The organism is Burkholderia sp. Ac-20345, assembly GCF_017104825.1.
Classification (GTDB): Bacteria; Pseudomonadota; Gammaproteobacteria; order Burkholderiales; family Burkholderiaceae; genus Burkholderia; species Burkholderia lata_B.
Map to the genome: position 1 here is coordinate 1 of NZ_JAAGPO010000062.1, position 53968 is coordinate 53968.

Below are 53968 nucleotides of genomic sequence, written 5' to 3' on the forward strand. Positions count from 1 at the left end.
CGCTGCCGCTGGTGGTGTTCTCGCGCGTGCGGCTGGGGCTGAACCCGGAGATGAACGCACTGGCGACGCTGTTCATCACGGCGGTGACGATCGGCGTGATCGTCGTGAACCGGATGATGATCGCGCGCGAACGGCGCCGCATCGCCGACATGAAGGCGGCGTTCGCGGTGGCGTGAGGGCGTGCGTGGGGCACGGGCATGAACGCGGCCGGTCGGCCGCGTGATGCATGACGAAGGCGGGGGGTGTGCCAGCACGGCATGCCCGCCGACGCGCTATAGTCGAGCGATTCGCGCCCCGGGTGTTGCATGCCCGGCGGCATCTCTCTTCGACCGAACCCGCCCCATGACAACGCAACCCGACGTTTCCATCCGGCTCACCGATACCGGGCAGCCGTCCGCGCACGACTTCATCAGCCGCAAGCTCGGCGAATTCAATCACGCGATGACGGGGCGCGCCGACGCGGCCACGCTCGACGTGTACGTGACCGATCCCGCGACCGGCGAGATCCTGGGTGGCCTCACCGGGCGCACGTCGCTTGGCCTCTTCTTCATTGATCTGTTCTACCTGCCCGAATCGCTGCGCGGCGGCGGGTTCGGCAGCCGGCTGCTGCGCGAGGCCGAAGCCGAAGCGAAACGACGCGGATGCGCACGTGCGGTGCTCTACACGATCTCGTTCCAGGCGCCGGATTTCTACCGGAAGCAGGGCTACGAAGCGTTCGGCGAAGTACCGTGCGAGCCGGAGGGCACGTCGCGCGTGTTCATGGTGAAGGTGCTTTGAACCGGTTCAGCCGGCTCGCGTCACGATTGGAAGAGCGCCATGACCCATGCTCGTGCTGCTTGACCCGGTACGATTCAACATTGGAGTCTGAAATTCAACCCGCCTCACACACGGAATTCCGGACACCTCCGAGGAGGCCTTCGCAGCCATCCACATGTGTACTGCAGAGGTAGGCTGCAGGCCCCTTGCGGCACTTTTTGCGTGCCATTTTTTAGACCGCAATGGCCAGATATGGCCTGCGAGTTAGCGCGGTCTTCATTGCGTTAGGCGCCACAGGAACATTCGATGAGCAACGAACAAGCCGTTTACCAACGCATAGGGGAGTTTGCCGTCTCATTCCAATGGATTGAGAACAAGCTTCGGGAGATTGGATGGTTCATCCTCGATCCAGAGCGCCTGAAATGGCCCCCCCCGATCTGAGAAACCTCACCAATGAAAAGCTCGTTGACCGCGTTCACGAACTCTTCCTGCAGGCGCTACCAAAGTGCAAACTGCCTCAGGCCCTGGAAGCTGATTTCAAAGACTCCTTTTCATTTTCCGTCGAACGACTGCATCAACTCAGAAGGGACCGAAACCGCATACTTCACTCCGCGTACATCGAGCTCAAGGCGGGCGGAGAGGTCCAAGGGATGCTTCGCTCTGGCGCGAGGTTTCAGGTCGATGAAGAAACAGGCGAGCCACTTTTTGATCAAGAGCTACTAACCGACAAGTCGTTCATTTCCGAAATGAAGGCTATGGCCGAGTTGGAACTGTTTCTCAATCGAGCCTATACGCAACTCATTCACCGGTATCCGAACGGTGGCGCCTAACCCTTCCATCGAGAGGACCCGTCCCGGCAGCGACAGCGCGAACGACTGCTCGACAGCTTTCCGACAGTTGCATCCCCGAGTTTCCAGCGGCCGAGCATATTGCCGGGCTCATTGTTCAAGGCGGGCGAAACCCGCGACGGTTGAGTGCTCATCCGCTCAACGGCTTAACTCCACTCAGCACTGGTCGTCGCCGACGGCCATGCTGCGGAGCTGATTCGGTTCGTGCGAGAGGGATCGCTTGCCAAGGCCAGGTAACGGCTCTTGCTAGGTCTAGAAGATACGTTCCCGATCAATGCCAGCGCTGGTAAAAATCGGTGCCACGCGACTGGCGGTCAGCCATGCCAGACCAAAGAAGAGCAGTCCGCCTGCTTCGCCAACAAGCACTGGGCGCATGGAGTCCGGCAGATGCTTGCTCGTCGCGAGGATGAGGACTGAGCCGATCATGCCGGCTAGGCAGAATGCGTATACGTGCTTGCGTCGCGCCGCATTGGATGTCCAGGCTGGTGGGCTATTTGCGGGGCGCCCAGTCGTGTAGGAACCAGCCGCCTTGCGGCTCGCCTTGAAATAGAAGTGGGCAACGAAATAGAAAAGCACCGTGTACACAACGCCGGCGGACCCGTAGTGCAAATGCGGCACGAGCTCCGTGTAGCAGTCGCAGTTGCAGGGAAACAGTGCGACACCTGCGGCAGCAATGGCGCCGACGCGCGCAAGGACACCCTGCAGCATTGTCTCGCCGCGGTAGCTCAAGAGCAGAGCACTGATGGCGAGCAAGGTGCCCACGAGGTAGATTCTCGGCCAGTCGACAAGCATTAGCCAAGGGTGGCCAGTGTCGGGCAAGTGGCACGCGTTGGGGTCCTCGGGGTGAAATGGAATACCAAACCAGTAGCTGGCGCTGATCGAGCGTACCCAGGTACTGGTCAAGATCACTTCGACGACAGGAAGCAAGATGGCGAGCACACCGATCATGGCCTTGATAGTGGTGCCGTTGAAGGTTCCCACGTAAGCGCTGTTGACGCTACCGAGGCCGAGTGCGCGGGAGATGGTCACTGGCATCTCATGTTCTCCTGTTTGGCAGGACTCAGTCTTGACGATGAATATTGGGATCATCGTGACTCTGTTGCTCATTCCACCCTGATACCTGGGCGTCCCCGGCCACCTGAGAGCTGGCCGGTCGCGCTGTCGTGCTGCGCATCGAGCCCCCTGCGGGTCTCGCCCCTGGCGGGCTTCCATCGTTCCCTTGCTCCGCTCGGCTGACGCATCCTTGCGCGTGCGGTGCTCTACACGATCTCGTTCCAGGCACCGGATTTCTACCGGAAGCAGGGCTACGAAGCGTTCGGAGAAGTGCCGTGCGAGCCGGCATCCGGGCACGGGCAGCGTCACTGAATGCCTGACCCGCGCCGGCGGGAGCCGCCCCGTGCGAACCGCCACGGGGCGCACCTCCTCCCTCGTCAGCAATGCTCCAGCGCGTACGACAGGTCGGCGATCAGGTCGTCCGGATGTTCGAGCCCGACCGACACGCGAATCAATCCTTCCGATACGCCCGCCGCCGCACGCGCATCGGCCGGCACGCCCGAATGCGTCGTCGACGCCGGATGGCAGATCAGCGACTCCGTGCCGCCGAGACTGACCGCGGACTTGAAGAGCGTCAGGTGGTTGATGAACCTGAACGCCTGTTCGCGTCCGCCGTCGAGGATGAACGCGAACGTCGAGCCCGGCCCGGTGCACTGGCGCTGGTAGACGGCCTGGTAGGCCGGATCGTCGATAAGCTCGGGGTGCAGCACGCGCACCGGGCGATGCGGATTGCCGGCGAGCCAGCGGGCGACGGTGCTGCCGCTGCGCGCGGCCTGCTGCATGCGCAGCACGAGCGTTTCCATCGAGCGCGTGATCATCCACGACGAATGCGGGTCGAGCTGCGAGCCGAGCGTGCTGCGGATCGAGCGGATCTTCGTGATCAGCTCACGAGTGCCCGTGACGCCGCCGGCGACGAGGTCGCTATGGCCGCCGATGTATTTCGTCAGCGAGTACACGCTCAGGTCGATGCCTTGCCGCGACGGCTTCTGGTACAGCGGCCCGAGCAGCGTGTTGTCGCAGACCGACAGCGGGCGATAGCCGTGGCGCGCTTCGAATGCGTCGATTTCGCTGCGCAGCCCTTCGAGGTCGAACAGCGCGTTGGTGGGGTTGGCGGGCGTCTCGATGTAGCACATCCGCACGCGGCCCTTTTGCGCGGCCGCTTCGAGCGCGGTGCGGATCGCGTGGGTGGACAGCCCGTCGGCGATCACTTCGGAGCGAATGCCCCACTCGGGCAGGAACTTCGAGATCAGCGTTTCGGTGCCGCCATACAGCGGCACGGACTGGACGACGCAGTCGCCCGGCCGCAGGAACGTCAGCAGGATCGCCGCGATCGCGGACATGCCGCTCGATGTCACGACGGCGGCTTCGGAATCGTCGAGCAGCGCGAGGCGATCCTCGACGATCTCCAGGTTCGGGTGGTTGAAACGGCTGTAGACGAGGCCCGCGCCTTCGCCTTCGGGCGAAGGCTTGCGCCCGGCCACGACGTCGAAGAATTCGGCGCCGTCCTCGGCCGTGCGGAACGCGAACGTCGACGTGAGGAACACGGGCGGCTTCACCGATCCTTCCGACAGGAACGGATCGTAGCCGTACGACATCATCTGGGTTTCGGGATGGAGTTCCCGGTCTGCAATCTTGCGCTTGTGATAGTTGCGATAGGCCATGCAGTGCTCCGTGCAGGGGTGGTGAGGAACAGCCGTTGCAGCGGTGGCATGACGCGTGCGGCGCCGGGTAGGCACCGGTCGTCGCGACCGCGTGTGGCGATACTACCCCGAAGGCGCTGCTGCGTGATGCACCCCTGACACAATCGTCAGGGTGCCGCCTGTTCGACGATCATGTCGTACAACGCACGGGCGGCGGGCGACAGTTGCGCGCTCCTGCGCGTGACGAGCACGAGCGTGCGCGACACCGTCGGCTCGACGAGCTCGATCGTGCGGATCATCGGATACGCGTTCTTCTGGATCGCGAGCTTCGGCACCACGGCCGCGCCGAGCCCTTCCGCGACGAGCCCGAGCGCCGTCGAGCTGCGCTGCACCTCGTAGAACGAATGCAACGATACGCCGCTCGTCTTCAGCGCGCCGTCGAGCAGCCCGCGATTGCCGCTCACTTCGCCGGCGAAGATCAGCGGATGCGGCTGCAGTGCCGCCCAGCGAATGCGCCGCCGCTTCGCGAGCGGATGATCGTCGCGGCACACCAGCACGTACGGATCGCTCGTCAGCGGCACGTTGACCAGTTCGGGATGCTGGTCGCCGGCGATGCCGATGCCGAACTCGGCCTCGCGATGCAGCACGGCCTGCAGCACCGACGCCGACGCGTGATCGAGGATCTTCACGCGATCGTGCGGCCGGTGCGCGGAGAATGCGCGCAGGATGCGGGGCAGGTATTGCACGCCGACCGTCGGCACGCATGCGATCGTGACGTCGCCGCGCTGGCTCAGGCCGGTTTCGCGAATTTCGGTGAGCGCGTCGGACAGCTCGTTCAGCAGCCGGCGCGCTTGCGGCAGGAAACGCCGGCCGATTTCGGTGAGCGTGGTGCGGCGCGTGGTGCGCTCGACGAGCGCGACGCCGAGAAAGGTCTCGAGCTTGCGCAGCCGCTGCGTGATGGCTGTTTGCGTGACGTGCAGCGTTTCGGCCGCCTGCCGGAAGCTGCCGCCGTCGGCGATTGCGACGAAGGCCTGGACACCGAGCGTATCGATTTTCATCAGATATTTGAATCAATCACGATATTAAATTCATTTTACTGAACTCCGTGACGATCGCAGAATGCGGTGCATCGACGGCCGCCGGCATCATCAGGTATGCAGAAAGGGCGAGGCCGTCCACGCCGACCAGGAGAACGACATGACGACCCCACTCGATCGATACGCCGCCCAGTACGTGCAATTCGAGGACGAACGCACGCGGCCGATCCGCGATCTGCTGGCCGCCGTGCCGGATACGCCGATCCATACCGCGATCGACATCGGCTGCGGGCCCGGCAACTCGACGGAGGCGCTGATCGCGCGTGCGCCGGACGCAACGGTTCACGGGATCGATGCGTCGGCGGACATGATCGCCGCCGCGCGCAAGCGCCTGCCGGACCTGCGTTTCGATGTCGTGGATATCTCCACATGGGACGATCCGGGCGGCTACGACCTGATTCTCGCGAATGCGGTGCTGCAATGGGTGCCCGCGCACGACACATTGTTTCCGGCGCTCGTCGGCCGCCTCGCGCCGGGTGGTCATCTGGCGGTGCAGATGCCCGACAACCTCGACGAACCCGCGCACCGGCTGATGCGCGAGGTCGCCGCGGCCGGGCCGTGGGCGGACAAACTGAAGGGGGCGGCACGCACCGAGCGATTCGACGCGCGTTACTACCACGCGCTGCTGTCGCCGCTGTGCTCGCGGGTCGATGTGTGGCGCACGACTTACTACCACCCGCTGCGCGGCGGTGCCGATGCAGTGGTCGAATGGTTCAAGGGCAGCGCGCTGCGGCCGTTCCTCGCGGCGCTCGACGACGGCGAGCGCGCGGCGTTTCTCGCGCGGTATCGCGATGCGATCGCGGGCCCGGGCGGCTATCCGGCGCTCGCCGACGGCACGGTGCTGCTGCCGTTCCCGCGCCTGTTCATCGTCGCGACGCGGACGTAACGCGGCAATGACGCGCGGGTGGCCGTGCGTCAGCTCGCCGGCCGCATCGATTCCGGGTCGACCGTGCGGATTCGCACGGTCTGCCCGTCGCGCAGGTCCTTGTACCAGAACAGCGCGACTTCACCGTCGTTTTCGTCGTCCGCATACAGCAGGCGATCGTGTCCGCCCAGCACGAAGCCCGCGCGGGCATATGTGCTGCATGCGGCGACGTTGTTCGACTGCGTTTCCAGTCGCATGAAGCCGAACCCCTGGCTGCGCGCCCAGGATTCGGCGGCCGCCAGCAGCAACAGTGCGATGCCTTGCCGCCGGCAGTGGCGGTCGACGGCCAGTTCCGCGATCTCGGCCATCCCGTTCCAGCTCTGGCCGATGGCCACGAACCCGGCGAGCCGGTCGCCGGCCGTCGCGCGAATGAGCGCCGTCTTGCCGGACGCTTCGTCCGCCCAGCCGGTCGGATCGAAGCCGTAGTTTTTGCGGCGCGCAGGCAGCGCGCGAAGATCGAGCAAGTCCTGATACGGCGCGTTCAATTCCCAGGCGATGTCGAACGAGAAGTCGCATCGGTCCAGTTCGTCGGCGGCAAGCCCGCTCGCCTGTTCGATGCTGATGTGCTCGGTTCGGTCCATGTGTCGGTGTCCTGTCTTCTGCGGGATAGCGTGGTGGGTTCCGTGATGCAATCGTCGGCGTCGTGATGCGCGCCGCGTCGAGTTTGTTCTTGCTTCGATTCCTTGCGCCCGCACAATTCGCCGAGCGCGAGACCGGCACAGACTGGCGGCTTCCGTGACGGCGGAACGCGGGCAAACCATGAACGGGACGGTCACGCAAACGTGTGCGGGGTTCGTGTGTCGGTTGAGGCGCTCGTTCAACCGCCTGATTATGCTGGATTTCGGTGTTGGCCCGGTGCGGGCATCGGCGCGATGCCGGCCGCCGAGCGTCATGTCTTCGATCCGCGAGGCCGTCGGCCGCCTGTGGATGAAAGACGACAGGAACCCGAATAATTGTTTACCGTTTGGTGACAACTCGATATATTCCGAAAAATATATCGAAGGTCGTGGCGTCGTCAGGCGCCACGTCGTCCATCTGCTCCACGAAAGCCGGAAGAGATTCTGACCTGCATCGCCGGAGCAATGCGTCGTCTTGGCATGCGCAACCGGTGCGCACGCTTTTCGACGCTGCAACATGAGCGGCCGCCCCGCGGCATGCCGCTTCCGCAAGCCCACACTGGCATCGAAACGGAACATCGTGCACGCGCATGAGGCGTTTGTGCGTGCGGCGATCCTGTGGCTTGCGTTCGTTCATCAGCTGGTTCTTCGTCAACACGCCGCGCGTCACGCTGCGACGCAGGCGCGCGCATCAACAACAAAAAGGAAGTGAACATGAAAAAGACCATCGTGGCCGCGGCCGCACTCGGGATGTTCGGCGCCGCCGCGCACGCGCAAAGCAGCGTCACGCTCTACGGGTTGATCGATGCGGGTATCACGTATTCGAACAAGGTCGCGACGACGGGCGGGCACGACAAGCTCGTCAAGTACGGTGACGGCGTCGCGTCGGGCAGCCGCTGGGGCATCCGCGGTACCGAGGATCTTGGCGGCGGGCTGAAGGCGCTGTTCGTGCTGGAAAACGGCTTCAGCAGCGGCGACGGCTCGATCGGCCAGGGTGGCGCGATCTTCGGCCGGCAGGCGTTCGTCGGCCTGTCGAAGAATGGCATCGGTTCGCTGACGTTCGGCCGCCAGTACTCGTTCTCGACCGACTACATCGGCGCGAACTATTCGATGGGCAGCCAGACGCCCGCCGGCAACTACGCGTATCACATCAACGATCTCGACCAGCTGACGTCGAGCCGCATCAACAACGCGGTGAAGTTCCAGAGCGCGAACTTCGCGGGCCTCACGTTTGGCGCGATGTACGGCTTCTCGAACTCGACGCAGTTCGCGGGCACGCCGACCACGACCGGTGCGAACGGCTCGCAGGGTTCGTCGAGCGCATACAGCTTCGGTGCGAACTATGCGCAAGGGCCGTTCGGCATCGGCGCCGCGTACACGAACATCCGCTTCCCGAACGGCGCGCAGCCCGCGTTCGGCGTGAGCATCGCGAACATCAACACGCAAGGGTTGCGCGACCTCGAGACGGTCGGCGTCGGCGCGCGTTATGCGTTCGCGGCGGCCCTCGTGTGGGCGAACTGGACGCACACGAAGTTCGTGCCGCTGTCGGGTGAATCGTCGAAGCTGAACAACTACGAAATCGGCGGCCGCTATGCGTTCACGCCGGCCTTGAGCGGCGGTCTCGGCTATACGTTCTCGAAGCTCGACGGCCGCTTCGACGGCAAGTGGCACCAGGTCAACGCGGCGGTCGACTACGCGCTGTCGAAGCGCACGGACGTCTACGTGAGCGCGGCCTACCAGAAGGCGTCGGGCAGCAACACGATCAACGGCCGTGTGACGCCGGTGCAGGCGGAGATCGGCTCGTCGGCGTCGTTCATTGGTAACGCGGGCGCGAACACGCAGTTCGTCACGCGGATCGGCCTGCGTCACAAGTTTTGATCGACCGCGCACACGAGCGGGCGCTCCAGCGGGGCGCCCGTTTTTGCTGTGGCGCGACGAAGTGAGACTCGGCACCGATTGGCGAATCGATATATTCTCCTGTGCATATCGAAACGACAGACGACTGATCCCACCCACTTTCACCCGCACGGGAGCACCATCTTGAACTCGACGCAACGCGAAGCCGTCGGCGAAGCCTTTTCGCTCGACGCGATGCAGCACGCAAGAACCATGACATGGCAGGCCGTCGACGCGATCGCCGAGGGTATCCGGCCCGGCATGCGGGAATCGGAGGCCAACGCGCTGGGGCTGAGCGTGCTGAAGGATCTCGGGATGGACAGGATCTGGCATCCGGTGCTCGTCCGCTTCGGCGAAAACACGCTGCGCACGTTCAAGGAGCGCTCGGTGGCGGACCCCGTTCTCGCCGCCGACGATATCTTCTTCATCGACCTGGGCGCGGTGTGGGCGAAGCATGAGGGTGATGCGGGCGCGACGTTCGTGCGCGGCGACGATCCCGACATGCATGCGTGTGCGCGTGCGGCCCGTGTGATCTACGACGAAGTCGAGCATCACTGGCGCACCACCGGCTGCGCGGGCATCGCGCTGTACGAATTTGCCGCGCAACGCGCCGATGCGCACGGCTTCCGGTTGAACGTCGACATCAAGGGGCATCGCGTCAGCGACTTTCCGCACGCGATCTACAAGGCCGGCAATCTCGGCGACTTCGACGCCGCGCCGGCGGCCGGGCTGTGGATTCTCGAAATCCAGATCGCACATCCGACGCGGCCGTTCGGCGCGTTCTACGAGGATCTGCTCGTATAGCGCATGCCGCGCGGCTGGAACAGCATTCGGGCGCAACGCGGGACGTCGCGCCCGAATGCGTATCGGCCCCATGCGGACGGCCGACACGGTGTGGCCCTGCCGTCAGATGGTGATCGTGACGGGGCCCGCGAGCGGCGTGTAGCCGTCGTCGAACAGATACCACGCGTCGTACTGCCCCGATGCCAGCGTGCTGTTGGCCGTGGACGAGAACAGCAGCGAGCCGGTGCTCTTCGGCAGGTACGCCCAGGACTTGTAGCTGCCCCTGGCCGGCTGCGCGCCATGCGCAAAGATGCCCACCCAGTTCTTCGGGCTGTGGCTCCACGGCGGCGCGACGTAGTCGAACCGCAGCGTGCCGAACGTCGAGCCCTGCGACGCGAGCGACGCGACGAACTTCTTGCCGGTATTGCCGATCGCCGAATCCGTGAGCAGCACGCCGGATTGCGTCTGCACGCAGCCGGCCACCCGGCGCAGGAAGTTCGGATCGTTCGCGTCGCGGATGCTTGCGTCGTACCAGCCGCCGTCGCCGTACCACGTGAGCGCTTGCGTCGCGCCGGCGGCGACGGTGACCGACTGCTTGCTGTTCATGCCATATGCGTTGTCGGTGAGCTGGAACGTCGTCGCGCCGGCCCCGGCGGAGTTGTCGAGCGTGATCTGCACGTTGCCGTTCGCCACGTCGTAGCACAGGCTGATTTCAGCGGTCGATCCCGTGTTGCGGGACGAACCGATACTGCCGCGGAACGTCTGCAGGAAACCGTTCGGGCCGTAGACCGAATAGTCGTAGCCGCCGCCGGCATTCAGCGCGAGCGAATCCGCCAGGTTCGCGCACTGGCTTGCGCCGGCCGCGATCGTGTAATGCCGGGGGACCGTGCTCGACCCGTCGACCCACGCCTGCAGGTGCACGCCGGCGGTGCCGGTGTTGGTCATCGTCAGCGCGAGCGCGTTGCCGGCGCGGTTGACCTTGCCTTGCACGAAGAACTCGTAGGGCAGGCGGCAGGCGATGCTGCGGCCGGCGGTCTGCGCCGGCACCGCGGTGGTGGTCGGGTAGGGAATCGGGACGGCCGGGCCGTTCGGGTTCATGTTGCTCGCCGGCGGCTGGATCGCGGGAACCGCCTGGTCGGCGTTCGAAAAATCGAAGGCCGACGTCAGGTCGCCGCAGACCGTGCGTCGCCACGGCGTGATGTTGGTTTCCTGTAGCCCGAAGCGCGCTTCCAGGAAGCGGATCACCGAGGTGTGATCGAAGACCTGCGAGTTGACCTTGCCGCCCTTCGACCACGGCGAGATCACGAACATCGGCACGCGCGGGCCCAGCCCGATCGGCACGTCGCCACTGGCCGAGCCGTCCGATGCTGCGCCGCCGCTGGCGACGAATTCGGCGGCCGTCGAGACCGTCGACTGGCCGGTGCCGGCAGCGGAACTGGCCGGGACGGCCGGCGGCATGTGATCGAACAGGCCGTCGTTCTCGTCGTACATGACGAGCAGCACCGTGCTGGCCCACACCGCCGGATTCGACGTCAGCGCATTGAGGACGTTGCTCACGTACCATTCGCCGCCGCTCGCGGCCCACGACGGATGTTCGCAGTAGGCGTAGGGTGCGGCGATCCACGACACCTGCGGCAGCGTGCCGTTGGCGACGTCGGCCCGCAGCTGGCTGAAGAGGTTCGTGTCGTATTCCTTGCCGCCGCCTGACGGATCGATCTGCGTGCCGTTGAGCGCAGGCGCGAGCGGATCGCTTGCACCGAGGTTCTGGTATTGCTTGAAGTTCAGGATGACGTTGTCGCCGTAATTGCCGTTCCACCAGAGATCGCTCTTGGAGCCGTTGTATTCGCCGTAGCCATGGCCGGCATCCAGGCCGTTGCCCTTGTCCTGGTAGAACTTCCACGTGACGCCGGCCGTGTTCAGTCGCTCCGGCATCGTGGTCCAGCCGGTGCCCGTCATCGTGTTCGTCGTGTACGGCGAATAGCCGGTGACGTTGCCGCAGCACCCGGTCCACAGATACAGGCGGTTCGGGTCCGTGGGGCCGAGCATCGAGCAGTGGTACGCGTCGCACACCGTGAACGCGCTCGCCAGCGCGTAGTAAAACGGAATGTCGTTCTGCGTGAAGTAATACATCGTGCCGCTGGTCTTCGCGCCGGCCCAGTTGTCGTAGCGGCCGTTGTTCCACGCGCTGTGCGTGCCGCTCCAGCTGTGGTCGAGGTCGCCGTAGTAGGTGTCGCCGTTCGCCGTGCCGAAGGGCGGGGACGGGTTGAACGGGAACACGTAGGACGTCAGCCAGGGCTGGCGCCACACCGGATACCCGCTCGAAATCACGACCGGCCGCGGATCGCCGAAGCCGCGTGCGCCGCCCAGCGTGCCGAGGTAGTGGTCGAACGAGCGGTTTTCCTGCATCAGGATCACGACGTGCTTCACGTCCTGGATCGTGCCGGTCACGGTGGCCGCCGGAATGGCCTGGGCGCGCGCGATGCTTTCGGGCAGCATGCCCGTGATCGCGGTGGCGCCGGCGAGCTTCAGCGCGTCGGCGAGGAATTGACGTCGTGTTGTGGGTTTGTTTTGCATGATCGCTCTCTGTCTTGGATGGCTGGCCCGTGGGCCGGCGTCGGTCAGTGGCACGCGCTCGCGCAGTGCAGGACGGGCGTTGACGCCGAACCCGGTGCGGCCGCGCGTGCGGCCGCCACGCTGGCTGCCGTGCCCGAGTCGCCGTCGCCGCAAGCGGCCAGCGTGCACAGGAGCGCAATCATGAAAACGCCGCGCCAGTGCGGAAAGCGGCTTTCCGACCGGCGCGACTTGACGATGGGATTTCGATCCGATTCGAATCGGATTCCTGAATGATCGAGACTGTTGCTGCGTGCTCCGTATTTCATTACCCCTCCAGACATGAAAAATGGACAGCAGAGAATATCGCCCGAATCAGAACAACTTCATGACAGGCCACCCGCGGGTGCCTGCCACTTGCAACAGTTTCGAGTCGGGGTTGGTTGCGACCGGATGCGTGACGTAATCCAGCAGCGGCACGTCGTTGATCGAATCGCTGTAGAAGTAGGTGCGTTCGAAGTCAGATGCGGCGTAGCCGAGCGATTCCAGCCACTCGGTGGTACGCACGATCTTCCCTTCACGGAAGCTCGGCACGCCTGTGCTGCGCCCGGTATACGCGCCATCCGGCGTGCCGTCGTCGGTATCGAGCTCGATGCCGAGCAGGTGCTCTATGCCGAATTCCGCCGCGATCGGCCGCGTGACGAAGACGTTGGTCGCCGTCACGATGCAGCAGAGATCGCCGTTCTCGCGATGCCGGTCGACCAGCTTGCGCGCCTGCGGCGTGATCGCCGGACGGATCACTTCGTCCATGAATCGCGCATGCCAGCGTTCGAGCACCTTGCGCGGATAGCGGGTGAGCGGCGCGAGCGTCACGGCGAGATACGCGTCCATGTCGAGCGTGCCGGCCGCATAGTGACCGTAGTGCTCGTCGATCAGCGCCACGTGCGCGTCGTCCTCCCGCCAGCCCACCCGCGTGATGAAGCGGCTCCAGGCCTGGTCGCTGTCGAGCGGCAGCAGCGTGTGGTCGAGGTCGAACAGCGCGAGATTCTTGTACATGGATGGTTCCTTGTCTTGCGTGCTTATGCGCCGATGAGCTTGTCGATCGCGTCCTTCGCGTTCTTGCCGTCGATGGTCGTGACGCCGTCGAGCCACTTCGACAGCACGCCGGGGTTCTTCTTCGCCCATTCCTTCGCGACCGCGACCGGATCGGCGTGATTCATGATCGGCACCATCAACTGGTTCTCTTCGTCGGTCGTGAATTTCAGGTTGGTCAGCAGCCGTCCGACGTTCGGGCAGCGTTCGAGGTAGCCGGGCGTGACGAGCGTGTAGACCTTCGCCGAGCCGTAGTTCGGGCCGAACACGCCGTCGCCGCCGTCGAGATAGGCAATCTTGTAGTTGATGTTCATCGGATGCGGCTCCCAGGCCAGGAACACGATCATCCGGTGCTCCTGCACCGCGCGCGTGACCTGCACGAGCATCCCGGCCTCGCTCGATTCGACCAGCTTGAAGCCGCCGAGCCCGAACTCGTTCTTGTCGATCATCCGCTGGATCAGCGCGTTGCCGTTGTTGCCGGCGCCGATCCCGTAGATCTTGCCGTCGAGCTGGTCGCGGAATTTGGCGATGTCGGCAAAACTCTTGAGACCCTTGTCCGACGCGTATTGCGGTACGGCCAGCGTGTAGCGCGCGCCGATCAGGTTCGGCTGCGGCAGCTGGTGGACGGCGCCGGCATCGACGAACGGCTTCACCGTCGGCGTCATGCTCGGATCCCAGTAGCCGAGGAACGCGTCGATCTGCGCCTTTTTCACGCCGGCCAGCACGATCGGCGGCGATGCGATGGTCTTGGTCGCCTCGTAGCCGAGCCCGTCGAGCAGCATCATCGCGACGCCGGTGGTGGCCGCGATGTCGCTCCAGCCGACATCGCCGAGCGTCACCTTTTTGCAGATATCGCCTTCCGATGCGTGAGCGGGGGCCGTCGCCAGCGCCGCCAGCAGTGTTGCGGCCAGCATCCATGCCTTCTTCATCATGTGGGTCTCCTAAGCAAGTGTTCCGGATCGTGTTGCCTGAATGGTCTAACGATTGATCGTGCTGATCGGATGAAACAAACGAACTTGGGTCTGGCTTTGTAGTTTTGCGTACCGTATATTAGAACGCACAAAATCGCAAGATCGCACAAAAATACAAAATGCCGGTCGCAGGGCGTGGCGACGGGCAGGCGAAGGCAGGAAGAATCGGGCGGCGGCCCCGGCGGGCCGTGCTTCATCGGGTAGACAGGGCAAAGCAAGGAGACCTCGCATGATCAGTCAGATGGAAATCGTGTCCCGCCTGTTGCTGGCGGCATTGCTCGGCAGCATCGTCGGCATCGAGCGCGAGCGCCTGTCGTGGGCGGCCGGATTGCGCACGCACATGCTGGTGGCCGTGGGCGCCGCGCTCGTGATGGTCGTGTCGGCGTTCGGTTTCGCCGATATCCAGAACGCGAAGAACGTATCGCTGGACCCGTCGCGCGTCGCCGCGCAGGTGGTGTCGGGCATCGGCTTCCTCGGCGCCGGGTCGATCATGCTGCGCGGCGAGATCATCCGCGGCCTGACGACCGCGGCGAGCCTGTGGGTCGTGGCGGCGGTCGGGCTGGCGGTGGGCGGCGGCATGTACGTGGCCGCGATCGCCGCGACGGCGATCGTGCTCGCGATCCTGGCCGGCCTGAAGCCGATCGAGAAGCGCTTCTTCGCCGCGCGGCAGCGCTGGGGCGTGCGCATCCTCGCGAGCCGTGGCGCGGTGAAGCTGACGTCGCTGCAGGCGATGCCCGGCATCGACCAGGCGCGCATCGTCCAGTTCATCATCGAGCAGGACGATGCCGCGCCCGACGACGACCGCATCCACGTGGTGTTTTCAAAGATGACGAGCAGCGAGGTCCAGGCGGTCCGTCAATCCCTGCAGACCCTCGTCGGCATCAAAAAGATGGAGGAGAGCGCAGCATAGTTCGCCGTTCGAATAACATTGACGTTCACTCGAGGACATTCCATGTGGCAAGAAGAGCGATACCAGAGGATCCGGCTTCTGTTATCGAAGATGCAGCGCGTTTCCACCGACCGGATCATGGCCGACCTGAACGTGTCGCGGGAAACCGTACGACGCGATCTCGTCGACCTCGAGGCGCTCGGTGAACTGAAGCGCGTTCACGGCGGCGCGGTGCAGGTGGGCGACGAAGCGCCGATCGCCGAACGCGCGCAGACGCACGTGAAGGCGAAGCTGGCGATCGCCCGCGCGGCAGCAAGGCTGGTCACGGGCTCGCAGACGCTGTTCATCGACGCGGGCACGACCACGACGCTGCTGGCCGAGGAACTGGCGAAGCTGTCGGGCCTCACGATCGTCACGAACTCGATCGACGTCGCGCTGAAGATGCGGTCGAGCGACCCGGGGCAGACGAAGAACGAAACGATCCTGCTCGGCGGGATGATCGGCAGCCGCGCGGCCGCGACCGTCGGCGACGGCACGGTCGCCGAAATCTTCCGCTATCGCGCCGACCTCGCGCTGCTGTCGCCGGTGGGTGTCGACGCCGTCCGCGGTGCGACCAACTACGACCGGATGGAAACCGAAGTCGCGCGCGCGATGGTGAGCAACGCGGCGGACGTCGCGATCCTGGCCGATTTCAGCAAGCTCGGCACGAACAGCCGGATCGGCTTCTGCGAGCCGGCGCGGATCGGCACACTGGTGACGGACCAGAAGGCGGAATCGGTCGACAGCTACAAGAGTCTCAAGAAGGTGATCAGGCATATCGTGCTGCCGTAGCGCCGGGCGATGCGGGGCACGATCGGCCGTCGTTATGCCGCCCATGCGGCGTGCATTCTGCCGGTCGGGCTTTTCCCGGCGTAATATATCCGCCGATACAACGCAGGCTCGCCTACCGGCGGGCCGTCATGGAGGCGGGCGATGGAGATGGCAGGGACGGCGGCGCCTTCGGCGCATCAGGCGGCAGCGGGCTCGATCGCGTTGACGGGCGCATTCGAGCGGCCGATGACGGTGACGCTCGACGACCTGCGCCGGCACGCAAGCGCGACGGCCGAACCGTTCGATCTGCGCTGCTTCACGACGAACCGCTTCATCCGCTCGGTCGCTCCGTATCGCGGCGCACGGCTGAAGGATCTGCTCGACGCGGCCGGGCTGCGCAACGACACGCCGGGCGACTTCAAGCGCATGGTGTTCATCGCGCACGCGCACGACGGCTACGCGGTCACGTTTTCCTGGCATGAACTGTTCAACACGCCCGTCGGCGAACACGTGATCGTCGCGTTCGAATGCGGCGATGCGCCGCTGTCGATCGACGACGGTGCGCCGCTGCTGTTCTCGGGCGCCGACCGCCTGCCCGCGCCGCGCCACGTGAAGCGGCTGGCCGGCATCGTCGCGCGCGTGCTCGAGGTCTGAGCCGGTGCACGTGCGGCCGGCGTGCGTTGCACCGGCCATCGTGTATGCTTGCCCGCATCATTCAAAGAGCGGGACAACATGAAGACACCGGCACACCCCAAGCCTGAGGTGCGGTTCAGGATGCGTATCCAGCAGGCCGACACGATCGCGCTCGGCCCGGGCAAGGTCGCGCTGCTCGAAGCCGTGCGCGAGCACGGTTCGATTTCGGCGGCCGCGCGCAGCCTGAAGATGTCGTACCGGCGTGCGTGGTTGCTGATGGACGAGCTGAACCGCTCGCTGAAGTCGCCGGCGACAGTGTCCGAGCATGGCGGGCAGAGCGGCGGCGGCAGCGTGCTCACGCCGGTCGGCGAGGAGATCATCCGCCTCTATCGCGGGATCGAGGAGCGTGCTTTCGCGGCCTGCGCCGACGAAATCGCCGCGCTCACGAAAATGGTACGGCGCTGAAGGGTGAGCCTTCCTCGGGCCCGTTCACGCTAACGACGGGCTTTCACTGGCCTCCTGAAGGGCCGCGCGCAACGCATGCGACGAAGCGAACCAGGCCCTAGCCGTGCCGCAGGCAGAAGCGCGGCGTGTCGCCCGTGGCGGCATCCGGCGCGATGACATCGCGCGCCTGCGCATCCAGCCGCCCGATCAATTCGACGAAGCTGGCGACGCTCGCGGTCCGCAACGGGTAGTACGCGATGTGGTGGCGTTCGCAGATGCGCTTGAGCAGGTTCATCGAATCGTGGTCGATACAGTCGACCGGGAACACGACCATGTGCGCGCCCGGCAGCGCTGCGGACAGCAGGCCCTTGCGATCCTCGATGCCGCCGTCGTGCAGCGTCACCTCGCCGCCCGCCGTTTCGACGATCCGCTTGATTGCCCGGTTCGAACCGGGGCGCCCGCCGACGTACACCAGGCGCGTGCCCTGAAGGATCGACAGCGGATCGGCCGCGCGTTCGGCCGGATCGTCCGCCGACGCCTGCACCGCCTGTTCGATCGCGCTCGCTTCGGCGCGCAGCGTCTTCACCATCGCCATCAGGTCGTCGAGCCGCGCGCGCATCGCGCGGGCGCTCGCCTGTTCCGCGGCAATCCGCTGCTCGGCCGCCTCGCGGCGGCTCGTATGCAGCGCGAGCCGTTCGTCGCGCGCGGCCAGCGCTTCTCGCAGTTCGTGTACTTCATCGCGCAATACGCTTTCAGCCGCCAGCGGCTGCGCGTTCTGGCGAGCGGCGAGGGTATCGCGCTCCTGCAGCGCCGCGTCGCGCTGCGTGCTCATTTCTTGCAGGCGTGCCTGCTGCCGGTCGAGCTTCGCGTGCAGCGCCGCATTTTCTTCTTCCAGCGCAACCAGCCGCCGGATATCGGCGCGATTGGCCGCGCCGACCAGGTGCGACAGCATGTGCAGGTCGCCGAACGCGGCCTGGCGCACGGCCATCGTCGTGCGCGGATGGGTCATCAGCGCCCAGTACGCGGGGGGAATGTCGCCACTCTTCAGCGCATCCTTCCAGCGAGCGAGGAGTTCGTCTGCGTCCTTCGCGCTGTCGAACGCGCGGATCGCGCCGGCGTAGCGCTCGTCGAGCGCCTTGTGCAAGGCCTTCGCGCCGGCCGTGCCGTCGATCGCGAGCTCGACGGCCGCGTGATGGATGTCGAGGTCGGACGCGTGCTGGCGGTCGAGGTCGGTGAATTTCGGCACGAGCCTGCGCAGTTCATGCGTGGTCAGGCAGGTGCCGATGATCGAGCAGTGCAGGTTCGCATCGAGCTCGGACAGGCGCGTGCGGCGCTTCAGCTCGGTCAGTTGCGCGCGAGACGGCGCGCAGCATGCGTCGACCCGCACGCCGGTTGCCGCGGGCAGATTACCGCCGGACGACGAGAGATCCGCCGTGCGGGCAAGGCGAAAGGGCGGAGCGTGCATGTTGACCTCTGTCCGGCGTGGTCGGGCCGGAGACGGATGCGCGAAAGATTTGCGAAATATACCATGGAATATAACGCGCGAAATTCGGGGGAAATCACGGGGTAACGTGGCTTGGCGCGGTCAGCAGAGCGCGGTTGAATGGTCGGTGAGCGGCAGTGCGGCCGGGGTTGGGGCCGATGTCGTGGGCAAAGCAGCGAGCGGCGCCGACGCGTGACGCGCCATCACATACTCGACGCACAGTCCGACGAACAGCACATCGACGCGCTCCAGCGCGGCGACCGCGTCGCGCATCGCGGCCGGGTCGTTGCTGAACGAATCGGAGAACACGTCATCGCGGGTGCGTTCGAGGCGGCGCGCGTGGCCCAGCGCCCGTTCGAGTTCGGGCAGGCGCGTGAAGCGGGCGGCGCGGGCTTCGTCCTCGAGTGTCGACAGCAGTTCGCGAAAACCCATGGCGGACAGTGCATCGTCCTGCGTGTCGTCGGCGTGCGCGGCCGAGAACATCCGGATGAAGCGCACGACGCTGCCGCGCAGGCGCCGGAACGCGTCGACGACATCCGTGACCTGCTGCGCGCGCGCGTCGCTCGACAGCGGCCTGAGCGCGCGGATCTTGCGCACGAGCGGCTGTTCCCGTGCGGCGCGCTGCGGGGCGCGATCCGTCGGTGTGCGGGGCATGGCGAGTCTCCGGAAGTGCAGGTGTCGATATATTCTACGGAATATATCGAGTGCGCAGAAAAAGACGGCACCGCGGGTGAGACACGGTGCCGTCAACGGCCTGAGCGGCCGACTGGTCAGTCGATGTTGCGCACGGCCGTTCCGAACGCGGTCGTGACGCCAAGTGCTGCCCTGTCGGGCACGAGGATGCGCGCGGTGGCCGCCGCATCCGGCCCGTATTCGTGCACGCGCCTAATGCTGCCGCGTGACCGCCGCCGGCAGCGCGGCGGCCCCAGTGCCCGCCGTCTCGTTCACGGTCGTCCGGCCGCCGTCCCGAAAGAACGCCTGTTCGGCGGCATTGTTCATCACGAGGATGCTGATGCGGCGGTTGGTCGGCTCGTCCGCCACATTCTTGTCGAGCGGCAGGACATCCGCGAGCCCGCGCACCTGGAGCAGCTTCTCTTCCCGCAAACCGCCCGCGACCAGCGCGCGCCGCGCGGCGTTCGCGCGATCGCTGGAGAGTTCCCAGTTCGAATAGCCCGCGGGGCCATCGGGATAGGGCGTCGAATCGGTGTGCCCCGCGATCGACACGCGGTTTTCGACATCGTCGAGTGTCGTGCCGATCTGGGAGAGGATCGCGGTGGCATAGCCTTCGGGTTGCGAACTGCCCGACGCGAACATCGGGCGCTTGAGCGAATCGACGATCTCGATGCGCAGGCCCTCGTTGGTGATCGCGATCCGGATCTGGTCCTGGTATGCGCGCAACGACGGGCTTTGTGCAATCGCCGCCGTCAGCTTCGCCTTCAGGCGTTCGAGCTTTTGCGTATCGACGACGCTGACGAGTGCCGCGGGCGAACTGGCCGGCACCGGTTGCGCTTTCGTGTCGATCGCCGGCGCCGGGTCGGTCATGTCGCGGCCGCCCCCCTGCACGACGCTCGGACGCGGCGCCTGCCCGTCCTTCCCGCCTGACAGGAGGGTCGACAGCGGCGTGTTGAAGTAGTCCTCGATCCCCTGCTTGTCGTACTTGGACACCGAGCCGAGCAGCCACATCAGCAGGAAGAACGCCATCATCGCCGTGACGAAATCGGCATAGGCGATTTTCCATGCGCCGCCGTGGTGGGCGTCGTGATCCTCGCCTTTCCTGCGGCGCACGACGACGAGCTGGGCCTGCTTCGACGGATTGGAGCGACTGTCAGCCATGGCGCCCCCCGTTACGCGGCCTTCGGCGACTTCGTTGCGCGCACGGCCTCGTCGAGCTCCTTGAAGCTCGGGCGATCGGCCGTGAACAGCACCTTGCGGCCGAATTCCACCGCCACCGCCGGCGCGTAGCCGCTCATCGACGCGAGCAGCACGGCCTTCACGCAGTGGAACGGCTTGGCCGCCGCGCGGCCCTTTGCGTTGAGCAGATCCGCGAGCGGGCCGACGAAGCCGTACGCGAGCAGGATGCCGAGGAACGTGCCGACGAGCGCGCCGGCGATCATCTTGCCGAGCACGGCGGGCGGTGCGCCGACCGAGCCCATCGTATGCACGACCCCCATCACCGCGGCGACGATGCCGAACGCGGGCAGCCCGTCCGCCATCTTCTGGATCGCATTGGCCGCGACCGACGCCTCCGCATGGTGCGTGTGCAGTTCCTCGTCCATCAGGTCCTGCATCTCCAGCACGTTCACGTTGCCGCTCGACATCATCCGCAGATAGTCGACGATGAAGTCGAGCAGGTGATGGTCTTCGAGCACGTGCGAATACTTCTGGAACAGCGGGCTTTGCTCGGGTGCGTCGACGTCGGCCTCGAGCGCCATCATGCCGTCCTTGCGCGCCTTCTGCAGCAGCTCGTACAGCAGCGCGATCAGTTCAACGTACTGCTGTTTCGTGTAGCCGCCGCTCTTGAAACAGGTCGGCAGGCTCTTGATCGTCTTCTTCAGCGTCGTGACCGGATTGCTGACGACGAACGCACCCAGCGCGGCGCCGAAAATGCACAGCAGCTCGAACGGTTGCAGCAACGCCGGCACATGGCCGCCCACGCCGACAAAACTGCCGATCACCGACCCGATCACGACGATCCACCCGATGGCTACAAACATGATTTCCTCGTTCGCGACTTGCGCTGCTGCATTCATTGTCGAAAAGCGAGCGGGATGTCCGGCTGTTCCGCTCCATGCCCGCGACGACACCGGGTCGCTGCGTGTCGGATGCGAACCGGGCGGTCGTCCCGATTCGCTGCAAAGCGACTTCAATCGGCGGGTGTTGATGCAATAACGGCGATCGTATGGATGACTGAACCCGTGATTCCACGTATCACGGGGGATTCACGCCCGGCACACGTTTGCGGGCGTCGCTGTTCACGATTTTCTTGATCGAAGTCAAAAAGCGCGCGGCCATCGAACGAATTCCTGTGTGGATGCGAGCGGGAAACAGGGCGGGAATGACGTAACCCTCTCCGGAAAAGGGGGCCCCGCGGGATTCCGGGGAGCGCGGCGCGCATCGTCGGTCGATCGGTGGGCCCGCACACCGGCAGGGTTTTCATCAGGACATCCGGGGCGCCGCACGATCCATCATGGAGAAAGCACTGTCGCAGCCAACCGCAGGAGGGCGCACCGTGACTGCCGATCCCACTCCCTCGACCGCCTTTGTGTTCGCCGGCGGCGGCAGTCTTGGCGCGATCGAGGTCGGCATGCTCCGCGAACTGGTCGCGAGCGGCGAGCGGCCCGATTGCGTCGTCGGCGCGTCGGCGGGCGCGATCAATGCCGCCTATTTCGCCGGCCGGCCGGACGCGGACGGCGTCGCGATGCTCGCCGCGCTGTGGTGCAGAATCCGCCGCCAGGACGTCATGCCGTTCTCGATGCGCAGCCTCATCGCGATGCTGTTGCGCAACCGGCCGCATCTGGTCGAGGCCGATGCGCTGCGCCTGCTGCTGGAAAAGAACCTGCCGTACCGGCGGATCGAGCAGGCCGCGTTACCGCTCCACATCGTCGCGACCGACGTGCTGAGCGGCCGCGAAGTCGTGCTGTCCACCGGCTCGGTCGTGGATGCCGTGCAGGCCAGCGCGGCGATTCCCGGCGTGTTTCCGTCGGTCAGCATCGATGGCCTGGAACTCGTCGACGGCGGCGTCGCGAACAATACGCCGATCTCGGTTGCGATCGCGCTCGGCGTCAAGCGGATCGTCGTGCTGCCGGCCGGGTTCGCCTGCGCGTTGCGCGTACCGCCACGCAGCGCGATCGCGCATGCGACGCACGCGCTGACGCTCGTGATCGCACGGCAACTGGTGCGCGATCTGGAGCTGTACGCGGCACGTGCGCAAATCCATGTCGTGCCGCCGCTCTGTCCGCTCGAGGTCTCGTCATACGATTACTCGCAGTGCGCGCAACTGATCGACAAGGCCGCGGAACGCACGCGCGCGTGGATCGATGCGGGCGGGCTTGCGGAGTGTGCGATTCCTGGCCAACTGCGCGAGCACGATCATGCGGCGGCGCTGTCGCATTGAGGGTGGCTCGGGCGCCGTGCGAACGCATTTCCGCCGAACGCCGGTTGCCGTGCTGCGGGGGCCTCTTCCCGGAAATCTGCAAAAAAACGGCACCGTGCCACGAGACACGGTGCCGCCAACGGCCTGAACGGCCGCACTGGTCAGTCGATCGTCAGTCGATCGCGCGCATCGCGTGGCGCAGTTCCTGATAGCTGCGCAGCCCTGCAACGCCGAGTTCGCGGCCGATCCCGCTAAGCCCGAAGCCGCCCCAGCACACGTGCGGGTAGATGAGCTGCGGCGCGTTGATCCACACGAGCCCCGCGCGCACGCGCTGCTGGAATTGTTTCGCGATTTCCGCATCGCGCGTCACGACGGTCGCGACGAGCCCGTAGCGCGTGTCGTTCGCGAGCGCGATCGCTTCGTCGTCGGTCCGGAACGATTTCACGCACGCGACGGGGCCGAACACTTCGTCGGTCCACAGCGGGTTGTCGGCGGCCGGCTCGGCGATCACGACGGGCGCCATGAAGAAGCCGTCGCCGCCGGCATCCGTCACCCGGCCACTGAATGCAACGCGTGCGCCCGCATCGATACCTTGCTGGAGCATCGCTTCGACGCGCGTACGCTGCGCGGCCGAAATCAGCGGCCCCATTGCGACCTGTTCCGCGGCCGGCGGCGCGACGACGAGCGCGCGCACGGCCGTCTCGAACGCGGCCATGAAGCTGCGGTACACGCTGTCGTGCACGAGGATGCGCGCGGTGGCCGAGCACATCTGGCCGGCGTTCGTGAAAGCGCCCGCGACCGCGAGCGACACCGCGACGTCGAGATCGGCATCGTCACGCACGATCAGCGACGACTTGCCGCCGAGTTCGAGCGTCACGCGCTTCATGTCGACCGCTGCGGCCTGCATGACCTTGCGGCCGGCCGCGGTGCTGCCGGTAAACGAGATCTTGTCGATCAGCGGATGCGCGGTCAGCGCCGCGCCGACCTCGGCGCCGCCGTTCACGACGTTGACGACGCCGGCCGGCACGCCGGCTTCGGCGACGATGGCGAGCAGCGCGTGCTCCGTCGGCGACGTGAGTTCGGACGGCTTCAGCACGACCGCGCAGCCGGCCGCGAGTGCGGGCGCAAGCTTCCACGCGGTCGTGACCATCGGGAAGTTCCACGGCATGACGAGCGCCGCGACGCCGACGGAATCGTAGAAGCGCTCGGCCGTGACGGCATCGCTGGGCAGAGCGACCGGTTCGGCCGCGAACAGCGCCGGGTCCTCGCACAGCTTCGCGTAGTACGCGAACGTCGCGGCGACGTCGCCGACATCGGCTTCCGCCTCGAACGGCGGCTTGCCGCTCACCTGCATCTGCAGCGCCGCAAGGCGGTCGCGCGATGCTTCGACGCGCTCGGCGATTGTCGCGAGAATCCGGCCGCGTTCGGCGGGCGGCGTATCGCGCCAGCCGGGGAACGCATCGCGCGCGGCGCGCACTGCGGCGTCAACGTGCGCGGTCGTCGCGAATTCCTGCCAGCCGATCGCAGCGCCGGTCGACGCGTCGAAGATCGGCGCGCCCGGCGCGTCGGCATGCGTGCGCACGGGCTGGCCGGCGATGTGCGCCGCGGGCAGCACGAACGTGGCGGTGGAACGGGAAAGCTCGGCGGTGGACATGAGAGTCATCCTGTCGGTCGGGTTAGCGGTAGGCGACGCCCGGCATCACGCAGAGCATCTCGAACGCGAGGTTCGCGCCCGTGAGCGCGGTGGTGCCGGTCGGATCGTACGGCGGCGCGACTTCGACGAGGTCCGCGCCGACGATGTTCAGGCCCCTCATCCCGCGCACGATTTCGAGGCCCTGCTGCACGGTGAGGCCGCCGATTTCCGGCGTGCCGGTGCCGGGCGCGAACGACGGATCGAGGCCGTCGATGTCGAAGCTCAGATAGACCGGCGTGTCGCCGACGCGTTCGCGCACCTGCGCCATCAGCGGCGCGAGCGACTTGTTCCAGCATTCTTCCGCCTGCACGACGGTGAAGCCCTGCTGGCGGCACCAGTCGAAATCGTCCGCGTGGTAGCCGGTGCCGCGCAGGCCGATCTGCGTGACCTTGTCGCATTGCAGCAGCCCGTCTTCCACCGCGCGGCGGAACGGCGTGCCGTGCGCGATCTTTTCGCCGAACATCGTGTCGTTCACGTCCGCATGCGCGTCGACGTGCACGACGGCGACCTTGCCGTACTTCTTGTGCAGCGCGCGCAGGATCGGCCACGCGATCGTGTGGTCGCCGCCGAGCGTGATCGGCCGGCAGCCGTTCGCGACGATCTCGTCGTACGCCTCCTCGATGCGGCGCACCGAGTCCTTCAGGTCGTACGGGTTGGTCGCGACGTCGCCGATGTCGGCCACCTGCAGCGAATCGAACGGGGCCGCGCGCGTGGCCATGTTGTACGGGCGCAGCAGCACGGATTCGGTACGGATCTGGCGCGGGCCGAAGCGCGAGCCCGAGCGGTTCGACGTGCCGAGGTCGAGCGGCACGCCGACGAAGCACACGTCGAGGCCGTCGGTCGTCGCGGCTTGCGGCAGCCGCATCATCGTGGCGATGCCGCCAAAGCGCGGCATTTCGTTGCCGCCCATCGGTTGATTCAGTTCGCGGGGCATGGGCCGTCTCCTTTTTTCTGAGGTAAAGCGATCGGCCGATGGTAGAGGAGAACGCCCGCGCGAAGATTTTGAAGTCGCAACGTTTACATCGACAGGCTTCGATGCAAGTGGCGCCGCCGCATAGACGCGGCGCAACCGATCGCGGCCGTGCAGTGCGGCCGGGCGTGTCAGCGCGGGATGGCCGGCGGCGCGGCGCCGTCGTGCGAGCCGGCGGAAGGGAAAGTGGTGGTGGCCGAACCCCACGCGGCGAGTTCGCGCTTCGTGCGCACGCCGAGCTTCGCGAACGCGCGCTTCACGTACGACTCGGCCGACGCGACGCGCACGCCGAGGATCTCGGCCGTCTCGGGCACGGTCTTGCCGGAGAGCAGGTGCTTGCAGGTTTCGTATTCGCGCTTCGACAGCTTCACGCCGTCGGCTGCGATCCGTGCATCGAATTGCGCGAGCGGATGGACTTCCGGCATCGGGTGCGCGACGCGCCGCACGGCCGTGGTCGACGCATGCAGTTCGAGCAGCGGGAACAGCACGTCGCTGATGCTGCGAAAGCGGTTCATCTCGGCGAGCGTGAACGGCGGCCGGTCGCGGCCGCGCTCCAGCGCGATCGAATGCTGCGAATAGCGCGTGCCGCGTGCGAGCACGCATTCGTGCCCGATATGCACGTCGTCGAACAGCCGCTGGCGGAATTCGCCGGGCGGGATCGCCGCGATGTCGCGAACAACCAGCATCGTGCCTGTCTTGCCGCGCAGCCCCGCGAACAGCGGGTCGCTGTCTAGAAAGCGCTCGTAGTAGAGCGTCATCACGTCGGAGATTTCGGTGGATTCGGTATCGATGCCACTGCTGCCGATCCATTCGCATCGATAGCCTGTGGGCATCGAGCCGTCGACGCGCGAACGCTCGACATGTGCGACGTCGAGCGGCACCACTTCATTGAGCAGTTGCGTGAGGCGTGGCACGAAGTGCGGCGTGCCGACCGTCTCGATCAGCTCGCCCAACGCCTTGAACGACACGTTGAAGCGGTCGTTGTCGCGGTGGAAGGGGTTCACGTTGAGCAGCATGCGGTTCCCCGGGTGAAAAGCGGCGCGATTGTAGCGTCGGCAACGAAAAACGTCATTAGGGGGAAATACCGGCAGGTGTCCTTGCGACCTGTCAGATCCCGGAAAACACCGCTTGTCCCCCCCGGAGGGGGGCATACCGGGGCAGTGTAAATGAGTAACTTTGTCTCTGCTTTTTTCAATCAAGAGACGAAAGACTCAGATGACCAAACTGATCAAGGACATCCTGCCGCTCGGCGCAGGCATCGGCGAATTCACGAAGCTCGACTTCGGAATGGACGAAAGCGACTGGCGCGCGGCGGAAGGCAAGAGCGGCAACTACATCATCGGCTGGTGGGAAGGGAAAGTCGGCTCGGTGGAGTTTCCGGAAACCGCCGCCGACGAAGCCGTGTGGCTCGTCGAGGGCCGGATCGCGCTGACCGACGTCGAAGGCAACCGCAAGGAGTTCACGCCGGGCCAGGGCTACCTGCTGCCGGCCGGCTTCGCGGGCCGCTGGGAGACGATCGAGGACGCGAAGAAGTTCTACGTGTTGCTCGAGAAGTCGTGATGTCCGAAGCCGCCGCCGTGGTGTCGTCGTCCGTGTGGCGCGCGCCCGGCGGCGGTTTCGTTTTTCGCGTGTGATGGCTGGGATCATGGAAATGGAAGTTAAAGCAAGAGAGACTGCACCGGTGCAGGCGCACGCAATGCGTGGCGCGCCGGTCGCACTGGGCGTCGAGGCGGCGCTCGCGAATACGAAGCTGTTCCCGTACTGGCTCGACAACCCGGCGGCGCCGGCCACCGAGCCGGAACTCGTCGGCGACGTGACGGCCGACCTGCTGATCGTCGGCGGCGGCTTCACGGGGCTGTGGTCGGCCGTGCAGGCGAAGGAACAGATGCCGCACCTGAACGTGGTGCTGATCGAGGCCGGCAAGGTTGCGCACGGCGCATCGGGCCGTGCGGGCGGAATCATCTCGACGTCGGTGATGCACGGGCTGCCGAACGCGGTGCGCGTGTTCCCGAACGACATCGCGCAACTCGAGGAATTCGGCCATCACAACCTCGACGGCTTCGAGGACACGCTGAAGCGCTACGACATCGACGCCGACATCGAGTGGAACGGCGAGATGACGGTCGCGGTCGATCCCGAGCACAACGCGCACCTGAAGGGCGATTACGACCTGCATCGCGAGTACGGCCACAACGTCGTGCTGCTGAACCGCGAGGAAACGCTCGAACAACTGAATTCGCCACTGTTCGCGGGCGCGCTGTGGTCGCGCAACCGCAGCGGCATCGTGCATCCGGCGAAGCTTGCGTGGGGGCTGAAGCGCGCGGCGCTGAAGCTCGGCGTGAAGCTGTACGAGCACACGCCGCTCGTGACCGTGACTGACGAAGGCAGCACGGTGTTCGTGACGACGCCGAAGGGCAGCGTGCGCGCACCGCGCGTCGTGTTCGGCAGCGGCACCGCGAAGGTCGGGATTCCCGACATCAACCGCCGCGTGATGCAGGTGCGCGACCACGTGCTCGCGACCGAGCCGCTCACCGACGAGCAACTCGCGCGGATCGGCTGGAAGAACCGCCAGGGCGTGTACGACACGCGTACTCAGCTCAACTATTTCCGCCTGACGAAGAACAACAACATCATCTTCGGCGGGCTGGTGAGCTATCACTTCGACGGCGACCCGGAGCCGCACCAGGACGGCCAGCGCGAAACGTACTACCGGCTCGCGGAAGCGTTCTACCGCACGTTCCCGCAACTGAGCGACGTGCGCTTCTCGCACGCGTGGGGCGGCCCGATCGACTACTGCTCGCGCGGCTCGGTGTTCGCAAAGCGCTATCTCGGCGACAAGGCCGTGTTCGTCGCCGGCTATACGGGCTTCGGTGTCGCGGCGAGCCGGTTCGGCGCGTTCATGGGGCTGAACATCCTGTTCGATCGCGACAGCCCCGAGCGCAAGCTCGACATCGCGAACCAGAGCCCGAGCTACATCCCGCCGGAGCCGATGCGCTGGATGGCCGCGAAGATCACGTTCCATGCATTCGACGGCGCGGATGCGGAAGGCGGCTGGAAGCGCGCGTGGATCAGCGGCATCAAGGCGATGGGCTTCCCGATGTAAACGATGACAGGGCCGCCCCGCGCCGGGGTGCCCCGTCATCGCGACACCAAAAACGATCCCCAGAGGAGACGGTCCGCACCGCGGACACGGAGAGAGACACCAGATGAATGTAGTCAACCTGCAGGATGAAGCGCGACAGGAAAGCGCGCTGTTCGTCGTCGTGATGCTGCTGCTCGGCATGCTCGGGCCGACGGTCTTCCTCGGCCTGCCCGCGATCGTCGGGCAGGTCGAACGTCATTGGGGCTTCGGCGAAGCGGCGCTCGGGCTGTCGAGCTTCATCGAGGTGCTCGGCGAATCGACGGGCACGCTGCTCGTCGCGTTCGTGCTCGGCCGCCAGCCGGTCCGGTGGGTGCTCGCGGGCGCGGTGACGCTCGCGGCCGGCGCGAACCTCGGCACGCTCGCGACGCACGGGCTCGTCGCGTATTCGGCCTTGCAGTTCATCGCGGGCGTCGGCTCGGGCGGGCTGAACGGCATCGCGCTGCGCTACCTGTCGTATTCGCGCGCGCCGGAACGTAATCTCGGGATCATGCTGATGGGGCAGGTGACGTGGAGCATGGTGCTGCTCGCCTACATCTTCCCGATGCTGAGCGACACATGGGGCGCGCACGGCGTGTTCGGTTTCGTCGCGTGCGTGCTCGGCGTGTTCGTGCTCGCGGCGCCGCTGTTTCGCCGCGGCGAGACGCTGGCCGCACCGGCTCCGGAAGGCGTCGCCGGCCGCATTGACCGCAAGGGCGCAATGCTCGTGCTGTGCGCGCAGCTCGCGCTGTACGGCGGTGTCGGCGTCGTGTGGACCTTCCTCGAGAAGATCGGCACTGCGGCGGGCCTGAGCGGCAAGTCGGTGTCGCTCGTGCTCGGCGTCGCGAACATCGCGAGCCTCGTGATCTGCGCGGCGATGCCGAAGCTCGGCGCGGGCGCAGGCCTGCGCCGCTGGGCGCTCGTGAACCTCGGCGGCTGCGCGGTCGCGGCCGTGCTGCTCGCGCTGCCGGCCTCGGCCGTGACGTTCACGCTCGGCGCGATCGTGTTCATCGGCTGCTGGACCGGCGGCGCGCTGCTGATCTACGCGACGATTCCGCAGTACGACCTGGTCGGCAAGTCGGCCGCGCTGTCGCCGGGCTGCGTCGCGCTCGGCTATGGCGTCGGCTCGGTCGCGGGCGGTTCGCTGATCGAGAGCGCGGGCACGCAGTCGGCGCTGATCGCGGCGATCGTGCTGTGCGCGGTGGCGTTCCTCTGCTACCGGCGGCTGCGGCCGGCCGTGTTCGGCATGGAACGCGCGCTTGCGGTGGCACCTGAATGACGGTGGCGACGCGCGCCGCTGCCGATGGCGGCGCGCGTCCGGTTCGGTTCATCGGTGAAGGCGGCGAGCGTGGCGTGCGATGCGCGTCGGGCTGGCCGGCCGGGTAACGCGCACACGCGCAGCGGCTTGAAGCATGTTCTCGAATACCTCCGATCTCGATCTCCGGCTCATCCGGGTCTTTCTGGCCGTCGTCGACGCACGCGGCATCACGGCCGCCGAGGCGTCGCTTGGCGTGCGGCAATCGACGATCAGCACGCAGCTGTCGGCGCTCGAAGCGCGCGTCGGCTTCAAGCTGTGCGATCGCGGGCGCGGCGGCTTTCGCCTGACGTCGAAAGGCGAACGTTTCGCCGCCACCGCGCGCACGCTCGTCGCGGCCACCTCCGAATTCGTCGCGCGTGTGCGTGACATCGATCGCAAGCTGGTCGGCACGCTGTCGATCGGCCTGATCGGCCAGGCGCCGCTCGTCGAGAACGCGCGCGTGGCCGATGCGATCGGTGCATTCCGCAAGCGTGACCAGGCCGTCACGTTCGCGATGAAGGTCGCGTCGCCGCAGGAGCTCGAGGAAAGCCTCGTCAACAACCAGCTCGATCTCGCGATCGGCTATTTCTGGCATCGCGTGCCCGGGCTGATCTACACGCCGCTGTTTACCGAGCAGCAGGTGATCTACTGCGGACGCGGGCATCCGCTGTTCCATGCGTCGCGGCCCGTGACGGCGGACGACCTGCAGCTTCACGACTGGGTCTGGCGCACCTATCCGGTGCCGGAGGAGCAGTATCCGCTGCCCGAGCGGCGCGTGACCGCGAGCGCGGACAGCATCGAGGCCGCGACGATCCTGATCCTGTCGGGCGGCCATCTCGGCTACCTGCCCGCGCACTACGCGGAGCCGTTCGAGCAGCGCGGGCTCGTGAAGGCCATCGGCCGCTCGACGTTCAGCTTCGACGTGCCGCTGCATCTCGCGATGAAGCGCAGCGCGAGCGACAAGCCGATCGTCGATGCGTTCTGCGAGGACCTGCTGCGCGCATTCAACATCAAGGCGGCCGCGCTGGCCGCATAAGCCGGCGTCGCGCGTTCAGCAGTCGACCAGCACCCAGTCGAACAGCTCGCGGCGCGTGCGCACGCCGAGCTTCGCGAACGCGCGCTTCACGTACGACTCGGCCGTCGACAGCTTCACGTCGAGCTGCTGCGCGGCCTCGGGCACCGAACGCCCGCACAGCATCAGCCGGCAGATTTCGTGCTCGCGACGCGACAATTGCACGTCCTGCCGTTCGAGGCGCGCGTCGAAGCCAGCCTGCGACGCGGTATTCACCGTCCCCGACGCCACGCGCCGCGCCGCGCAGCTACGCGCATGCAGCTCGAACATCGGGAACAGCAGGTCGACCATCTGCCTGAAGTGGAACAGCTCGTCCATCGTGAACGCGGGCCGCCCGACGGTGCGCGCCAGCCCGAGTGCGTATTGCAGGTGCGCGTTGCCGTGCACGAGCATGCATTCCTGCGCGATGCCCGGCTCATCGAAGATCCGGCGGCGGAACTCGCCGTGCGCGATCCCTTCCACGTGGCGCTGTACGAGCAGCGTGCCGGGCTTGCCGCGCAGCGGCGCGACCAGCGGATCGATCTGGCAGTAGTCCTGGTAGTAGACATCCATCACGCGCAGCGTATCGGCCGCGAAGCGCAGGCTGCCGCTGCCGAGCCATTCGACGACGAAGCCCGACGTGCTGCCCGTATCCGCGCGCCAGCGTTCGAGGTGCACGGCGTCGGCGTCGATGCTGTCGTTGACGAACTCGGTGACCGCGCCGACGAAATCCGGCGTGCCGACTGCGCGCAGCGTCGCGCCGAGCGTGTCGGGGCGCACGCCGATCAGGTAGTGGCCGCGGGCGGCCGGGTCGGGCTGGAGAAGTCGCATGGTCGGGCGTGGGCGGTCAGGGGACAGCGCGACGTTACGCGAACGTCGTGCACGCGTCAGCCGGGAATTCACCGGATCAACCCCGCGAATTTCATGCGTTGTCCCCAAAACGATGACAAGACCGCGCGTGCGGCGGCCGGAATTCGCCCAAGCCCCCGCGGCGGGGGGGCATACCACCGCGAATCGTCTGCCTATAGTGAAAGCACTTCGAAAACCTGATCAACAGAAAGGACAGGCCATGCAGATGCAACCGACGCCCGCCGCAACGGATTCGACACCGGCGGATTTCGTTCTGACCAACGCGAAGGTCTACACCGTCGATCCGCACAAGCCGTGGGCACAGGCCGTCGCCGTGCGCGACGGCCGGATCGTCCATGTCGGCGATACGGCGACCGTGCAGGCATACGTCGGTGCGGGCACAAAGGTCGTCGACGCGGCCGGCCGGCTCGTGCTGCCGGGCTTCGTCGAATCGCACTGGCACTTCGAGACGACCGCGTTCGCATTCCAGGCGTTCGTGAACTACGAGGATCCGCAGAAGGTGCTCGCCGCGCTGCGCGCGTACGTCGAGTCGCATCCGGACGAGCCGGCGATCACCGGGATGGGCTGGGTGCAGGCGACGATTCCGCCGGCGCTGCTGCGCAAGGAGACGCTCGACGCGATCTGCGCGGATCGGCCCGTGTGCCTGCTGTCGACCGATTTCCATTCGATGTGGGTGAACTCGAAGGCGCTGGAGATCGCCGGCATCGACGCATCGACGCCGCCCGTGCAGGAAGGCGCGAGCTGGTTCGAGAAGGACGCGGTGACCGGCGAGCCGACCGGCCTGGTCGTCGACGGCGCCGCGTATTCGGTGCTGATGCAGCGGATCAGCGCGGCCGGCCTGCTGCCGACCGGCATCGACCTGTACCTGAAGTCGATCCCGCCGTGGCAGAAGAAGCTGTGCGCGGCCGGCGTGACGACCGTGTTCGACGCGGGCTTCTTCGATCCGAGCGGCGACCAGTCGCTGCTGTACGAGACGCTGCAGACGATGGAGCGCGCGGGCGACCTGAAGCTGCGGGTGGTCGGCAGCGTCGCGGTGATCGGCGAGATCGACGATCCGGTCGGCACGCTCGTCAGATATCGCGAGCAGTACGATTCGCCGCTTGTGAAGGCGCGCGCATTGAAGCTGTTCCTCGACGGCACCGAGGCGAACCACACCGCGTACCTGCTCGAACCGTACGCGGACCGCCCCGATACCTGCGGCGCGCCGACGATGCCGGCCGACACGTTCAACCACTACCTGGTCGAAGCCGATCGCGTGAACGCGAACGTGATGGTCCATTGCGTCGGCGACGCGGCCGTGCGGATGGCGCTCGACGGCTTCGACGCGGTCAACCGCACGAACCCGCCGCGCGACCGCCGCCACGTGATCACGCACGCGTTCCTCACGCATCCGGACGACATCCCGCGCTTCCGCCGCGCGGGCGTGATGGCGAACACGCAGCTGCAGTGGGGCGTGGTCGACGCGTACACCGAGCAGCTGCGCGACCACTACGGCCACGAGCGCTGGAGCAACATGTACAAGTTCCGCACGTTCCTCGACGAAGGCGTGACGGTGTCGATCGGCATGGACGGCCTCGCGTGCCAGTGCCGCTGCCAGCACAAGCCGCTCGAGCACATTGAGTCGGGCCATACGCGCCAGCTCGCGGGCGAGCCCGATGCGCCGGTGTTCCCGGACATCGCCGAGCGCCTGAGCATTCCGCAGCTGATCGCCGCGTACACGATCCACGGCGCGTACCAGCTCGGGATGGAGCACGAGGTCGGGTCGCTTACGCCCGGCAAGCGCGCGGATCTCGTCGTGCTGGAAAACGACCTGTTCGAGGTCGGCCAGTACGACATCGGCCGCATCGACGTCGCGCTGACGATGATGGACGGCCGCATCACGCACGTGGGCGAGGACTTCGGCGTGCGTATGGGCGTGCAGGCATCCTGAACGGTCCGCGGCTGACCTGACGAAGCGGTGACGGATGCTTTCGTATCGCTTCCAGGTTGAGCCGATCGGGGCATCCGTCCGGAACCGGATGCCCCGATTGTGTGGCGTGTCCCCCTGTTGGCAGGGCAGACCGGCCAATTTCCTCTGGCTACATTTTTCCGGACCGAAGCACACACCGTTCATCGCGAGCGGATCATGATATCGACGGAGGAAACCATGGCAGGGGATTGGAGCAAGCATCTGAGAACGGCATGCGCGGCGCTCGCGCTGGGCGGCGTCCTGTGGGCCGGCGCGCCGGTCGCGCACGCGGCGGACGTCGTCAACGTGTACAACTGGGGCAACTCGATCGGCAAGGCGACGATCGCGAACTTCGAGAAGGCGACCGGCATCAAGGTGGTCTACCAGGAGTTCGATTCGAACGAGACGCTGCAGGCGAAGCTGCTGTCGGGCACGTCGGGCTACGACGTGGTTGTGCCGTCCGACATCTTCTGGGCGCGGCAGCTGCAGGCCGGCATCTACCGCAAGATCGACAAGAGCCAGGTGCCGAACTACGGGCTGCTCGATCCGGAAATCATGAAGGTGCTCGCGAAGGACGACCCGGGCAACCAGTTCGGCATTCCGTGGACGTGGGGCACCGACGGGCTCGGGATGAACGTCGAGAAGGTGAAGGCCGCGCTCGGCAACGACGCGCCGCTCGACAGCTGGGCGCTGCTGTTCGACCCGAAGTACGCGCAGAAGCTGAAGCACTGCGGCATTTCGGTGCTCGATTCGCCGGTCGATGCGTTCGGGATGGCGTTCGTCTACCTGAAGAAGGATCCGAACACGACCAACCCGGCCGACTACCAGGCCGCATACGAGCTGCTGAAGACGGTGCGGCCGTATATCACGCAGTTCAATTCGAGCAGCTACATCAACGATCTCGCGGGCGGCGACATCTGCCTCGCGCTCGGCTGGTCGGGCGACGTGAACTCCGCGCGGATCGCGGCCGCTTCCGCGAAGAAGCCGTATCACATCAAGTACGTGATCCCGGCCGAGGGCAGCGCGATGTGGTTCGACATGATGGCGGTGCCGAAGGATGCGCCGCATCCGGACGCCGCGCTGAAGTTCGTCAACTTCGTGCTGTCGGAGAAGGAAAGCGCGAACCTGACCAACGACACGTCGTACCCGTCGGCCGTGCCGTCGTCGAAGCACCTGGTGCGCGCCGAAGTGACGAGCGATCCGGCCGTGTTCCCGCCCGCCGACGTGATCCGCAAGCTGAGCCTCAGCAAGCCGGTTCCGCCTGAGCTGATGCGTCTGCAGAACCGTCTCTGGACGAAGCTGAAGACCGAGTAAGCCGGCCACAGCTCTCCCCAACTCCCGCATACCTTTCGCGCGCCCCGCCGCTCATCGCGGCGGGCGGGGGCGCGCTCGTCCCGACGACCACCCAAACATGAAAATCACACACATGACGGCGCTGTGCCTGCTCGCGTTCGACGCAGCCTCGGCATTCGCGCACACGCCGCAGGCGACCGACGCGAGCAGGATGAAGGCGCTGCAGGCGCAGGTCACCGCGCTGCAGCAGCAGGTGAACGAGCTGCGCGCGAGCATGCTGGCGGCGAAGCCTGCCGGCTCGGTAACGACTGCCAATGCCGCCTCAGACGGCGCGAAGATCGGCACGATCAGCACGGCGCCGGCCGCCGAATCGGCACCAGCGTTCACGAACGACGACCTGCAGCAGATGCGCGAGCAGATCGCGAACGCGTCGCTGAAGGTCGACTCGCTGCAGGAAGCCGCGACCACCGGCCCGCTCGCGGGCCTGAGCATCACCGGTTATGTCGATCCCGTGTACCTGTTCAACCGTGCGCAGCGCACGTCCGGCTTCCAGTTTCTGAACCACGATCCGGGCGCGTACGACTACTTCAACAGCACGATCGGCGACGTCTACCTCGACATCAAGAAGACCTTCGGCGTCGGCCCGATGGCGCCGTCGGCGGAGGTCGTGATCCAGCCGAACCGCGGCTTCGGCAACGTGTTCAGCAATTCGCACGGCGGCATCGGCAACAACATCGTCACGCAGGCGGTGGTCACCGTGCCGCTCAGCACGACGCGCACCTTCGAGATCGGGATGATGCCGAGCCTCGCCGGCTACGAGGTGCAGCCGTCGACGCAGATGCTGACGCTCACGCACGGACTGCTGTACGACTTCAGCGAGCCGGGCAACCTGATCGGCGTCGGGCTGAAGGGCTCCAACGCGGCGATGACGCGCTTCTGGCAGGTCGTGATCGGCAACGAGGTGCTGCGCACCGCCGGCGCGATCGCGAACGCGGCGAACAACACGACGAAGACCAACTGGACGCCGACGATCACCGCGCGCTTCGACAACGCGACGTCGACCGCCTTCGACTTCGGCATCTCCGGGATGCTCGGCCGGCAGTCGCTGTTCTCGCCGTGCGCGCAGGCGGGCGGCTACGGCTACCAGTGCAACGGCTCGTCGCCGACCGGCCTCTACAAGTACGTGGAAGCCGACGTGACCTATACGCGCGACAAGACGCAGGTCAACGCGCAGGTCGACTACGGCGAGCTGCAGAAGGGCGCATGGAACGGCGGCACCGCGCGCTGGTACGGGATGTCGCTGCTCGGCCATACGAAGTGGACGACGTCGTGGGTCGGCCGCATGGGCGCGACGCTGCGCTTCGACTACCTGAACAACACGTCGAACGGCGGCGGCGGCACGAACATCCAGTACGGGCTCGCGGGCGGCAATCCGTCGGTGAACGGGTCGAGCGGCTTCGGCATCGATCCCGCGTGCTTCCAGGGCTCGTCGACGAACGGCACCGAGTGCAAGGGCGCGCAGCGCTATGCGATCACGGCCGACCTGTTGTTCTATCCGACGCAGCAGATCACCGTGAAGCTCGAATACCGCCACGACGCGGCGAACCATCCGGTGTTCCTGAAGAGCAACGGCACGTACGCGCGCAGCAACGACCTGGCCGGGATGCAGTTCATCTATTCGTTCTGACCGTGCTCGCCGTTCCGGCCGGCGTGCGCGCCGGTCGAGCGGCTGAGCGATGCATCACGTTCCGGGCCGCGCGTGCCTGGAACGCATTCAACACAGGAGAGTTGACCTTGAAGCTGCACACCTTCGTGACCGACATCACCGATCCGCGCGCGCGCGGCCGCCTGATCGGCGAGCGCTTCGCACCGGAGATCCGCGAGACGGTCGCGCTTTATCTCGCGTTCTTCCCGAAGCTCGGCATTGAGCCGCAGCGCGCGCGGGAGATCGGCGAAGCGAGCCTGGCCGCGCTCGGCGCGTGGTGCCCGCGCCTTGCCGCCGAAGTCGAGGCGATCGCGGACGGCGTCGACCTGCCGCGCTGGCAGCTTGCGTGCCTGAACGCGCGCACCGAGATTCTCGCCACTGCACCCGCATCGGCCGAAGGCGAATGCTCGACGACCGTCTACGCGCCGGCCGGCCCTCACGCGCCGCGCACGCTGCAGACGTGGGACTGGCACGACAGCCTCGCGCCACAGGGGCTGCTGATGCAGTTCGCGACGCCGCACGGCCGCACCGTCAAGCTGTTCTCCGAATTCGGGATGCTGGCGAAGCTCGGCGTGAACAGCGCGGGCCTCGGGCTGCACTTCAACATCCTGCATCACGCGAGCGACAACGACAGCGCCGGTGTGCCCGTGCACGCGATCGCGCGGCGCCTGCTCGAAGACGCGACGACGGTGCAGGAAGCGATCGACATTGCGCGCACCGCACGCGTGAGCGCGTCGACGGTGCTGACCGTGTTCACGCGTCACGATGCGAACCCGCGTGCGGCGAGCATCGAGCTGAGCCCGTCAGGTGTCGGCGTGGTGGTGCCGCGTCCGGACGGCTGGCTGCTGCATACGAACCACTTCCTCGATCGCGCGCTGAGTGGTGGCGAGTGCATGCCCGACAGCTCGACCACGCGCGAGCGCTTTGTGCACCTGAATGCAGTCGTGAACGGGATGACGAGCGCCGATGTGCGCGAGCGCGCGGCGGCGATGTGCGGGGCGGCCGGCGACCAGGCCGTCGTGTGTTTTCATCCGGATCTGTCGATGCCCGACACCGAGCGCTGGGAAACGTTGCTGACCGTCGGCATCGACACCGATGCGTGCGCGCTCGACTACGTGGCGGGCAATCCGCACGACCTCGCGCGCGACGGGGCCCAGCGGTTCTGACGCGACGCGCAGCCAGCGGTAGCGATGAAGCAGGGCGGCACGCACATGCCGCCCTCGTAACGCTTACGCGTCGATGCGCTCGACCTTGCCGACGAGCAGCCCGTACGACAGGCTGCCGGCGAGCGCCATCGCGGCGATGTAGGTGATCGCGCGCGAGAAGTCCGCGCCGTTCACGAGCAGCCCGATCACGATCGGCGTCGCGATCGCTGAAAGATTGCCGATCAGGTTGAACACACCGCCCGTGAGGCCGATCAGCCGTGCGGGCGCGAGCCCCGACACAAGCGACCACGTGATCGACGCGAAGCCGTTGCCGAAGAACGCGATCGTCATGAACGCGATCACCCAGCCGGTCGACGTGACGTAGTTCGCGCCGATGATGCAGGTCGAGATCAGCAGCCCCGAGATGATCGGCAGCTTGCGCGCGAAGCCCTGCGATGCGCCGCGGCGCATCAGCCAGTCCGACAGCACGCCCGAGCACAGCACGCCGACGAACGCGGCGAGGAACGGCAGCGACGCGAGGAAGCCCGACTTGATAAAGTCCATCCCGCGATACTTGACGAGGTAGGTCGGGAACCACGTGAGGAAGAACCACAGCGTCGAGTTCAGCGCGAACTGGCCGAGATAGATGCCCCACAGCTTGCGCCGGCCGAGCACGACGCCGAGGTCGCGCCACGTCGACGGCGCGCGTTCGGTGCGCGCCGCGACGCGGTCCTCGAGATCGACGAGCCCGCCGCCGTCGCGGATCAGCGAGATCTCGGCCGCGTTGACACCGCGAAACGCGCGCGGCTCGCGGTACACCGCATACCAGATCGCGGCCCAGACGATGCCGGCGAGGCCGGTCGCGACGAACACCATGTGCCAGCCGAGATGCACCTGCAGCCAGGCGAGCACCGGCGTGAGGAACGCGAGGCCGACGAACTGGCCCGACGTGTAGCCGCCGATCGCGCTCGCGCGTTCGCGGGTCGGGAACCAGGTCGTCACCACGCGGTTGTTGATCGGGTAGGCCGGCGCCTCGAGCGCGCCGACCGCGAGGCGCAGCACGATCAGCCCGACGAACGAGCCCGCGAAACCGAGCAGCAGCGTCGCGGCGGACCACAGCGCGAGCGCACCCGCATACAGCACGCGCGGCGACACCTTGTCGACGAGCCAGCCGCCCGGGATCTGCATCAGCGCGTAGGTCCAGCCGAACGCAGAGAACACGAGGCCCGCGCGCACCGGATCGATGTTGAGTTCCTTGAACAGCGCGGGCGCGGCGATCGACAGGTTGCTGCGGTCGAGATAGTTGATCACGACGGTGACGAACAGCAAGGCGAGGATCAGCAGCCGCTTGCGACTGGGTGGCGTGGCCGTTGCCGTTGCGGTGGCCGTGGTCGCGCGGGCGGCGGAGTCGGATGAAGTACCGGCGTGCGCGAGCGGCAACGCCTGCGGGTCGGCTTGGGTGCGTGACGCGGATTGAGCCACGGTTGTCTCCTGTGTTCTGTGCCCGGCCATCGCCCGCGAGCGGGGCGGCCGAATCGAATGGCGTTGGGGCGAACGTTAGAGCCGTGGCGGGAAGCGCGTCAACATTTGGACAGGTATCCCTATTAATGGGATATGGCGCGCTCAATATGTGGGAATGGCGGCGATCACGCCGCCGCCTGCATCAGTTGCCCATCGCGTCCTTCGCACTGACCCAACCCTGCACCGCGCCCGCATGCGGGTTGCGATACCGCACCTTCAGCCACTGGAAATCGGCGCTCGCATCGATCAGCTCGACCGTGTCGCCCGCGACGACGTAACGGCGCGTGGGCGCATCGGTCATTGCATCGTGCAGCGGCAGGCGCGCCGGGCGCACCTTGAACGTGACGGTGCCGCCGCCGTACGCATCAGGGCGGCGCGACACGCGTTTGCCTTGCGCGTCGTAGGTCAGCAGCATCGACGACGGGCCGGCATCGGTGTCGAACAGGTCGCGCAGGTCGTCCGGTATCACTTCGCTGGACTGGTACAGATACATCTTGCCGCCGGCATCGAAGCGGTATGCATCGGTGTACCAGATCGGGCCGCCGCGGCACGAGCTGTACAGCGTGCGCTCTTTCGGCTTCGCGACCACGTTGACGAGGTCGTCGCAGTTGCCATGCGGCATGTTGCTCGCCGGCATGTGCAGCGGCTCGAACTGCTGCCGCGCGGCGTCGTACAGGTAGATGCCGTAGCTGTCGTTGACCATGCCGAGGGTCGCGTGCATGGCGAGATCGCGGTGGCCGTCGAAGTTGTAGTCGTCCGACGAGAGGTGATAGTGGCCTTCCTCGTCGGTGGCTGTCACGTCGAGCGTTTGCGTCTTGCCGCTCGGCAGGAAACGCACGGTGATGTGCTCGCTGTCCGCACGTTCGACGCGGGCCGTGACGGTGTCGTCGACCTTGAACGTGAGCAGCGGCTTGGCTGCGTGCGCGACGGGCGTGATCGATGCGCACGCGGCGAGCAGCAGCATGGTCGCGGCGAGGCGGGGAAGCGGGCGGAATCGCGGGGAGCGCGTCATGAGCGGGCGTAGGAACGAAGGTCGAGGATGAACGGGCCGGCGGCTGCCTAGCCGCGTGCGCTGTCGTCCTGAAAGCCGTTCTTGCCGACGAAGATCTCCTTCAGCGCGGCGCGCAGCGTGACCGGATCGTATTGACCGGGCGCGAGATGGATCACGTAGCGCGTCTGGCCGTCGAGACGTGCGGCGATGCCGGGTTCGATCTCGACGTCGATCGTGTCGTCCGTCAGGCGCACCGACAGATCCTTGACGCGCACGCTGATCTGGTCGCGCACCATCACTTCGATCAGCGCGTCGTCCGGAAAGCGCGACAGCGCGAAGCAATAGTCCTGCTCGGCGTCGTGACAGTAGATGTTGGCGAAGCTTTCGTCGTCGTCGAGATCGGACGTCGCCGCACCGATGGTGGCGTGAAGTTCCATGAATGTGGGTTCCTGCTTAAGGGTGGTCAGGGTTATCGGGTTGAATGGAGGGCGGTTTCGATCGCGGCTGCGGCGCCGGGCACCCCGCCGGTGTCGCACGACGTATCGACATCGCGCGCCTTCAGCCACAGTCCGAATTCGCGCATCACTTCGACCACGGGCCGCAGCCGGTTGCCGTCGGCGGTCAGGTCGTACTCGACCCGCACCGGCACTTCCGGATAGACGGTCCGCCGCACGAACCCGGCGTCTTCGAGTGCGCGCAGGTCGAGCGTCAGCATCCGTTGCGAGATGCCGGGCATGTCGCGCCGCAGGTCGCTGAAGCGTCGCGGCCCGTCGAGCAGATACGACACCAGCAGCAGCCGCCAGCGGCCGCCGAGCAGGCGCATCGCTTCTTCAACGGAACATCCGGTCGCACTCGTTTTCATCGTGCAGATTCCTGGTCGGTAAATTTTTTGTGACTACGGCACAAACGACTGCCGTCTTCTCAGCCCTGCGCCGATGCGAGATATTAGCGCCCGCGTCGCGGCGAATCGATACATGGACAACACATCAAGGAAACGCATGAAGCTCTATCACGCTCCCGGAAGCTGTTCGCAGGCGATCTGCATCGTGCTGCGCGAAGGCGGCATCGAAGCGGAAGTCATCAAGGTCGACGCGCGCAAGCATGTCATTGAAGACGGGCGAAATTACTACGACGTGACCGAACTCGGCTACGTGCCGCTGCTCGAACTCGACGACGGCACGCTGCTGTGCGAAGGGCCGGTGATCGCGCAGTATCTCGCGGATTTGCGCCCGGATGCGGGGCTCGCGCCCGCCTACGGCACGCTCGCGCGCTATCGGCTGATGGAGTGGCTCAACTTCCTCGGCACCGAGATCCACAAGGGCTTCATCCCGCTGCTGTATGCGGTGCAGGCGGGAAAATACGTCGACCCGGCGAGAACGAAGCTCGACAGCCGCTTCGCCTGGATCGACCGTCAGCTTGAAGGGAAGGCGTTCGTCACGGGCGACACGTTCACGGTCGCCGATGCGTACCTGTTCGCGCTCACCGGCTGGGGCAAGGCGGAATGGATGCGGTCGGTGTACAACGCGGATATCGACCTGACCCGGTATACGCATCTGCGTGCGTGGTACGAGCGGGTGCGGGCGCGGCCGGCGGTGCGGGCGGTGCTGGAGGCGGAGGGGCTGGAGCGGTAGCAGGCGGCGGCGGTCGCTGAGCGGGCGCGTCGTTCCGCTTCATCGATGCGCCGCCACACAGCAAATCCCCGCGCTATAATCCCCGCCATGAAATTCCTCCGGACCATCATCCTGCTGCTGCTCTGCGCGGTGCTGCCCATCAGCGGGCTGGCAGCCAGCGGCCTGGCCGGGGAATGTCCGATGATGCAGCAGGGCATGTCGATGGACATGGACGCTGGCATGTCCGCCGACATGCCGGGCTGCGATTCGATGAAGTCGTCGCCCACCGGCAAGGCCCACGCGAAAGCGAAGGGCATGTCCTGCAAGCTGACGGCGCAATGCCAGTTCGGCAGTCTCTATCATCCGGCCGCTCGCGCCGAAGTCAGTCGTCCCGCTGCATACGCCAGCACCGTCGCCTTCCACTACGCGCAAATCCTCCCGGTCCGCGATCCGAACGGATTGTGGCGCCCTCCACGCATCAGCTGATCCCGATCCGATAGGTTCGCCGCATTCGCGGTGAGGTTCGTCCTGTATCAGGACGTGGAATCCCTATGGGGTTCCGCCGTTGGGGTTAAACCATGTCATTCCATCCCGGCACGCCGCTTGCGCGGCGTGCGCGTCGGCGCGCGCCCGTGCTTTGGGCGGCGCTGCTGGTTGCGGGCGCCGTTCACGCGCAGCAACCACCTTTCACGCTGGACGCCGCGCTGCAGTCCGCGACCGATCATTCCGCTTCGATGCAGGCCGCCCAGGCATCCGTTCGTGCCAGCTCGGAGGCGGCCGTGAAGGCCGGCCAGCTGCCCGACCCGATGCTCAAGGCCGGCATCGACAACCTGCCGGTCAACGGCGGCCAGCGCCTCACCATCGGCCAGGACTTCATGACGATGCGCCGCATCGGCATCGAGCAGGAGTGGGTGTCCGGCGACAAGCGGCGCCTGCGCTCGGCGCTCGCCAACGAGCAGGTCGGGCGCGAGCGCGCCGGTTATCTCGCGCAGCTCGCGAGCGTACGCCAGCAAACCGCGACGGCGTGGCTGAACGCCGTCTACGCGAAGCAGGCGCTCGCGCTGCAGCAGGCGTTGCTCGATCACATGCACCATGAACTCGACGCGACAAAGGCGTCGTATCGCGGCGCGAAGGCGAGTGCGGCCGATGTCGTCCAGGCACGGGCCATGCTCGCGCAGACGCAGGATCAATTGCTGAAAGCGCAGCAGGTCTACCAGACCGCGCTCATCGCGCTGTCCCGCTGGACCGCCGTGCCGGCCGACGATGTCACCGGTACGCCGCCCGCGCCGGAGTCGTTCGTGTCGTCGCTGCCGCAGGACGAACTGCGGCTGTCGCAACCGGCGCTGATCACCGCCGCCGACGATATCGCGGTTGCCGAAGCCGATACGGCCGTGGCGAACAGCGAACGCAGCCCGAACTGGACGTGGGAAGTCGCGTACCAGCAGCGTGGCGGCGCGTATTCGAACATGGTGTCGGTCGGCGTGACGATCCCGCTGCCGCTCAATCGCAAGAACCGCCAGAACCGCGACGTCGCCGAAAAGGCCGCGCTCGCGACGAAGGCGCACTTGATGTACGAGGACACGCTGCGCCAGGTGCAGGCCGATATCCGCACGCAGTCCGCGACGCTCGCGAGCGGTCGTGCGCGCATCGCGAATCTCGGCGACGCGTTGCTGCCGGCCGCCGACCAGCGCGTGCAACTGGCGAACGCCGCGTACCGCGCCGGCACGGGCTCGCTCGCAGATACGTTCGCCGCGCGCCGCGCGCAACTGGATGCGCAACTGCAGGTGCTCGATCTCCGGCGCGAGGTTTCGCAGACCTGGGCGCAGCTCGAATACCAGGTCGTGCCGTCGACGCTGGCCGCCGCGCAATAACGGAGAACAACATGACGAAGAAAATACTGGCCCGTGCGGCCCTGCTGGCGTTCGCCGGTGCTGCGCTGCTCGGCGCGGGCTATTTCGCGGGCGCACGCCACGCTGCGACCGCCGCGACGGCAATGGACACCGCCGCTGCGGCATCGACCTCGCCCTCGCCCGGCAAAACCGATCCGAAGACCGGCCGCAAGGTGCTGTACTGGCACGACCCGATGGTGCCGAACCAGCACTTCGACAAACCGGGCAAGTCACCCTTCATGGACATGCAGCTGCAACCCGTCTATGCGGACGAAGGCGGCGGCGCGTCCGGCATCCGGATCGATTCGGGCCTGCAGCAGAACCTCGGCATTCGCTATGCGACCGTGCGCCGGCAGCAGACGGCGGCCGGATTCGATGCGGTGGGCACCACGCAGTTCGACGAATCGCGCGCGGACGTCGTCCAGTCGCGCGTCACCGGCTACATCGACCGTCTCTATGCGCGCGCACCGATGCAGCGCATCGCGAAGGGTGCGCCGATCGCGTCGCTGTTCGTGCCTGACTGGCTCGCGCCGCAGGAGGAATACCTCGCGCTCAAGCGCGGCGGGATGGACGGCAGCCTGCTCGATGCGTCGCGCGCACGGATGCGGGCGCTGTCGATTCCCGACGGCATGATCGCGAGCCTCGATCGCACCGGCCGCGCGCAGACGCATGTCGTGCTGACCGCGCCGGAAACCGGCGTCGTCAGCGAGCTGAACGTGCGGGACGGCGCGATGGTCGCGCCTGGGCAGACGCTTGCGAAGATCGCCGGGCTGTCGACGCTATGGCTCATCGTCGAGGTGCCGGAAGCGCTTGCGCTGAACGTGCAGCCGGGGATGGCGGTCGACGCGACGTTCGCGGGCGACCCGGCACAGCATTTCACCGGGCGCATCCGCGAAGTGCTGCCCGGCATCAGCACGAGCAGCCGCACGCTGCAGGCGCGCGTGGAGATCGACAACGCCGCGCTGAAGCTCACGCCCGGCATGCTGATGCGCGTGCGGGTCGCCGCACGGCAGACCGTCTCGCGCCTGCTCGTGCCGTCCGAGGCCGTGATCGCGACCGGCAAGCGTTCGATCGTCATCGTGAAGAACGGAGACGGCCGGCTTCAGCCGGTGACGGTGACGACGGGCAACGACGTCGGCAGCGACACCGAAGTGTTCGGCGGGCTGAACGAAGGCGACACGGTCGTTGCTTCGGGGCAGTTCCTGATCGATTCCGAGGCGAGCCTGAAAAGCGTGCTGCCGCGGCTGGAAAGCGGCACCGGCGCGAGCGGGGCGGTGCCCGCGACGGAAGCGAAGGCAGCGCCGGTCTATGAAACCACCGGCAAGGTCGAACAGGTCACGGCCGACGACATCACGTTCTCGCATCAGCCCGTTCCCGCGCTCGGCTGGGGCGCGATGACGATGGCGTTCGGCAAGCCGTCGGCCACCGCGTTCCCGGACGTGAAGCCGGGCCAGACGGTGCGCTTCGCGTTCACGCAGAGCGGCGACGGCTACCGGCTGACGAAGGTCGAACCGCAGGGAGGCGAACGATGATCGCGCGCATCATTCCCTGGTCCGTCCACAATCGCTTCCTCGTGCTGCTCGCCACCGTGCTGATCGCCGCATGGGGCGTTCATTCGCTGCAGCAGACACCGCTCGATGCATTGCCCGACCTGTCGGACACGCAGGTGATCGTCAAGGCGTCGTATCCGGGCAAGGCGCCGCAGATCGTCGAGGATCAAGTGACCTATCCATTGACGACCACGCTGCTCGGCGTGCCCGGCGCGAAAACCGTCCGCGCGTATTCGTCGTTCGGCGACGCGTTCGTCTATGTGCTGTTCGACGACCGCACGGATCCGTACTGGGCGCGTTCGCGCGTGCTCGAATACCTGAGCCAGGTGCAGAGCCGGCTGCCTGCCGGCGCGACGGTCTCGCTCGGGCCGGATGCGACCGGCGTCGGCTGGGTGTACGAGTACGCGCTCGTCGATCGCACCGGCCATCACGATCTCGGGCAACTGCGCGCGCTCAACGACTGGTTCCTGAAGTTCGAGCTGAAGGCCGTGCCCGACGTGTCGGAAGTCGCGAGCATCGGCGGCATGGTGCAGCAGTACCAGGTCGTGCTCGATCCGGACAAGCTGCGCGTGTACGGCATCACGCAGGCGGAAGTCGCGAACGCGCTCGGCAACGCGAACCAGGCGTCCGGCGGCTCGGTCGTCGAGCTGGCCGAGTCGGAGTACATGGTGCGCTCGACCGGCTACCTGCGCACGCTCGACGATTTCCGGCACGTGGTGCTGCGCACGAACGACGCCGGTACGCCGGTGCTGCTCGGCGACGTGGCGCGCATCCAGGTCGGCCCCGCGATGCGGCGCGGCATTGCCGAGCTGAACGGGCAGGGCGAGGTGACGGGCGGCGTCGTCGTGATGCGCTCGGGCAAGAACGCGCTGACCACGATCGATGCGGTGAAGGCGAAGCTCGCCGACCTGAAGCGTTCGCTGCCGCCTGGCGTCGAGATCGTCACGACCTACGATCGCTCGCAGCTGATCGAGCGCGCGGTGGGCAACCTGAAGGACAAGCTGATCGAGGAGTTCGTGATCGTCGGGATCGTCTGTGCGGTGTTCCTGTTTCATTTGCGCAGCGCGTTCGTCGCGATCCTGTCGTTGCCGCTCGGCGTGCTGGCCGCGTTCATCGTGATGCGCTACCAGGGCGTGAATGCGAACCTGATGTCGCTCGGCGGGATCGCGATCGCGATCGGCGCGATGATCGACGCGGCGATCGTGATGATCGAGAACGCGCACAAGCATCTCGAAGCGTACGACCACGCGCATCCCGGCGAACCGATCACGCCGGCCCGACGATGGGAACTCGTCGCGACGTCGGCCGTGGAGGTCGGGCCGGCGCTGTTCTTCTCGCTGCTGATCATCACGCTGTCGTTCATCCCGGTGTTTTCGCTGGAAGGGCAGGAAGGCAAGCTGTTCGCGCCGCTCGCGTTTACGAAGACCTACACGATCGCCGCCGCCGCCGGGCTGTCGGTAACGCTGGTGCCGGTGCTGATGGGTTATCTCGTGCGCGGCCGCATTCCGCACGAGCACGCGAACCCGATCAACCGCGTGCTGATCCGCGCGTACCGTCCGCTGCTCGAAGCGACGCTCAGGCGCCCGTGGGTCGCGATCGGTGTCGCGGTCGTCGCGCTGGTGCTGACGGCCGTGCCGGTGTCGCGGCTCGGCGGCGAATTCATGCCGCCGCTCGACGAAGGCGACCTCCTGTACATGCCGACCGCGCTGCCCGGCATCTCGGCCGACAAGGCGAGTGAACTGCTGCAGCAGACCGACCGGCTGATCAAGACCGTGCCCGAGGTCGATACAGTGTTCGGCAAATCGGGCCGCGCCGATTCCGCGACCGATCCCGCGCCGCTCGAGATGTTCGAGACGACGATCCGGTTCAAGCCGCGCAATGCATGGCGGCCCGGCATGACACCGGAGAAGCTCGTCGACGAACTCGATCGCACGGTGAAGGTGCCGGGACTGTCGAACGTGTGGGTGCCGCCGATCCGCAACCGGCTCGACATGCTGTCCACCGGCATCAAGACGCCCGTCGGCGTGAAGATTTCCGGGCCGGACCTGGCCGGGATCGACGCGATCGCGAAGCAGGTCGAGGCCGCGGTGAAGCCCGTGCCGGGCGTCACGTCCGCGCTCGCGGAGCGGCTGAACGGCGGCCGCTACATCGACGTCGACATCGACCGGCTCGCCGCCGCGCGTTACGGGCTGTCGGTGGCCGATATCCAGTCGGTCGTGTCGTCGGCGGTCGGCGGCGACGACGTCGGCGAAGTGATCGCGGGGCGCGAGCGCTTCCCGATCAACATCCGCTACCCGCGCGAGGTGCGTGATTCGGTCGAGAACCTGCGGCAATTGCCGGTCGTCACCGCACGCGGCGCGCAGATTCGCCTGGGCGACGTCGCGCACATCGCGATCGCCGACGGCCCGCCGATGATCCGCAGCGAGAACGCGCGACTGTCCGGCTACGTGTACGTCGACATTCGCGGCACCGATCTGCAGAGCGCCGTGCGCGCGATGCAGCAGGCCGTCGCGCAGCAGGTCGCATTGCCGCCCGGCTATTCGATCGCGTGGTCGGGGCAGTTCGAGTATCTCGAACGCGCGGCGGCCAAGCTGCGCACCGTCGTGCCGGTGACGCTCGTGGTGATCTTCGTGCTGCTGTTCCTCACGTTCGGCTCGGCGGCCGATGCGCTGCTGCTGATGTCGACGGTGCCGTTCGCGCTGGTCGGCGGCTTCTGGCTCGTGTGGGTGCTCGGCCATGCGGTGTCCGTTGCGACGTCGGTGGGCTTCATCGCGCTCGCGGGCGTGGCCGCCGAGTTCGGCGTCGTGATGCTGCTGTACCTGAAGGGCGCGCTGCAGCGCCGGCTCGACGCCGGCGAACCGCTGACCGATGCGCTGCTGCTCGACGCGATCCGCGAAGGCGCCGTGCTGCGCGTGCGGCCCAAGGCGATGACGGTCGCGGTCGTGCTCGCCGGCCTCGTGCCGATCATGGTCGGGCACGGCGCCGGTTCCGAAGTGATGCAGCGCATCGCCGCGCCGATGGTCGGCGGCATGGTCACGGCGCCGCTGCTGTCGATGTTCGTCATTCCCGCCGCATGGCTCCTGCTGCAGCGCCGTCGTGCGCGAAGCGTGAGCCGTGCTCGGCATTCCGAAGCAGTTCCTCACGGCACGAACGTGCCATCCATCCCAACCGGAGAATCCCGATGAAGAAGTTGATTACCGTCACCGTTGCTGCTGCCGCCGTCCTCGCTGTCGGCACGATCGTTACCCCCGCCTTTGCTGCCGGCGACATGGCCGGCATGGACATGTCCGGCATGAAGATGTCGTCGGGCGGCATGGCCGAATCGAATGCCACGCTGACCGACGCCGAAGTGAAGAAGGTCGATGCCGCGAGCGGCAAGATCACGCTGAAGCACGGCGCGCTCGACAACGTCGGGATGCCGCCGATGACGATGGCGTTCAAGGCGAAGGACGCGACGATGCTCGAGCACGCGCATGCGGGCGACAAGGTCAAGGTGCGGATCGAGAAGGTCGACGGCACGCTGACGATCGTCAAGCTGGTGAAGGCGTCCTGACCTGACGGCGTGCCGGTGCGTCGCCCGTCCGAGAGGCGGGCGGCTGCACCGGCGCCGTGCGGATCGGGCCGGAAGCGGCTCGTGCGGCTGTGTTTGACGGTACGCGAAGGGTTTGGGTACAGCACGTGCGGGATCGGCACCTACATTTCAACAATACTTGAAATATTGAAATGAAGCCGCTATCCTTCGCGCCATGGACTCCAATCTCGTCGTGCGCGCCCTGGGCGCGCTTGCTCATGAAGCGCGCCTGGCCATCTTTCGCGCGCTGGTGGTGGCCGGGCCCGAAGGGCTGCCGGCCGGCGCGATCGCGCAGCAGATCGGGCTGTCGCCATCGAGCCTGTCGTTTCATCTGAAGGATTTGTCGCATGCCGACCTGGTCACCGCGCGACAAGAAGGCCGGTTCATCTATTACGCGGCGAATTTCGAATCGATGAGCGGGCTCATCGGGTTCCTGACCGAGAACTGCTGCGCCGGCGCTGCCTGTGGCGTACCGGCTGCACCCGACTGCTGCGGAGGCGGCGCATGACCGGCTCGAACGTTGCACGGCCGCCAGCCGTGGCGGCCCAGCCGGCCATCGGATTCTTCGAGCGCTACCTGACCGTCTGGGTCGCGCTGTGCATCGTGCTCGGCATCGCGCTGGGCCAGACGCTGCCCGGGCTCTTTCAGCGTATCGGCCGCATGGAATACGCACAGGTCAACCTGCCCGTCGGGCTGTTGATCTGGGTGATGATCGTGCCGATGCTCGTCAAGGTCGACTTCGGGGCGTTGCATGAGGTTCGGCAGCACGTGCGGGGGATCGGCGTCACGCTCGTCGTGAACTGGCTCGTCAAGCCGTTTTCGATGGCGTTGCTCGGCTGGTTGTTCATCCGGCAGCTATTCGCGCCGATGCTGCCCGCCGGCCAGATCGACAGCTATATCGCCGGCCTGATCCTGCTGGCCGCCGCGCCGTGCACGGCGATGGTGTTCGTGTGGAGCCGGCTGACGGGCGGCGATCCGCTGTTCACGCTGTCGCAGGTCGCGCTGAACGACAGCATCATGGTGATCGCTTTCGCGCCGCTTGTCGGCCTGTTGCTGGGGATGTCGGCCATCACGGTGCCGTGGGCGACGCTGCTCACGTCGGTCGTGCTCTACATCGTCATCCCGGTGCTTCTCGCGCAAGCGTGGCGCAGGTTGTTGCTTGCCAGGGGGCAGGCGGCGTTCGACCGCGCGATGGCGACGATCGGCCCCTGGTCCATCGCCGCGCTGCTGGCCACGCTGGTGCTGCTGTTCGCGTTCCAGGGCGAGGCGATCCTGAAGCAGCCGCTGGTGATCGCGCTGCTCGCGGTGCCGATCCTGATCCAGGTGTTCTTCAATGCCGCACTCGCCTACGGGCTCAATCGCATCGTCGGCGAGAAACACAGCATCGCGTGTCCGTCGGCGCTGATCGGCGCGTCCAATTTCTTCGAGCTGGCTGTGGCGGCCGCCATCAGCCTGTTCGGTTTCCACTCCGGCGCGGCGCTTGCGACCGTCGTCGGCGTGCTCATCGAGGTGCCGGTCATGCTGCTCGTCGTGCGCGTCGTGAACCGTTCGAAGCGCTGGTACGAGCGCGCGTGAAATCATTCAGGAATCCGGATATGACCGACATCACCATCTATCACAACCCCGATTGCGGCACGTCGCGCAACACGCTGGCTCTGATTCGCAACTCGGGCGTCGAGCCTCGCGTCGTGCTTTATCTGGAAACGCCGCCGGGACGCGAAGAACTGCTTGCGCTGATCGCGGCGATGGGCGTGCCGGTGCGCGACGTGCTGCGTCGCAAGGGGACACCCTATGAAGCGCTCGATCTCGACAATCCGAAGTGGAGCGACGACGACCTGATCGGCTTCATGGTCGCTCACCCGCTGCTGATCAATCGCCCGATCGTCGTCACGCCGCTCGGCACGCGGCTGTGCCGCCCGTCCGAGCAGGTGCTCGATATCCTGCCCGATCCGCAGAAAGGGCCGTTCGCGAAGGAAGACGGTGAAATCGTGATCGATGCGGAGGGCAAGCGTGTCTGACCGCCTGAACGATCTGCCGCAAGTCGATGCCGCGCTCTTTCGCGTGCCGGACGCGAGCCGGCTGCAGCCCGCGCAGCCGTCGACGCATGCGCCTCGAATCGTGCTGCTCTACGGGTCGTTGCGCGCGCGCTCGTTCAGCCGGCTGCTGGTCGAGGAGGCGGCGCGGTTGCTGACGGCCATGGGTGCCGATGTCCGGATCTTTAATCCAGCCGGATTGCCGTTGCCTGACGATGCGCCCGACAATCACCCGAAAGTAGCGGAGCTGCGCGAGCTCGTGCAATGGTCGGAGGGCATGGTGTGGTGCTCCCCCGAGCGGCACGGTGCGATGACCGGCGTGATGAAATCGCAGATCGACTGGATTCCGCTGTCGGTCGGCGCGGTACGGCCGACGCAGGGCAAGACGCTGGCGGTCATGCAGGTCAGCGGCGGATCGCAATCGTTCAACGCGGTCAACCAGATGCGGGTGCTCGGACGCTGGATGCGCATGCTGACCATTCCGAACCAGTCGTCCGTCGCGAAGGCGTTCATGGAATTCGGTGACGACGACCGGATGAAGCCGTCCGCGTATTTCGATCGGGTCGTCGACGTCATGGAGGAACTGGTCAAGTTCACGCTGCTGACGCGCGACGTCGGCGCGTACCTGACGGACCGGTACAGCGAACGCAAGGAAAGCGCCGAACAACTGTCGCAGCGTGTGAATCAGACGCGCATCTGAATCGCTTGCGGGACGGCGGCGCGCTGGCACATCGTTCGCGCCGGGGCATCGGGATCGTGCCCGGCACGACCGTCGAGCCAGATCAGCGCGCCAGCGTCAGGAACAGATACCCCGCATAACCCGCGCCGTTCGCCAGCAACGCCCAGATCGCGAGCCCGCGGGTGCGCGCATTGAAGCGTAGCCATGCCGCCGCCACGAGCGTGATGATCACGCCGGTCAGCACTTCGGGGCGCGGCTCCCACGGCGTCAGCATGATGCCGATCGCCGGCAGCAGCGTGCCCTGGAACACCATCGCGCCGGTGATGTTGCCGAACGCGAGCGTGTCCTTCCCGCGGCGGATCCACAGCACGCTGTTGACCTTCTCCGGCAATTCCGTCGCGATCGGCACGATGATCAGCGACAGCAGCAGTGCCGACACGCCGAGTACGTGCGACACGCCTTCCACGCCGTGAATGAAGCCCTTCGCTCCGCCGACCAGCAGCGCGACGCCGATGAGCAGTTGCAGCGCGATCGTCGCGAGGTTGGTCGGCAGGCCCATGCGTGACAGGAACATCGTGTGTGGCGCCTCGGTGCCGTGCCCGGCATCGACGAGCTGGTTCGACGCGCGGAACGTCATCACGACATACATCACGTAGATGCCGACCAGCATCGTCGCGAGCAGCGCGCGCACGGCCCAGTTGTGATGCGGGACGAACATCGCGGCGGTGGCCAGCGAGAACGCGGCGAGGAAATAGTTCATGTCGCGCACGAAGCCCGTGCGTTCGGGCGCGATCGTGCCGCTCAGCCCGCGCGAGCGGATCACGGCAAGCGTCATCAGGAAGGTGGTGAGCGTCGCGAGCATCAGCGGCGCACCGAGAATCGCGCCGACGCCGATCTCCTCGTTCACGGCCTGGTTCGCCGTGCCGCCGGCGAGCGCGAGCAGCGGCACCATCGTTTCGGGTAGCGCGGTGCCGACGGCCGCGAACAGCGAACCGGTGACGCCTTCGGAAATCTTCAGGCGTTCGCCGAGATGTTCGAGCGCATTGGTGAAGACCTCGGCGGCGATGAGGATGACGATCAGCATGAACGCCAGTTCGACGAACATGAAGGTCATGCGGCACCTCCGCAGGCATGGGCGCGGACGGCGGCGATACGCGGGGAGAGGGCGGTGGGGAACATGGGGACTCCGTGGTCGGACGCTGACAAACCATGGCGCATCCGCCGACGTCCGACCAGGAACGACGCGATGCGCCCATGGTCTCGCCAGGCCGATCAGGCTGAACGCGCCACGGCCGCAGGCCGAGTGTGTTGACGCGTTCGCTTTCCGGGGACGGAAAGCAGGCTACTCCCCAAAGACGAAGGGCAGTCTAGCCGAGCGGATGGCTTTCGGCAAGCTTGCTTGTGCATATCCTTGCGTCGGATGAGGAAAGGCGCGCTCAAGGTAGGCACTCGAGCTGCTTCGGGAAGGCGTTGGGCGCGTAACCGTGTCGCGAGCGTATCGAGAATGAGAATCGCTTGCCGGATTACGGCTCCAGACCGCGCGGAAAATAAAGCGCGAACGTCGTGCACCCGTCGCGGCTCACTACCTCCACCTTCCCGCGATGCAACTCCATGATCGACTTCACGATCGCGAGCCCGAGCCCCGCATTCCGCGCCGCGCCGTGCCGCGACGAATCGATGCGGTAGAAGCGTTCGAAGATCCGTTCGACCTGCTCGGGCGGAATCGCGGCGCCGCGATTCGTGACTTCGACGACCGCGTAGCTGCCTTGCGCGGAAACGGCCAGCTCGATCGTCGACGCGGCTTCCGCATGTTCGAGCGCGTTCGACGCGAGGTTGCTGACGGCGCGCCGGAACAGCGTCGCATCCGCGACGACCGGCGCTTCGCCTTGCACGTCGATGCGCACACCGGCTTCATCGGCCAGCGCCTGGAAATACGATGCGAGCCGGCGCAGCTCGCTGCCCGCGTCGAGTTCGGCGGTCTTCAGGTGCTGCCGCGCATTGTCGGTGCGCGCGAGAAACAGCATGTTCTCGATCATCCGCTGCAGCCGTTCGCATTCCTCGATGTTCGAATCGATCAGCGCTTCGTATTCCTCGGTCGTGCGTGCGCGCGACAGCGTGACCTGCGACGAGCTGATCACGTTGGCGAGCGGCGTACGCATGTCGTGCGCGAGATCGGATGAGAACTGCGACAGCCGCACGAACGCGCGCTCGAGGCGGTCGAGCATCCGGTTGACCGACGTCGCGAGCTCACGCAGCTCGACCGGGCCGCCGCGCGCGTCGAGCCGCGCGTTCAGGTTGTGTGCCTCGATGCGCGAGGTCTGCCGGCCGAGGCTCTCGACCGGGCGCAGGCCGCGCGACGCGACCGCGTAGCCGAGAGATCGGAAGAGCGTCGTGTAGTGCAAAAGTGTGATTCATGCGTTGAGTCATGGTGGTTGTCGGACGCTGAATATGAAA

General features: G+C 66.4%; 50 protein-coding genes, 3 pseudogenes and 1 riboswitch. Of the genes and pseudogenes, 31 read left to right on the forward strand and 22 right to left on the reverse strand.

Going from position 1 to position 53968, the window contains the following annotated elements; all coding sequences use genetic code 11:
* The 4 genes and pseudogenes from G3O06_RS22245 to G3O06_RS22255 all read left to right on the forward strand — a co-directional run.
* Positions 1-176, forward strand: a pseudogene (locus G3O06_RS22245) (putrescine ABC transporter permease PotI); the annotation flags it as partial.
* Positions 177-342: 166 nt separating this feature from the next.
* Positions 343-777: a GNAT family N-acetyltransferase gene (locus G3O06_RS22250; RefSeq protein WP_175000642.1), complete on the forward strand. Its 435-nt coding sequence runs from the start codon at positions 343-345 to the stop codon at positions 775-777.
* A 285-nt stretch (positions 778-1062) separates the two neighbouring features.
* On the forward strand, positions 1063-1197 hold the full coding sequence (locus G3O06_RS49780) for a hypothetical protein (RefSeq protein ID WP_277403742.1): 135 nt from the start codon (positions 1063-1065) through the stop codon (positions 1195-1197).
* Positions 1179-1586 carry a hypothetical protein gene (locus tag G3O06_RS22255; RefSeq protein WP_205817526.1) on the forward strand — a complete coding sequence of 136 codons (408 nt, stop codon included), beginning with the start codon at positions 1179-1181 and terminating at the stop codon, positions 1584-1586. The genes G3O06_RS49780 and G3O06_RS22255 overlap by 19 nt, the downstream gene beginning before the upstream one ends.
* A 270-nt stretch (positions 1587-1856) precedes the next feature.
* On the opposite strand, the gene G3O06_RS22260 is transcribed toward G3O06_RS22255, so the two are convergent.
* Entirely contained in the window at positions 1857-2639 is a 783-nt protein-coding gene (locus G3O06_RS22260) for a hypothetical protein (RefSeq protein ID WP_205817527.1), read from the reverse strand.
* Between the two features lie 210 nt (positions 2640-2849).
* Here G3O06_RS22260 and G3O06_RS50010 point away from each other — a divergent pair.
* Positions 2850-2945: pseudogene (locus G3O06_RS50010) on the forward strand (GNAT family N-acetyltransferase); the annotation flags it as partial.
* Positions 2946-3034: 89 nt separating this feature from the next.
* Here G3O06_RS50010 and G3O06_RS22265 read toward each other — a convergent pair.
* Both G3O06_RS22265 and G3O06_RS22270 read right to left on the reverse strand, forming a co-directional pair.
* A complete protein-coding gene (locus tag G3O06_RS22265) occupies positions 3035-4318 on the reverse strand; it encodes a cystathionine gamma-synthase family protein (protein WP_205817528.1) in 1284 nt (427 codons plus the stop codon).
* A 146-nt stretch (positions 4319-4464) separates the two neighbouring features.
* Positions 4465-5355, reverse strand: coding sequence for a LysR family transcriptional regulator (locus tag G3O06_RS22270; protein ID WP_205817529.1), 891 nt, complete (start codon positions 5353-5355; stop codon positions 4465-4467).
* A 139-nt stretch (positions 5356-5494) separates the two neighbouring features.
* Here G3O06_RS22270 and tam point away from each other — a divergent pair, with 139 nt between their 5' ends.
* Positions 5495-6280, forward strand: coding sequence for a trans-aconitate 2-methyltransferase (tam, locus tag G3O06_RS22275; RefSeq protein ID WP_174973328.1), 786 nt, complete (start codon positions 5495-5497; stop codon positions 6278-6280).
* A 29-nt stretch (positions 6281-6309) separates the two neighbouring features.
* On the opposite strand, the gene G3O06_RS22280 is transcribed toward tam, so the two are convergent.
* Positions 6310-6900 (reverse strand): GNAT family N-acetyltransferase, encoded by a 591-nt coding sequence (locus tag G3O06_RS22280; RefSeq protein ID WP_205817530.1) that lies wholly within the window; start codon positions 6898-6900, stop codon positions 6310-6312.
* Positions 6901-7650: 750 nt separating this feature from the next.
* Between G3O06_RS22280 and G3O06_RS22285 the strand changes: the two genes are divergently transcribed.
* Together G3O06_RS22285 and G3O06_RS22290 are read left to right on the forward strand one after the other, a co-directional pair.
* On the forward strand, positions 7651-8814 hold the full coding sequence (locus tag G3O06_RS22285) for a porin (protein ID WP_174918761.1): 1164 nt from the start codon (positions 7651-7653) through the stop codon (positions 8812-8814).
* A 162-nt stretch (positions 8815-8976) separates the two neighbouring features.
* Positions 8977-9636 (forward strand): M24 family metallopeptidase, encoded by a 660-nt coding sequence (locus tag G3O06_RS22290; protein WP_205817531.1) that lies wholly within the window; start codon positions 8977-8979, stop codon positions 9634-9636.
* 102 nt (positions 9637-9738) lie between these two features.
* On the opposite strand, the gene G3O06_RS22295 is transcribed toward G3O06_RS22290, so the two are convergent.
* From G3O06_RS22295 to G3O06_RS22310, 4 genes are all read right to left on the reverse strand, one after another.
* Positions 9739-12189, reverse strand: a complete 2451-nt coding sequence (locus G3O06_RS22295) for a phospholipase C, phosphocholine-specific (RefSeq protein ID WP_205817532.1) — start codon at positions 12187-12189, stop codon at positions 9739-9741.
* Between the two features lie 44 nt (positions 12190-12233).
* The gene (locus tag G3O06_RS49135) at positions 12234-12371 is read right to left on the reverse strand and encodes a hypothetical protein (protein ID WP_226218520.1); all 138 of its coding nucleotides are present in this window, start codon (positions 12369-12371) and stop codon (positions 12234-12236) included.
* 169 nt (positions 12372-12540) lie between these two features.
* Positions 12541-13221, reverse strand: coding sequence for an HAD family hydrolase (locus G3O06_RS22305; protein ID WP_205817533.1), 681 nt, complete (start codon positions 13219-13221; stop codon positions 12541-12543).
* 23 nt (positions 13222-13244) lie between these two features.
* Positions 13245-14186 carry a choline ABC transporter substrate-binding protein gene (locus tag G3O06_RS22310; protein WP_241020193.1) on the reverse strand — a complete coding sequence of 314 codons (942 nt, stop codon included), beginning with the start codon at positions 14184-14186 and terminating at the stop codon, positions 13245-13247.
* A gap of 271 nt (positions 14187-14457) precedes the next feature.
* Here G3O06_RS22310 and G3O06_RS22315 point away from each other — a divergent pair, with 271 nt between their 5' ends.
* From G3O06_RS22315 to G3O06_RS22330, 4 genes are all read left to right on the forward strand, one after another.
* Positions 14458-15138 (forward strand): MgtC/SapB family protein, encoded by a 681-nt coding sequence (locus tag G3O06_RS22315; RefSeq protein WP_174973342.1) that lies wholly within the window; start codon positions 14458-14460, stop codon positions 15136-15138.
* 42 nt (positions 15139-15180) lie between these two features.
* Positions 15181-15948, forward strand: a complete 768-nt coding sequence (locus G3O06_RS22320; RefSeq protein WP_205817535.1) for a DeoR/GlpR family DNA-binding transcription regulator — start codon at positions 15181-15183, stop codon at positions 15946-15948.
* A gap of 141 nt (positions 15949-16089) precedes the next feature.
* Entirely contained in the window at positions 16090-16581 is a 492-nt protein-coding gene (locus G3O06_RS22325) for a molybdopterin-dependent oxidoreductase (RefSeq protein WP_205817536.1), read from the forward strand.
* 78 nt (positions 16582-16659) lie between these two features.
* On the forward strand, positions 16660-17025 hold the full coding sequence (locus tag G3O06_RS22330; protein ID WP_241020192.1) for a LysR family transcriptional regulator: 366 nt from the start codon (positions 16660-16662) through the stop codon (positions 17023-17025).
* Between the two features lie 97 nt (positions 17026-17122).
* Here the strand turns inward: G3O06_RS22330 and G3O06_RS22335 are convergent, their stop codons facing one another.
* From G3O06_RS22335 to motA, 4 genes are all read right to left on the reverse strand, one after another.
* On the reverse strand, positions 17123-18469 hold the full coding sequence (locus tag G3O06_RS22335; protein WP_205817537.1) for a DUF2325 domain-containing protein: 1347 nt from the start codon (positions 18467-18469) through the stop codon (positions 17123-17125).
* A gap of 120 nt (positions 18470-18589) precedes the next feature.
* Positions 18590-19141 carry a hypothetical protein gene (locus G3O06_RS22340; protein ID WP_205817538.1) on the reverse strand — a complete coding sequence of 184 codons (552 nt, stop codon included), beginning with the start codon at positions 19139-19141 and terminating at the stop codon, positions 18590-18592.
* A 231-nt stretch (positions 19142-19372) separates the two neighbouring features.
* Complete coding sequence (gene motB, locus G3O06_RS22345; protein ID WP_205817539.1) at positions 19373-20320, reverse strand: flagellar motor protein MotB; 948 nt, start codon at positions 20318-20320, stop codon at positions 19373-19375.
* Between the two features lie 11 nt (positions 20321-20331).
* The gene (gene motA / locus G3O06_RS22350) at positions 20332-21201 is read right to left on the reverse strand and encodes a flagellar motor stator protein MotA (protein WP_175000634.1); all 870 of its coding nucleotides are present in this window, start codon (positions 21199-21201) and stop codon (positions 20332-20334) included.
* Positions 21202-21716: 515 nt separating this feature from the next.
* Between motA and G3O06_RS22355 the strand changes: the two genes are divergently transcribed.
* Positions 21717-22601 (forward strand): patatin-like phospholipase family protein, encoded by an 885-nt coding sequence (locus tag G3O06_RS22355; RefSeq protein WP_174918748.1) that lies wholly within the window; start codon positions 21717-21719, stop codon positions 22599-22601.
* 151 nt (positions 22602-22752) lie between these two features.
* Here the strand turns inward: G3O06_RS22355 and G3O06_RS22360 are convergent, their stop codons facing one another.
* The 3 genes from G3O06_RS22360 to G3O06_RS22370 all read right to left on the reverse strand — a co-directional run bounded on the left by G3O06_RS22360 (position 22753) and on the right by G3O06_RS22370 (position 26259).
* Positions 22753-24234, reverse strand: coding sequence for an aldehyde dehydrogenase family protein (locus G3O06_RS22360; RefSeq protein ID WP_205817540.1), 1482 nt, complete (start codon positions 24232-24234; stop codon positions 22753-22755).
* A gap of 22 nt (positions 24235-24256) precedes the next feature.
* Positions 24257-25207, reverse strand: coding sequence for an agmatinase (gene speB, locus G3O06_RS22365; protein ID WP_174918746.1), 951 nt, complete (start codon positions 25205-25207; stop codon positions 24257-24259).
* A 167-nt stretch (positions 25208-25374) separates the two neighbouring features.
* Positions 25375-26259, reverse strand: coding sequence for a helix-turn-helix transcriptional regulator (locus tag G3O06_RS22370; RefSeq protein WP_205817541.1), 885 nt, complete (start codon positions 26257-26259; stop codon positions 25375-25377).
* A gap of 199 nt (positions 26260-26458) precedes the next feature.
* Between G3O06_RS22370 and G3O06_RS22375 the strand changes: the two genes are divergently transcribed.
* From G3O06_RS22375 to G3O06_RS22390, 4 genes are all read left to right on the forward strand, one after another.
* Complete coding sequence (locus G3O06_RS22375) at positions 26459-26803, forward strand: cupin domain-containing protein (RefSeq protein ID WP_011356376.1); 345 nt, start codon at positions 26459-26461, stop codon at positions 26801-26803.
* A gap of 85 nt (positions 26804-26888) precedes the next feature.
* The gene (locus G3O06_RS22380) at positions 26889-28346 is read left to right on the forward strand and encodes an FAD-dependent oxidoreductase (RefSeq protein ID WP_205817542.1); all 1458 of its coding nucleotides are present in this window, start codon (positions 26889-26891) and stop codon (positions 28344-28346) included.
* Positions 28347-28449: 103 nt separating this feature from the next.
* A complete protein-coding gene (locus tag G3O06_RS22385) occupies positions 28450-29640 on the forward strand; it encodes an MFS transporter (protein ID WP_205817543.1) in 1191 nt (396 codons plus the stop codon).
* Between the two features lie 133 nt (positions 29641-29773).
* A complete protein-coding gene (locus G3O06_RS22390) occupies positions 29774-30694 on the forward strand; it encodes a LysR family transcriptional regulator (protein ID WP_174979464.1) in 921 nt (306 codons plus the stop codon).
* A 15-nt stretch (positions 30695-30709) separates the two neighbouring features.
* On the opposite strand, the gene G3O06_RS22395 is transcribed toward G3O06_RS22390, so the two are convergent.
* On the reverse strand, positions 30710-31540 hold the full coding sequence (locus G3O06_RS22395) for a helix-turn-helix transcriptional regulator (protein WP_175000628.1): 831 nt from the start codon (positions 31538-31540) through the stop codon (positions 30710-30712).
* 238 nt (positions 31541-31778) lie between these two features.
* Between G3O06_RS22395 and G3O06_RS22400 the strand changes: the two genes are divergently transcribed.
* The 4 genes from G3O06_RS22400 to G3O06_RS22415 all read left to right on the forward strand — a co-directional run bounded on the left by G3O06_RS22400 (position 31779) and on the right by G3O06_RS22415 (position 37691).
* On the forward strand, positions 31779-33509 hold the full coding sequence (locus G3O06_RS22400; protein ID WP_205817544.1) for an amidohydrolase: 1731 nt from the start codon (positions 31779-31781) through the stop codon (positions 33507-33509).
* 216 nt (positions 33510-33725) lie between these two features.
* Entirely contained in the window at positions 33726-34841 is a 1116-nt protein-coding gene (locus G3O06_RS22405) for a polyamine ABC transporter substrate-binding protein (protein ID WP_174973372.1), read from the forward strand.
* Positions 34842-34938: 97 nt separating this feature from the next.
* On the forward strand, positions 34939-36507 hold the full coding sequence (locus G3O06_RS22410; RefSeq protein WP_205817545.1) for a DUF3138 family protein: 1569 nt from the start codon (positions 34939-34941) through the stop codon (positions 36505-36507).
* Between the two features lie 107 nt (positions 36508-36614).
* Entirely contained in the window at positions 36615-37691 is a 1077-nt protein-coding gene (locus G3O06_RS22415) for a C45 family peptidase (protein ID WP_205817546.1), read from the forward strand.
* 63 nt (positions 37692-37754) lie between these two features.
* Here the strand turns inward: G3O06_RS22415 and G3O06_RS22420 are convergent, their stop codons facing one another.
* From G3O06_RS22420 to G3O06_RS22435, 4 genes are all read right to left on the reverse strand, one after another.
* A complete protein-coding gene (locus tag G3O06_RS22420) occupies positions 37755-39152 on the reverse strand; it encodes an MFS transporter (RefSeq protein WP_205817547.1) in 1398 nt (465 codons plus the stop codon).
* A gap of 181 nt (positions 39153-39333) precedes the next feature.
* On the reverse strand, positions 39334-40203 hold the full coding sequence (locus G3O06_RS22425) for a hypothetical protein (protein WP_205817548.1): 870 nt from the start codon (positions 40201-40203) through the stop codon (positions 39334-39336).
* A 47-nt stretch (positions 40204-40250) separates the two neighbouring features.
* Positions 40251-40619 (reverse strand): hypothetical protein, encoded by a 369-nt coding sequence (locus tag G3O06_RS22430; protein WP_174979453.1) that lies wholly within the window; start codon positions 40617-40619, stop codon positions 40251-40253.
* Between the two features lie 32 nt (positions 40620-40651).
* Entirely contained in the window at positions 40652-41044 is a 393-nt protein-coding gene (locus tag G3O06_RS22435; RefSeq protein ID WP_205817549.1) for a helix-turn-helix domain-containing protein, read from the reverse strand.
* A 136-nt stretch (positions 41045-41180) separates the two neighbouring features.
* Here G3O06_RS22435 and gstA point away from each other — a divergent pair, with 136 nt between their 5' ends.
* From gstA to arsH, 10 genes are all read left to right on the forward strand, one after another.
* The gene (gene gstA / locus G3O06_RS22440) at positions 41181-41813 is read left to right on the forward strand and encodes a glutathione transferase GstA (protein ID WP_205817550.1); all 633 of its coding nucleotides are present in this window, start codon (positions 41181-41183) and stop codon (positions 41811-41813) included.
* A gap of 87 nt (positions 41814-41900) precedes the next feature.
* On the forward strand, positions 41901-42278 hold the full coding sequence (locus G3O06_RS22445) for a hypothetical protein (RefSeq protein ID WP_174973385.1): 378 nt from the start codon (positions 41901-41903) through the stop codon (positions 42276-42278).
* A gap of 92 nt (positions 42279-42370) precedes the next feature.
* Positions 42371-43663, forward strand: a complete 1293-nt coding sequence (locus G3O06_RS22450) for a TolC family protein (protein WP_205817551.1) — start codon at positions 42371-42373, stop codon at positions 43661-43663.
* 11 nt (positions 43664-43674) lie between these two features.
* Positions 43675-45213, forward strand: coding sequence for an efflux RND transporter periplasmic adaptor subunit (locus G3O06_RS22455; RefSeq protein ID WP_205817552.1), 1539 nt, complete (start codon positions 43675-43677; stop codon positions 45211-45213).
* Entirely contained in the window at positions 45210-48416 is a 3207-nt protein-coding gene (locus G3O06_RS22460; protein WP_205817553.1) for an efflux RND transporter permease subunit, read from the forward strand. Before G3O06_RS22455 ends, G3O06_RS22460 begins: the two co-directional genes overlap by 4 nt.
* On the forward strand, positions 48413-48784 hold the full coding sequence (locus G3O06_RS22465) for a copper-binding protein (RefSeq protein ID WP_205817554.1): 372 nt from the start codon (positions 48413-48415) through the stop codon (positions 48782-48784). The genes G3O06_RS22460 and G3O06_RS22465 overlap by 4 nt, the downstream gene beginning before the upstream one ends.
* A 193-nt stretch (positions 48785-48977) precedes the next feature.
* On the forward strand, positions 48978-49310 hold the full coding sequence (locus tag G3O06_RS22470; RefSeq protein ID WP_174918290.1) for a metalloregulator ArsR/SmtB family transcription factor: 333 nt from the start codon (positions 48978-48980) through the stop codon (positions 49308-49310).
* Positions 49307-50377, forward strand: coding sequence for an ACR3 family arsenite efflux transporter (gene arsB / locus G3O06_RS22475; RefSeq protein ID WP_205817555.1), 1071 nt, complete (start codon positions 49307-49309; stop codon positions 50375-50377). Before G3O06_RS22470 ends, arsB begins: the two co-directional genes overlap by 4 nt.
* A 20-nt stretch (positions 50378-50397) precedes the next feature.
* Complete coding sequence (gene arsC, locus G3O06_RS22480) at positions 50398-50820, forward strand: arsenate reductase (glutaredoxin) (protein ID WP_174973396.1); 423 nt, start codon at positions 50398-50400, stop codon at positions 50818-50820.
* A complete protein-coding gene (gene arsH, locus G3O06_RS22485) occupies positions 50798-51535 on the forward strand; it encodes an arsenical resistance protein ArsH (RefSeq protein WP_205817556.1) in 738 nt (245 codons plus the stop codon). Before arsC ends, arsH begins: the two co-directional genes overlap by 23 nt.
* Positions 51536-51617: 82 nt before the next feature.
* On the opposite strand, the gene G3O06_RS22490 is transcribed toward arsH, so the two are convergent.
* The gene (locus G3O06_RS22490) at positions 51618-52628 is read right to left on the reverse strand and encodes a sodium:calcium antiporter (RefSeq protein WP_205817557.1); all 1011 of its coding nucleotides are present in this window, start codon (positions 52626-52628) and stop codon (positions 51618-51620) included.
* Positions 52629-52702: 74 nt separating this feature from the next.
* A riboswitch (yybP-ykoY riboswitch) is annotated at positions 52703-52877 on the reverse strand.
* Positions 52878-53037: 160 nt separating this feature from the next.
* Positions 53038-53892 (reverse strand): annotated as a pseudogene (locus G3O06_RS22495) (heavy metal sensor histidine kinase); the annotation flags it as partial.
* Positions 53893-53968: the final 76 nt, after the last annotated feature.

Coding starts and splice junctions, on each gene's coding strand:
- G3O06_RS22450 (WP_205817551.1), top strand. CDS start 42,371: ATGTCATTCCATCCCGGCACGCCGCTTGCGCGGCGTGCGCGTCGGCGC.
- G3O06_RS22330 (WP_241020192.1), top strand. CDS start 16,660: ATGAAGACACCGGCACACCCCAAGCCTGAGGTGCGGTTCAGGATGCGT.
- G3O06_RS22400 (WP_205817544.1), top strand. CDS start 31,779: ATGCAGATGCAACCGACGCCCGCCGCAACGGATTCGACACCGGCGGAT.
- G3O06_RS22360 (WP_205817540.1), bottom strand. CDS start 24,234: ATGTCCACCGCCGAGCTTTCCCGTTCCACCGCCACGTTCGTGCTGCCC.
- G3O06_RS22370 (WP_205817541.1), bottom strand. CDS start 26,259: ATGCTGCTCAACGTGAACCCCTTCCACCGCGACAACGACCGCTTCAAC.
- G3O06_RS22455 (WP_205817552.1), top strand. CDS start 43,675: ATGACGAAGAAAATACTGGCCCGTGCGGCCCTGCTGGCGTTCGCCGGT.
- G3O06_RS22425 (WP_205817548.1), bottom strand. CDS start 40,203: ATGACGCGCTCCCCGCGATTCCGCCCGCTTCCCCGCCTCGCCGCGACC.
- G3O06_RS22255 (WP_205817526.1), top strand. CDS start 1,179: ATGGCCCCCCCCGATCTGAGAAACCTCACCAATGAAAAGCTCGTTGAC.
- G3O06_RS22395 (WP_175000628.1), bottom strand. CDS start 31,540: ATGCGACTTCTCCAGCCCGACCCGGCCGCCCGCGGCCACTACCTGATC.
- G3O06_RS22465 (WP_205817554.1), top strand. CDS start 48,413: ATGAAGAAGTTGATTACCGTCACCGTTGCTGCTGCCGCCGTCCTCGCT.
- G3O06_RS22325 (WP_205817536.1), top strand. CDS start 16,090: ATGGAGATGGCAGGGACGGCGGCGCCTTCGGCGCATCAGGCGGCAGCG.
- G3O06_RS49135 (WP_226218520.1), bottom strand. CDS start 12,371: ATGATTGCGCTCCTGTGCACGCTGGCCGCTTGCGGCGACGGCGACTCG.
- G3O06_RS22335 (WP_205817537.1), bottom strand. CDS start 18,469: ATGCACGCTCCGCCCTTTCGCCTTGCCCGCACGGCGGATCTCTCGTCG.
- G3O06_RS22250 (WP_175000642.1), top strand. CDS start 343: ATGACAACGCAACCCGACGTTTCCATCCGGCTCACCGATACCGGGCAG.
- G3O06_RS22305 (WP_205817533.1), bottom strand. CDS start 13,221: ATGTACAAGAATCTCGCGCTGTTCGACCTCGACCACACGCTGCTGCCG.
- G3O06_RS22280 (WP_205817530.1), bottom strand. CDS start 6,900: ATGGACCGAACCGAGCACATCAGCATCGAACAGGCGAGCGGGCTTGCC.
- gstA (WP_205817550.1), top strand. CDS start 41,181: ATGAAGCTCTATCACGCTCCCGGAAGCTGTTCGCAGGCGATCTGCATC.
- motA (WP_175000634.1), bottom strand. CDS start 21,201: ATGTTTGTAGCCATCGGGTGGATCGTCGTGATCGGGTCGGTGATCGGC.
- G3O06_RS22410 (WP_205817545.1), top strand. CDS start 34,939: ATGAAAATCACACACATGACGGCGCTGTGCCTGCTCGCGTTCGACGCA.
- motB (WP_205817539.1), bottom strand. CDS start 20,320: ATGGCTGACAGTCGCTCCAATCCGTCGAAGCAGGCCCAGCTCGTCGTC.
- G3O06_RS22470 (WP_174918290.1), top strand. CDS start 48,978: ATGGACTCCAATCTCGTCGTGCGCGCCCTGGGCGCGCTTGCTCATGAA.
- speB (WP_174918746.1), bottom strand. CDS start 25,207: ATGCCCCGCGAACTGAATCAACCGATGGGCGGCAACGAAATGCCGCGC.
- G3O06_RS22265 (WP_205817528.1), bottom strand. CDS start 4,318: ATGGCCTATCGCAACTATCACAAGCGCAAGATTGCAGACCGGGAACTC.
- arsB (WP_205817555.1), top strand. CDS start 49,307: ATGACCGGCTCGAACGTTGCACGGCCGCCAGCCGTGGCGGCCCAGCCG.
- G3O06_RS49780 (WP_277403742.1), top strand. CDS start 1,063: ATGAGCAACGAACAAGCCGTTTACCAACGCATAGGGGAGTTTGCCGTC.
- arsH (WP_205817556.1), top strand. CDS start 50,798: ATGCGGAGGGCAAGCGTGTCTGACCGCCTGAACGATCTGCCGCAAGTC.
- G3O06_RS22340 (WP_205817538.1), bottom strand. CDS start 19,141: ATGCCCCGCACACCGACGGATCGCGCCCCGCAGCGCGCCGCACGGGAA.
- G3O06_RS22310 (WP_241020193.1), bottom strand. CDS start 14,186: ATGAAGAAGGCATGGATGCTGGCCGCAACACTGCTGGCGGCGCTGGCG.
- tam (WP_174973328.1), top strand. CDS start 5,495: ATGACGACCCCACTCGATCGATACGCCGCCCAGTACGTGCAATTCGAG.
- G3O06_RS22445 (WP_174973385.1), top strand. CDS start 41,901: ATGAAATTCCTCCGGACCATCATCCTGCTGCTGCTCTGCGCGGTGCTG.
- G3O06_RS22320 (WP_205817535.1), top strand. CDS start 15,181: ATGTGGCAAGAAGAGCGATACCAGAGGATCCGGCTTCTGTTATCGAAG.
- G3O06_RS22285 (WP_174918761.1), top strand. CDS start 7,651: ATGAAAAAGACCATCGTGGCCGCGGCCGCACTCGGGATGTTCGGCGCC.
- G3O06_RS22490 (WP_205817557.1), bottom strand. CDS start 52,628: ATGACCTTCATGTTCGTCGAACTGGCGTTCATGCTGATCGTCATCCTC.
- G3O06_RS22375 (WP_011356376.1), top strand. CDS start 26,459: ATGACCAAACTGATCAAGGACATCCTGCCGCTCGGCGCAGGCATCGGC.
- arsC (WP_174973396.1), top strand. CDS start 50,398: ATGACCGACATCACCATCTATCACAACCCCGATTGCGGCACGTCGCGC.
- G3O06_RS22460 (WP_205817553.1), top strand. CDS start 45,210: ATGATCGCGCGCATCATTCCCTGGTCCGTCCACAATCGCTTCCTCGTG.
- G3O06_RS22390 (WP_174979464.1), top strand. CDS start 29,774: ATGTTCTCGAATACCTCCGATCTCGATCTCCGGCTCATCCGGGTCTTT.
- G3O06_RS22315 (WP_174973342.1), top strand. CDS start 14,458: ATGATCAGTCAGATGGAAATCGTGTCCCGCCTGTTGCTGGCGGCATTG.
- G3O06_RS22270 (WP_205817529.1), bottom strand. CDS start 5,355: ATGAAAATCGATACGCTCGGTGTCCAGGCCTTCGTCGCAATCGCCGAC.
- G3O06_RS22295 (WP_205817532.1), bottom strand. CDS start 12,189: ATGCAAAACAAACCCACAACACGACGTCAATTCCTCGCCGACGCGCTG.
- G3O06_RS22430 (WP_174979453.1), bottom strand. CDS start 40,619: ATGGAACTTCACGCCACCATCGGTGCGGCGACGTCCGATCTCGACGAC.
- G3O06_RS22385 (WP_205817543.1), top strand. CDS start 28,450: ATGAATGTAGTCAACCTGCAGGATGAAGCGCGACAGGAAAGCGCGCTG.
- G3O06_RS22405 (WP_174973372.1), top strand. CDS start 33,726: ATGGCAGGGGATTGGAGCAAGCATCTGAGAACGGCATGCGCGGCGCTC.
- G3O06_RS22260 (WP_205817527.1), bottom strand. CDS start 2,639: ATGCCAGTGACCATCTCCCGCGCACTCGGCCTCGGTAGCGTCAACAGC.
- G3O06_RS22380 (WP_205817542.1), top strand. CDS start 26,889: ATGGAAATGGAAGTTAAAGCAAGAGAGACTGCACCGGTGCAGGCGCAC.
- G3O06_RS22435 (WP_205817549.1), bottom strand. CDS start 41,044: ATGAAAACGAGTGCGACCGGATGTTCCGTTGAAGAAGCGATGCGCCTG.